Raw genomic sequence first — 56,375 nt, forward strand, 5'->3', positions numbered from 1 at the left:
TACCATTTTCAGCGGCTATATCATTCACCTGTTTATGAAAATCATCGATCAGTTTGACCAACGCACCTTCCAGGCAGCTCCACTGAGAGAATCGTAGCGTTACGATTCTCTCAGCACCAACGCTTCCTGAGGACCGAAAAATTCATAATGCAGGGCATCTGCTTCAACGCCCCACTCCACAAGACTCCTGTATACAGCTGTCATAAATCCCTTCGGCCCGCAGAAGTAAAAGTCAGCGTCTTTGGGTACGGTCCGCTGAAGGACATCCAGATCAACGAAGCCCCGTTCATGAAACGCACCCGAACGGATGTCTTCCTCTGTCGGCTGTTCATAAACAAAACAGGCCTTCTTCTTCATCATGTCCTCTTTAAACGCATGGACATTGCCGTGCCTTGCAGCATGGACAACATAAACATCCCGCTCAGGCTGCCGTACTGCGGCTTCCTTCTGCATACTCATCAAAGGGGTCAACCCAGCCCCGCCGCTGATAAGAACAAGCGGACGCTTACGATCATCCAGATGAAAATCGCCGGCCGGGGCACTTACCGGAAGCCTATCTCCAACATGCACATGGTCATGCAGCCATGTCGAAACGATGCCGGCCGGCACGTGCTCCGAACCCGCTTCACGCTTGACGGTGATCCTGAAATAATCATGACCGGGGGCATCAGATAAGCTGTACTGACGAAGGTGATCATAGGATTCTCCCTCAATCTGCGCTTTGACCGTAATATACTGGCCAGCTTTGTAACGGGGCAGCGGCTGCTGATCTACCGGTTTTAAATAAAAGGAAGTCATTTCATCACTTTCCTTCACCTTATCCACGACCTGCATGAATCGCCAGTCTGCCCAGCCCCCGTCCTGGTCCTCCGCTTCTTCATATAGATTCTTCTCCACATCAATGAATACACCGGCAATGACACCATAAGCCTCTCCCCAGGCTTCGAGGACTTCATCCGTTGCCTGATCTCCAAGTACTTCCTTCATCGCCTTCAAAAGATATTCACCAACAATCGGATAATGCTCCGGCTGCACATTCAGACTGCGGTGCTTTTCCGCAACAGTCCTTACCTGAGGAAGGACCGAGCCCAGGTTTTCAATGTGCCTGGCAGCCGCATAAACCATATTGGCCAAGGCTCGCGGCTGATCGCCAGCCCGCTGATGCGTCTGGTTGAATAGGTTTTTCAGCTCCGGATAATTTTCAAAAAGACGCTTGTAGAATAATGTCGTTATCGTCTCTCCATGATCCTCCAGCACAGGAACCGTTGCCTTAATAATCTGTATCGTTCTTTCATCAAGGGGATGTTTATCATGATTGGTCATCATAAAAACTCCTTTAAAAGATGTATTTTGTATACACCTTTATTGTAACGAAAGATCCGTCTTCTGCAACACCTGTTCACTATAAATATTTGACGATTCGAAGGCAGATCCGCCCCTCATGTTCTTAGAAAAACGTATGGTATGATAAAGGAAATGGTAAAACATGAAGGGGTGCCTGTCATGCAGCTGAAGAAATATACAGATTATGCCCTGAGGGTGCTGATGTTTGCCGGGTCCAAAGAGGACGGTGCCCTGGCAAACAAAAAGGAAATCTCCGAGGTGTTTCACATATCCGAAAACCATCTGGGAAAAATCATTCATGAATTAAGCAGGCTTGGGTTGATCGAAACGATCCGGGGAAGATCCGGAGGGATCCGCCTGGCTGAAGACCCGAGGGACATTAACATCGGAAGTGTTGTACGGGCGATGGAGGATAATTTCCATCTGCTGGAGTGCTTTGACTGTGGATCCAGCTACTGCGTCCTTACACCTGCGTGCCGGTTGAAACAGGCGCTGCACGAAGCACTGGCTGCCTTCTTTCAAGTGCTTGACGGCTATACGCTGGAGGACCTGCTGGATAATAGGGGAGAGCTCCGGAAACTGATGGGCCTTTCCTGAATATAAAAAAACCGTGAAGTCTAAGAAGACTTCACGGTTTTTAGTAACGCTGCTATTACTCAGTAGAGTAAGGAAGCAGGGCCATTTGACGAGAGCGTTTGATCGCTTTTGTCAATTTACGCTGATATTTAGCAGAAGTTCCAGTTACTCGACGAGGAAGAATCTTTCCACGGTCAGAGACGAAACGTTTCAGCAAATCAACATCTTTATAGTCGATGTGTGTGATTCCGTTAGCTGTGAAGAAACACACCTTTTTACGTTTTCCGCGTCCACGACGTGCCATGTAGCATTCACTCCCTTCTGATTAAAATGGTAGATCGTCGTCTGATATATCGATGGGTTCCCCATTATCTGCGAATGGGTCATCATTACGTTGGTTATTGTTATTGGAACCGAAGTTGTTTCCTGATGGTTGATTCTGATTTGGCTGGTATCCTGAACCTCCACGGTTTCCTCCGCCCTGCGAAGAGCCACCCTTGGATTCAAGGAATTGTACGCTGTCTGCAACGACTTCGGTTACAAACACACGCTTGCCTTCCTGATTGTCGAAACTGCGGGACTGTAGACGTCCGTCCACTCCGACAAGACTGCCTTTACTCATAAAGTTCGCAAGGTTCTCCGCTGCTCGTCTCCAAACGACACAGTTAATGAAATCGGCATCGCGATCTCCCTGATTGTTTGAGAACGGGCGGTTCACAGCGATCGTAAAGTTGGCGACAGCTACTCCGTTTGGCGTATAGCGTAAATCAGGATCCTTCGTCAATCTGCCGGCTAATACGACACGATTTAACACCAGAACCACTCCTTATTTGTCATCTTCGCGTACTGCGATGTGGCGGATAATATCATCCGTGAACTTCGCCTGACGGTCGAATTCGTTGATCGCTTCACGTGTACCGTTGAAATCAACTGTTACGTAGATTCCATCACGGTGGTCGTTAATTTCATAAGCAAGACGGCGCTTGCCTAGTTCTTTAACTTCTTCGATCTCCGCTCCGTTATCTGTAAGGATTTTGCTGAAACGATCTTTGACAGATGTTTTCGCTTCCTCCTCGATATCTGGGCGGATGATATACATGATTTCGTATTTTCTACTCATCCGTTTTCACCTCCTTATGGACTTAACGGCTCCTTTTTCGTAAAGAGGAGCAAGGAGTAATTCGTTTAATTACTCACAATATAGTATTGTAACAAACTTGTCCTCACTTTACAACCTTTTGTGGAAGGATCCCCGCTTATACGTTGAAACGGAAATGGATGACGTCACCGTCTTTGACCAGATATTCTTTTCCTTCAAGGCGGACACGGCCGCGGTCACGGGCCACACCCATGGTTCCTGCATCGACCAGATCCTCATAGGAAACCGTCTCCGCACGGATAAAGCCGCGCTCGAAGTCCGTATGAATGATTCCGGCCGCCTGCGGAGCGGTCATGCCTTCCTTAAAGGTCCAGGCACGCACTTCCTGTTCGCCGGCTGTAAAATACGTCGCCAGGCCGAGCAGGTTATACGTCGCTTTGATCAATTGATCGAGGCCGGATTCCTCAATACCAAGATCGTCCAGGAATTCGTCCTTTTCATCACCATCAAGTTCAGCGATTTCAGATTCGATTTTCGCACAGACAACAATGACTTCCGCGTTTTCCTTGGCTGCAAATTCACGGATCTGCTTCACTTTGTCATTGTCCCCTCCGCCAATCTCATCTTCACTTACGTTGGCAACATAGAGGATAGGCTTGGAAGTTAAAAGATGGAGACCTTTCACGACTTTCTGCTCGTCCGTGCTGAAGTCTACCGCACGGGCCGGTGTTTCAGCTTCCAATGCTTCCTTCAGCTTTTCAAGGACAGCATATTCAGCAACGGCGTCCTTGTCCTTCTGACGGGCAAGCTTAGCCACACGGTCCAGACGTTTCGAAACCGTTTCAAGGTCAGCAAGGATCAGCTCGAGGTTGATCGTTTCGATATCCGTGATCGGATCGACCTGACCGGATACGTGGGTGATATTTTCATCTTCGAATGCGCGCACAACGTGGCAGATCGCATCCACCTGGCGGATATGGGAGAGGAACTGGTTGCCGAGACCTTCTCCTTTACTTGCGCCTTTTACGATGCCGGCGATATCCGTAAACTCAAATGCAGTCGGAACGGTTTTCTTAGGGTTCACAAGCTCAGTCAGCTTTTCAAGCCGGGAATCCGGTACTTCCACGATCCCGACGTTCGGATCTATTGTGGCGAACGGATAGTTGGCTGATAAGGCGCCTGCCTGTGTAATTGCGTTAAACAACGTAGATTTCCCTACGTTCGGTAAACCTACGATTCCAGCTGTTAGTGCCATATGAGACTTTCACTCCTTAAGGATTTACATACATGCATGTTAGTCCATTTTATTATAGATTCTGTACTTGAAAATAACAACCTGAGCCTTCCCGGCCTTACAGGGAAAAACACTGTCCAAAAGTCCATTTTCCACTATAACAAATTCACCCTTCGTTTAGAAACAGACCGGATAATGGAAGTTTGCCCGGTTTTCACACCTTCCATAAAAAAACTCTCCCCGGTTAAAGGGAGAGCCGTCGTTCATTCACTCGGTTCCAGCACTTTCTTCATCTTCGTTTCGAATTTCCGGCGCGGGACGAGAACGCTGTGCCCGCAGCCTTCACATTTGATACGGATGTCCGCGCCCATACGGATGATTTTCCAGCGGTTTTCGCCGCACGGGTGGGGTTTTTTCATCTCCACCACATCATTAAGTTCATAGGATTTGTCTGCCATAATTGTGCTCCTCCTTATTGATCAGCCGCTTCAGCCTCGTCATGACGGGAATACATGACCATGCGTGGAAACGGAATTTCAATGCCTTCCTGATTGAGCCGGGTTTTCACTTCTTTACGGATCACCCGTGCCACTGCCCAGTGCTCCATCGGGTTGACCTCAGCGATTACACGCATCACAACTTCAGAGGCACCGAGGTTTTGTACGCCTAGCAGCTCCGGCACAGTGATGATTTCCTCATAACGTTCGGGCAGCTCTTCAAGCAGTTTTGAAATGACCTGCTCGGCCCGTTCGATATCCTCTTCATAGGCGACTTTCACATCGACGACCGCCACACTGTTATGCATCGAATAGTTGGTCACCTGAGTGACATTGCCGTTCGGCAGGATATGGACCTCACCCGTCCACGCTTTCACCTTACACGTCCGGAGACCGACCTCTTCAACAAAGCCTTCGACGCCGGATGTCTGGATATAGTCGCCGACAGAAAACTGGTCCTCAAAGATAATGAAGAAACCGGAAATCACGTCGCGCACAAGGTTCTGGGCACCAAAGCCGATCGCAAGACCCGCCACACCGGCACCGGCAAGGAGTGCGGCGATGTTGATCGTCAGCGTCTCCAGAATCATAATAAACGCGACGAAATATACGACATAGGACAAGGCGTTCACAACCAGCTTGTTCAGCGTAGCTTCCCGGCGCTGGGTAATTTGAAAAGGCCCCCGGCGTTTATTCGCGAAAAACTGCGCAATCAACCCACGTCCGATCCGGATGATCAGCAGCGATAACAGAATGATCATGATGATCTTTAAAGCGCCGATCCCGTAACTCCACCAAATCTCCGGATCTTTGACATAACTGACGAGTTCCTCCCACTGTGTTTTTGCATCTTCCACAGCTTTCGTTGGTTCACTCACCGCATTCCCTCCTGTACGTCAATGAATATGACATTCATTTTAACAGGTTTTCAGCGAATTTTGAATCTGGAAAGAACGGGGTATAAAAGAAGGGAAAGGAGCACGTATAAATTCAGGATGCCATACAGCGGATACAAGTATTCAATGAGGGTGGAGAAGCCAAAAGAAGTAAAGGGCAGCATAATGGCAATCACCATCATAGCCAGGATCCAGAGCGGCTGGCGCACGTAATCCCGGAACCGTGTGACAAGCCCGAGTGTCCCTGAGGCTGCAGTTGTAAAAATAGCAATCCAGAGCATCACAGACATGAAAATCATCATTTCGTAAGGATAATGTTTAAGAATGGCGAAAAGGGGGATTTCATACAAAATGATATCTTCCGAAATTTGAATCAGACTGTTGTTATAAAGGTAGGAAACGACTCCGAGCACGACCCCGCTTCCAATACTGGCCACCCAGATTTCCCCTTTCCGCCGGACCTGGTTGCCGATCGCCCCGAGTACAGCAATCAAAGGGAGGATGTTCAGTGCGGTGAACGGGAATGCCGCCAGCCAGTTGCTCATCTCATGAACATGACCGAACAGGGACAGGTCCTGATCTTTGATGAATAGGATCAGGACGAACAGAAGACCGGCAATCAGCAGCGGCAGAACAAAGCTGTTCACGATCACAATGCCTTTGACATCCCAGATAAACAGAAGAATAAGCGGAATGATAATCATTACGACGCCGAACTTATAGGAGAAATTGAAGGCCTGGAGGGTCGCTCCACTGCCTGCCAGCATAATGACGGTCGTCGTAAACAGGTAGATGATGATCATCCAGTCGTATACACCGGTCAGACGCCGTCCGACGACCGCACGAAGGACAGGGAGATAATGACCACTCTCCAGCTTAAAACTGATCGATAAGATCACCCAGCAGCAGAAGATGAACATGAGGGAGAACAAGAGGATGGCCAGGCTGCTGTCATCCCCGAAAAACTGCCACAGTTCTCTTCCAGAAGCATAACCGGCCCCTATCATCGTCCCGATAATTAAAAACATCCACTTACAACCCGCTTTTATCATGACCGTTCCTCCACATCTATGTATTTGCGACGTATAGAACTGCGGACAACCTTATATACTGTTACTACTATGTGTCTGGAGGAGAAGCTATGAATTTCAAGGACAAGTTTTCAAGAGAAGAAAGACGCGTCAGCACCGAAGACCCGGCCATGAGTGATCAGCTTGCCGACTATTTGATTGAATGGCTTCCCCCGTCAAAGGAAATTGTCATCGCCTGCATCGGTACCGATCGTTCCACGGGAGATTCCTTCGGGCCGCTCGTCGGATCGATGCTTCATGATCAATTACTGGATACCTTCCATATATACGGCACCCTCGAAGAGCCGCTTCATGCACTGAACTTGAAAGAGAGACTGTCCGACATCCACCGCAGCCATGTGAATCCTTATATCCTGGCGGTCGATGCCTGCCTCGGGAAATCCTCCTCGGTCGGTTCTGTCGTTCTTGGCAAAGGTTCGCTGAATCCGGGCTCTGCATTAAAAAAAGACCTGCCTCCCGTAGGGCAGATCCATATCAGTGGCATGGTCAATGTCAGTGGGTTCATGGAGCATGTCGTCCTGCAGAACACACGCCTCCACGTTGTCATGCAGATGGCGGCTAAAGTAGCCGCAGCCATCCAGATGACAGAAGCAAAGCGCAGGAAGACCAGCATGGAAACACGGCCGTTCCAGGCATTTACGGCAGCCCGTCCGGTCATTCATAAACGGATCCAGTAGCATCAAAACCACTGATAGACCCAGAGGATCACGCCGACCATCAGCAGCGAAGGCAGCAGGTTGGCTGTGCGGATGTTTGTTACATTCAGCATATTCAGTCCAATAGCTGTAATAAGCAGCCCGCCGGCCGCCGTCATCTCTACGATGAATTGGTCAAGCATCGCCTCCGGCACCCAGCTGTTGATCTGTGTTGCCAGAAGGGCGATCCCACCTTCATATACAATAACCGGTACGACAGAAAACAAGACGCCGAAACCGAGCGTGGACGTCAGGACAAGGGCAACAAATCCATCGATAACCCCTTTGGTCATCAGAATTTCGTGATCCTGGCGCAGTCCACTGTCAAGAGCGCCCAGGACAGCCAGCGCCCCGATGACGAAAATGAGGGAGGCGGTTATGAATCCCTGCGCAATGCCGGTTTCCTGACCTGGACGGCTGAATTTCTCTTCCAGCCACCGACCTGTGGCCTGCAGCTTATCCTCAAGCGAAGCTGCCTCTCCGATTAAACCACCAAGCAGGAGGCTTAAAAGCACGATCACAATGTTTTCTGTTTCAAACGCCATCTGCAGTCCGATCAAAATGACCGCAAGACCAATCCCGTTCATCACCGTTTCCTTGAACCGCTCGGGAATCTTCGTAAAAAATAGTCCAAGTCCTGTACCAACCGCGATACAGAGCCCGTTGACGAGTGCGCCTGTCAACACCATCCCTTTTTCCCCTTTCTACACATAAATAGACCAGAGACCCGCAGGCCTCTGGTCTTTAACCGCTACTCCTGGAACATATCGAGAATTCTCTCCAAATCCGCTTCATTGGTGAATTCGATCTCAATTTTCCCTTTCCGGCGGCCTTTTTGGATTTTCACAGCCGTGCCGAGCCGGTTTCTCAGGTCGGTCTCCCGTTCCTTTAAAAACACATCGGCCTGTTTCGGCTGCTTTTTATCTTTGGACCTTTTCTGGTTCTTTTCATGGATCAGCCGCTCCACCTGCCGGACATTGAGCGATTCCTTAACGATCCGGCCGGCCAGGTGGATCTGTTCGTCCCGGTCTTTTAAACCGAGCAGGGCCCGGCCGTGCCCCATCGAGAGGCTGCCGGATTCGATCAGTTCAATCACTTCCTGCGGCAGCGATAAAAGGCGGATAAGATTGGCGATATGTGAACGGCTTTTTCCTAAACGCCTGGACAGAATTTCCTGTGTGACGTTCAGTTCCTTGATCAGCTTCTCATAGGAACGGGCTTCTTCTACAGGGGACAGATCTTCCCGCTGCAGGTTTTCCAGCAGAGCCAGTTCCATCATTTCCTCATCCGTCAAATTCTTAACGATGACAGGAATCGTTTCAAGCGCTGCCTGTCTGGCTGCCCGCAGGCGGCGCTCACCCGCAATCACCTCGTAGCCCTTGATGCTTTTTCGGACAATCAAAGGCTGGAGGATGCCGTGGGTTTCTATCGACTGCTGAAGCCCTTCGAGCGCTTCCTTGTCGAACTGCCTGCGGGGCTGATACGGGTTCGGCCGGCATTCGCCCACAGACACGTCAATCAGTTCATCATCCTCCATGGAGCCGGTGATCAGAGAATCCAGTCCTCTACCTAACCCTCTCACCATTTGTAATCACTTCCTTTGCTAATTCTAAATAGACTTCTGCTCCCCTTGATTTTGGATCGTACAGGATTGCCGGACGTCCGTGGCTGGGAGCTTCGCTCAACCGGACATTACGGGGGATGATTGATTGATACACCTTGTCCTGAAAGTATTTTTTCACTTCTTCAATCACCTGGATGCCGAGGTTCGTCCTGGCATCGAGCATCGTGAGCAGCACACCTTCAATCATCAGCTGCTTATTTAAATGCTTCTGGACAAGCCGGACCGTATTTAACAGCTGACTCAGTCCTTCAAGCGCATAATATTCGCACTGTACTGGAATTAACACCGTATCAGAAGCGGTCAGGGCGTTCAACGTTAAGAGGCCTAAAGAGGGCGGGCAGTCAATAATGATGTAATCATATTCCGTTTTCAGCTGATCCATGGACTTTTTCAACTGAGCTTCTCTGGAAATGGTACGCACCAGTTCAATTTCTGCACCGGCGAGCTGGATGGTGGCGGGGATGGCATCCAGGTTCTGCACGAGTGTTTCCGTCCGGACCCTGTCCGCTTGGACGTCGTCAATGAGCACATTGTAAATGCATTGATCCATATCTCCCTTTTCCACACCTATTCCGCTCGTCGCATTTCCCTGCGGGTCGATATCAACTAAAAGGACTTTATGATGGAGGTAAGCCAAGCATGCACTTAAATTGACGGCTGTCGTCGTTTTTCCGACACCGCCTTTTTGATTCGCGATGGAAATCACTTTCCCCATGGGGTCACCTGCCTCTGTTTTAGTATAATTCTACCATTTTATCCGGAGAATAGGCGGAAACAGCTTAAAAAAAGCCCCATCTCCACAAAAAGTCAAGATGGGTGCCGGACGTTATGATTTTTTCTTCGGTATTTTAATAGTGATCTGATAATAATCGTCATGATCCTGCTCGTCTGTTTCCAGATCAATGCCGGTATCTGTCACCATATTCAACGACTGGCGGATGGTATTCATCGCAATCCGCATATCCTTGTTCACCCCTTTAAGGGTGGGTTTCTTTTTCTTCGGCTTTGGATCGGAAAGCTTGGCAATCCGTTCCTCCGTCTGCTTCACGTTCAACTGCTTCTCAATGATTTCCTTCAGCACCTGCTCCTGCACTTCCGGATCTTTCAAAGCGATCAGCGCACGGGCGTGCCGTTCCGTTATCTGCTTGTCCATAACAGCCTGCTGGACAGATTCCGGCAGCTTCAAAAGCCGGATTTTGTTCGCAATGGTCGATTGGCTTTTACCGAGACGCTGGGCCAGGGCCTCCTGAGTCAGTTGATGAAGCTCGATCAGTTTCGCGTAGGCGAGGGCTTCTTCAATGACCGTCAATTCTTCCCGCTGCAGGTTCTCAATTAAGGCCACCGACGCCGTCTGGGAGTCATTCATATCACGGATAATCGCGGGAATCTTCTCCCATCCGAGCGACTGAACAGCGCGCCAACGGCGTTCACCGGCAATCAGTTCATAATCTTCTTCATTTAACCGACGGAGAACGATCGGCTGAATCATCCCATGCGTATGTATCGTCTGGGCAAGTTCGCTGATCTTCTCGCTGTTGAAAATCGCTCGTGGCTGATAGCGGTTAGGCTGTACACGATCTACGGGAACCTGTACAACTTCATCGGGGCTGTAGCCTTGTTCCTCATTGTTGTCATTATCCGATTCCGGTTTGTCCCCAAGCCCGAATAAACGACCAAAAGGATGTAACACGATCAGACACCACCTTTATACGATCAAGCATACGCCTTTATTTATAAGAATGAAAGGAATGGTTTGAAACATAAAAAGCGCCGCAGGCTGTAGACGCTGCTGCGCACACGTATGCCGTTATCTTTTCTCTCACCATTTTATCACATTTATACAGGGAAAAGTATCTTGATGAACGAAGATTTTACATCCTCCCCCTGTCGAAACCGGCAGGATCTTTGCAAATCCCTGCTGATTTGATGCGTTTTCCCTTTCTGTCCCTATGACAGATTTCGTCGATAAATTTTGTTCTATGCCTGTGCCTCATAAAAAAACGCCTGAAAGCAGGCGCTTTTGTTTCACATGGAACGTGATGAGGATTCACGAATTCGTCCGTACACGTCGATGTCCTTGAATTCCCCTCTATGAAGCATGTCCTTTTTCAAGGTCCCTTCATAGGTAAGACCGGCCTTCTGCATGACCCGTGTAGAAGCAGGGTTGGAGGAGATTGCCGCTGCCCAGATCCGGTTCAGCTGCAGTTCCTCAAAACCGAAGCGGACCACCCGCTGCGCCGCCTCTGACGCATATCCGCGTCCCCAGTAAGGGCGCCCCATCCAATAGGCGAGTTCGCCTTTTTGGTGTCCTTGATCCACGCGGAGGGTCATCGTTCCGAGCAGTTCTCCGTCTTCCTTCCGTTTCACAGCGAAAGGAAAAGCCGTTTGTTCCTCCATCCATGCTGCATGCGCGGCAATCCATTCTTTCGCATGATCAACGGTATACGGATGCGGAACAAACGTCGCTGCCGCCACCTCCCGGTCACCCGCAAGCTCGGCTGTTTTTTCAGTAAGATCTTCTGTGAAAGGCTCTAAAATAAGCCGTTCTGTACTCAATTTCCACTTCATAAAACTCATCCTCCTGTTTTTCCATTCTTGATAGGTAAGGTCAATTCCTTTTATTTACATGGAATTTCATAATAAAATCACCAGCCTCGTGGAAAAATGAGCACAAATGCACAAGGATTAGAAGTTAGACCAATCTTACGAGAGCAGGTGTCAGTATGGAATTTCAACAATCCTACAAAGCAGGAGACATCGTCTATGTCATTTACCGCAATCCGCACACGTATGACGTGGCGAACGTCCAGGAGGCGGCCGTCGTCAATAACCCCGAACAGCCGGGCGACCTGGCGCTGTTTCTGTATGAAACCTATTTTCCACTCGATGAAAACATCGCGGTGTATGCATCAGAAGGAGAAGCAGAACGAGCCTACTATGATGCTTTCGGCGGCGGTGCTGAATCGGAGGGACAGCTGTGGTAAAACCATTTGTACCGGAACTTGTCTATATTGAACCGCGGGCCCTCGACTACCCTTTAGGCCGGGAATTAAAAGAGAAATTCGAAGGGATGGGGATTGAAATCCGGGAGACCACTTCCCATAACCAGGTCCGGAACCTGCCGGGGGAAAATGATTTCCAAAAATACCGGATGGCCAAATCGACCCTTGTTGTCGGTGTAAGAAAAACGCTCAAATTTGATACGTCCAAACCGTCAGCGGAGTACGCCATCCCGCTTGCCACAGGCTGTATGGGCCACTGTCACTACTGCTATCTGCAGACCACAATGGGCAGTAAACCGTACATCCGTACGTATGTGAACGTCGATGAAGTGCTCGACTCAGCAGAGCAGTATATGAAGGAAAGGGCCCCGGAAATGACCCGGTTTGAAGCGTCCTGTACGTCTGATATTGTGGGCGTCGACCACTTGACCCATTCCTTGAAGCGGGCGATCGAATACTTCGGTCAGTCCGAATACGGCCAGCTCCGGTTTGTGACAAAATTCGCGCACGTCGATCATCTGCTCGATGCCAAGCACAACGGCCGCACCCGGTTCCGTTTCAGCATGAACGCAGATTATGTCATCAAATATCTGGAGCCCGGCACTTCCAGGCTCGATGACCGAATCGGGGCTGCCGTGAAAGTGGCTGAGGCCGGTTATCCGCTCGGCTTCATTATTGCCCCGATCTACCTTTACGAAGACTGGAAGGAAGGGTACAGAGTGCTGTTTGAAAAGCTGCAGGACAGACTTCCGGACCATGCGGTGAAAGATTTGACGTTCGAACTCATCCAGCACCGGTTCACAAAGCCGGCCAAACGCGTCATCCAGAAGAATTACCCTATGACTAAGCTTGAAATGGATGAAGAGAAACGCAAATACAAATGGGGACGCTACGGTATTGGGAAGTACGTGTACCAGAAGGACGAGCAGGAGGAAATGAAAAACGTCCTCGGCGGCTATATTGCCGAATACTTCCCGGAAGCCAGTCTCGAATATTTCACGTGAAACAACAAAGACCTCCATCCGGAGGTCTTCAGCTTGTAGAGAACCCCCTGTTTCTTTACAAGTTTTTTCTTTCTTACCGCCAGGAGCGTAAGCCCCTTCCCTTTCCGCGGACGAGCGCCCGAGCTTCCTCGCAAAACCCATGCTCGGTGATCTCGGACCACTCGTTCTTCCGCAGGAGTGGAAGGGGCACCGCTCCTTGGGAGTTCTTTAAAATCGAAAAAGATTCCCCTTCAACCCGCTCACCCTTGTTGGATGGCAGGCAGTCTTTTTCATATTCCGACAGGCAGGCAGCCGTCATCAGCGCCTGTTCTTTCCCTTTTTCTTTTGCAAGCGTCAATAGCGCAGTCCATGCCGTTCTTTTGAGTCTGCGAACCTGCTTAGTGCACAATCTCTCGTCTATATATGCTACTGTCGGCACGAGGAGCGTTCGGTGGTGATGCCTGCGGGAACAGCACGGGCCGAAGATCCACTTGGGCAGGCGGTCTTCCTGACCAAGTTAGCTGAGGGCGTGCCCGCGGCATTCATCCACCGATAAGCGGAACGTGCCCTCTCAACACGAGAAATGTACAGCTCTAACTGGTTAACACAGGCTTTTTCTACAGCCCCAAAAAAGACCTCCATCCGGAGGTCTTTTTTGTTTAGGTAAATTAAGAGAAAATGCCGTATTCGGTAATTTCGACATCAACATCAAACTGAATATCCATATCCGGGTAGAGATCCTCCCACCGTTTTTCATCAAAATGCCTCGTCCTCGTCTTGGCGAAATGGCCGAGACCGAGCGGGTCGATGCCTTCCTTCTTAAACAACTCGATCATCTCATCCGCATTCGTTTTGAAATAGTCGACAAACGCATCTTCCATTTCCTCGGCCAGCTGCGGGGAAGGCTTCTCTTCCACGCCTACCATTTCATTGACTTCCGACTTCAGCTTCACATTGATTTCCAAACCAGGGTTCTCGTTCGTTCCTGTCAGTTTATAATCTACGGTGGAACCGATGTTATCAAGCATAATCGTCCCCTCCTGAAAGGGGAGATCCTGCATTCCTCTCGTGAAATTCTCTTTCATCATTTTGAACGTAAATACTTTCGCATCCGAAAGCGTGGTCACCAGTTTCCCTTTCTTAAAAAAACCGATGCCCGATATTTCCACAAAGGACTCTTTCTGCGCCAAAATAGGAAGGTAGGGATCCATCCCAATCGCATAATAGGCATACAGAAATTCGTGCAGGCTTGTCGATGGAAAGTTGTGATGGATATTATTCTCAATCAATCCCTGGAGATGCTTGGACGTAGTCTCATCCTGGGTATACCCATTTTCAATCAAATCCTGGGTCTGTCCATCCACCACACCGAGATACATGTTCCGGCTTAAACGGGCATCCCGGCTTAACACATCAATCACATCGGAAATCCCTTCCTCAGCCAGTTCCATACTGTATAAGGTGACCGCCAGTTTACCAATGGAAATCGGCTTGGAGGATTGTTTCTGGATTTCCTTTTCCACATCCTTGATGGAGTTGGCGTCGACGGTCAAATAGAGTTCCGACGCAGCAGTTTTCTTTTCACTTTTGCCGTACTGCGGAATCGATACGGTTCCTTTGATTCTTCCTCCATCGCCGCCACGGTCATAGCCGGAAATCTGGACAATTGCATTTTCCTCGACGCTTTTACTCGGTACACATCCAGCTGACAGGAGGAGGATGCAGAGAAGTACGAAAAATTTCCACTTAATGTTCATGTCGTTTCCTCACTTTGTCCGTAATCGTTTTCAAAAGGAGAAGAACAGGAATGTAAAGCAGCACATAAAAGCCGACGGTACCGATGAAGTTATTGATGGCATTAATTGGGTCCCTTCCAGCCACCAGAGCGACCGGGAAGAACAAGGAGATACAGGTGAACCTCAGAAAATGGATCTGCTTCACCGGGAAGACCCTTTTCATCACGCGCGTCGCTCCCCAGATCCCGATACAGACGTTAGGCAGAATCACATACAGCCACATCGCAATCCCGACATACTCAAATCGTTCAATGAACGGAAATTCGACAATTTTCCATGTGGAGATCGTTCCCCATACGACCTGCTTCAGCTGTTCCTCGCTGAAGTAGACAAACGTGACGAGGACGCTGATGAAGTAAAGCATCGTCGTATAGAAGACGGCAAAATGAGCCCATTTTTTTGATTTATGAGGATCTTTGATAAAGGGATAGAAGATCAATAGAAACTCCAGGCCGAGAAAGCTGAGTGCACTCTGCTTTGCAGCCGCCATAATCTGCATCGGACTGTGCTCGATGTTCGGGTAGATATTCATCGTATGACCCGCCTGGATAGGGAAAAACTTCAGCAGAAGGATCGGCAGGCCGATGACGATACTGATCAGCGCAATTCCGGTGAGTACCCGGAACCCCCCGGAGACGATATAGTAGACAAGCCCGATCATGACAAAGGCAAAAATCCAGACCTGCAGTCCGGGAAACATCCACACTTTAATGACTTCAATAAAGGTGATCATGACATCAAACGCCAGCAGCAGGGCATAGATTGCGAATAGAAGACTTAAAAAACCACCGATGTATTTTCCGAATACCTGCTTATGAATATGAACAATATCCCCGCCTCCATTCTGAAGGAGACGGTACATCACCCAAACGAGGACTTGGAGGAATCCCCCTGCGACAAGAACAGAAATCCAGGCGTCAAAACCGGCTGTTTCCACTAAATACCGCTCAAACCCGAGAATTCCGATGCCGACCTGCATGGTGCAGATGATGAAAAAAACATAAAATGGGCTGACCAAATAGTTTTCAGAAATGTTCAATCCTTCGATTTCGTTTAATTTATTCATCGATATCCCTCTTTGCTTTCACCCTGTCTTTATTCATACGGATCGGATCCTCGGACCGCATCAGCACCGGACGCTCAACCTGCTTCGGAAATGGAAGGCGTATGAATGCATCTTTCAAATCCTTGAACCGCAGTGGGTACAACGGTTCAAAAAATGGACGGCCGATGGACTGAAGCTTGATCAGATGACCGATGTAGAACACCATACACATCGACACACCGACAAGCCCCCAGAGCTGGGCACCCATCAGAAACGGAAAACGGATCAGACGGATGGTATTACCAATTTGATAAACCGGTGTCGTAAAGGAAGCCAGGGCACTGAGCGCCACAATGATCAGAAGGACGTTACTCGTCAGGCCCGCATCCACGGCAGCTGTACCAATAACGATACCTCCTACGATACCGATCGTCTGGCCGATTTTCGTCGGAAGCCGCGCACCCGCTTCCCGGAGGAGTTCAATCGTCAATTCCAGTATGATCACTTCAAGAATCGGTGGGAAGGGAATATCAGACCTGGAGGATACAATGGTAGCCATCAACTCCGGTGGAATCATCTCAAAATGATACGTCAGCACGGCTACGTACAAAGGTGTGCTCAGAACAGAAAAGATAACAGCAAATAAACGGATGAGCCGAAAGACAGAAGCCAGGTGCCAAGTAAGGTAGTAATCATCCGAGGCCCCGAAAAATTCGACCACTGTTGTCGGGCATGTAAGTGCGTGAGGCGATCCGTCGACTAATATCGCGATTTTTCCTTCCGCCAGATTGGAAACCACCCTGTCCGGCCGCTCTGTGTCAAGCAGCTGTGGAAAGGGGGAATTGGAATTATCCGCAATCATCTGGGTAATAAACGAGCTGTCGACCAGCTGATCATACTCGATATCCTGGAGACGCTGAGTAACCGTATCCACATTATCCTTGTCCGCCACCCCGTCGATATAGATCACCGCTGTCCGGGTGCTCGTCATTTTTCCAACCTGCAGTTCTTTGACAGTGAGCTGCGGAAGCGGAAGACGTTTACGGATCAAATTAATGTTCGTATTGATCGTCTCAACGAAAGCTTCCTTTGGTCCTACGACACTGAATTCGACTTCCGGGATGCCCACATCTCTTGATTCCAGTGAAACCGCTGGAACAAGCAGGACTTTATCAACAGACGATTTCACTTGGATCATAATGTATCCGAACATGACTTTTGTCTGGATGACCTTCAGATCGTCCGTAATGAGAACATTTTCAACGGGGATGGTTTCTTTGATCTCCTTTAAACTGTGTAAATCGTGACTGTTTAGCGTTGTCAGTACTGAACGGTTCAAGATTTTCGAGTCACTCATCGTTTTTAAATAGGAAACAGTACACCGGGTCGTCCCATCGAGTTCAAATTGAATGAAATCCTCAGATTTCCCCAGCACTTCAATAAATTCAGGAAGCGTGTCACTTTCATTATAGGAAGGTTTCTGATCTCCCTGCTTTTTTTTATTTTTCCGCATCCATTTCCACATGATGAGCTCCTTACATTAAGTCTGACTTCTTCTCTCTTATCATCCACATTCCGTAATAATTTATACTCCCCGGGACAGGATAAGAGGGATGAAGGAGGCCGGTCATGATTTATGCTTATCTTTCCCCGTTGGTTTTCATCGTCTGTATATTCGTCTCCACGATATTTGTTGTCGACTGGTTAGCCAAATTATTAATCTACGGATTTCTTGTCAATTTTATATTTCTGCCATGGATCGTTCTTTACCGCCATGAACAAAAAGAAAGCGAGGAGGGAAACAGCAATGTCGGAAAAGAAACTAACAGCCAATGAAGTGGGCGTACTGTGGACGCAGTATATCCAGAACAGTATGGCTGTTCCTGTACTCGAATACTTGAAGAATACGTGTGAGGATGAAGACTTGAGCCCCCTGATCGAGATGGCGGGAGACCTCGCAGAAAAGGGGCTGGACACCTGTACAGATTTTTTCAAGGAAGCTCGTCTGCCAGTTCCCAACGGCTATTCGCTCGATGATTTAAACCCGAGAGCAAAGAAACTGTTCACGGATGCATTTATGCTGACGTTTTTAGAGCATATGGGAAAAGTCGGATTAACCTCGGACGGCTATTCCCTCGGAGCCTCTGCCAGAGAAGACGTGCGCGCTTTTTTTACCGACCGGATCAATCAGCAGGATAAGCTGTACAATTTATGTGTCCAAACCGCGCTTGAAAAAGGCATCTATACGAGAGCTCCTCAAATTGAAATTCTGAATGAAACCGAATATATCCAAAGTAAATCCTACTATCATCCGTTTCATAAACGGTCACTGAACACGATTGAAATCACTCATATTTATGAGAACGTCAAAAACAATGCCCTTGGGGAAGTGATCTGCCAGGCCTTCGGTCAGACGACGAAAAACAAGACTGTTAAAAAGTACATGAGACGCGGAAAACAAATTTCCATCGATCACCGGATCTGCCTTTCCACCATCCTTGAGAAATCCGGAATCACCGTTCCGATGAAATCTGCCAGTTTATTGACAACCAGCACCGATCCGGTCTTTTCCGACCGTTTGATGATGTATATGATCAGTGTGCTCATTTCCGCCGGACAGGGCAACTACATCAACGGAGCAGCCGTCAGCCTGCGCTATGATATCGTCTATCATTATCATAAGCTCATGCTGGAAGCCGCCGTCTATGGGAAAGACGGGCTGGACATGATGATTGAGAATGGCTGGTTTGAAGAGCCCCCGCAGGCGCCGGACAAACAGAGACTCATCCAATAAACTCAGCGGAAGAGGAATAGACATGAAGGAAAAACGACTGGAAATCATATTATGGAGCATTGCCTTTCCCGGGTTCGGACAGATCCTGAACGGACAGTTCTTCAAAGGGCTCTCTTTTATCATCATTGAAGTGGTTTTAAACTATAACAGCCGCTTCAATATGGCCATCATACACAGCTTCCACGGAGATATCGCCAAAGCGGTTGAGGTGACCAATTACCAGTGGCTGATGTTTTATCCGTGTATTTATATGTTCGCCGTATGGGATGCCTATGCCCAGGCCGACGGAAAAGTCCCCCCCTATTCGTTTCTTCCGTTTGCTTTTTCAGCCTACTTCGTTACGGTGGGGTTGATTTTTTCGTCCACGCTGCGGATCTTGGGCGTATTGATCGGACCGATCTGGCTTCCCATACTTTTTCTCATTCCCGGGATTGGAAGCGGTTTGATTGTGCGGTCTCTCCTGCTCCGTTTCTCCGACCATTCCTCCTGAATACGCCTCTCTTGTTTGAACATTCCATGATCGTGGAATGAGCACATTAAAACAAGTTGGAGGAGGAATTGAAATGAATCGACAACAACGTCAGACCCAGGGGCAGCCGGGTCAGGAACAGGAACGGCAGCCGGGAACAGAGGGACAGATGAACCCATCCCCCCTGCAGGCCGATGAAGATTATAAAAGCGGGAATAAACTGCAGGGAAAAGTGGCGCTTATTACAGGCGGGGACAGCGGCATCGGCCGTTCTGTCGCCATCGGTTATGCAAAAGAAGGCGCCGATGTAGCGATTTCCTACTTAGAAGAGCATGAAGATGCGGAATATACGAAGAAGCAGGTGGAAGCAGAAGGGCGCCGGGCCATCTTGATTGCCGGAGATGTTGGCGAAGAGTCCGTCTGTCAGGAGGCGGTGGAAAGAACCGTAAAGGAACTCGGGCAGCTTGATATTCTCGTCAACAATGCGGCGGAACAGCATCCGACAGACGACCTGTTGAACATTTCAGCCGAGCAGCTGGAGCGGACGTTCAAAACCAATATCTATTCGGTTTTCCATATGACGAAAGCGGCTCTCCCTCATTTGAAGCAGGGCAGCTCGATCATCAACACCGCCTCAGTGAATCCGTATGTCGGAAATCCAGATCTCGTTGATTATACAGCCACTAAAGGGGCCGTCGTTGCGTTCACCCGCTCTATGGCTAAACAGCTTGTCGACAAAGGCATCCGTGTCAACGGCATTGCGCCGGGGCCGATCTGGACACCACTCATTCCATCCACCTTTTCTGAGGATAAAGTGGAACAGTTCGGAACGAACACTCCAATGGGACGTCCGGGACAGCCGGTGGAACACGTCGGAAGCTATGTGCTGCTGGCCTCTGATGACTCCACGTATATCACCGGACAGTTTATCCATATCAACGGCGGAATGTTCACATCCAGCTGAGGAGAGGAAGAGACACATGCCGGAAGGACCCGAAATCCGCCGTGCTGCGGATCAAGTAGAAAAAGCACTCAAAGGTCGAGCGGTGCTCGACCTTTTTTTCGCGTTTGAACGCCTTCAGGAATATGAAGACATTCTACAGGGCGATACGATCGAGCGTGTGGATACGAAAGGCAAAGCGATGCTCATCCGTTTCCAAAGAGGGTACACGATTTACTCACACAATCAATTGTACGGCAAATGGGTGATCAGAAACGCTTATAACTATCCGGAAACAAACCGCCAGCTGCGACTCGCCCTGCATAATGAGAAGAAGTCGGCACTGCTTTACAGCTCTTCGGACATCGAAGTACTGCGGACAGAGGAAGCGGAGGCCCACCCCTTTATCCAAAAGACAGGACCGGACCTGCTCAGTGAATCTGTAACTCCGGAAGATCTGTTTGAGCGCTTCACCAGCAAAAGGTTCCGCAACCGCAGATGGACCTCTCTACTGCTTGATCAATCCTTTATCGCCGGTATCGGTAACTACCTGCGCAGTGAGATTTTGTTCAAAGCCGGTATCTCTCCTTCTGCCCGTCCCTCTGATTGTTCTGAGGAACAGCTTTGGAAAGCGGCCGAAGCATCGATCGATCTGACATGGCAGTCCTACCGTCATAAGGGCATCACGAATGATTTGGATCTCGCCGCTCAGCTGAAAAACCAGGGCGTTAAGCGCCGGGCCTACCGTCACTGGGTGTTTAACCGCGCCGGGCATTCCTGCCGGATCGACGGAACGGAAATTGAAAAGATTCAGGCGGCTTCCAGACGTCTCTATTATTGCCCGACCTGCCAGAAATACCCGGAGCTTTAGCGGAAAAAGATGTGCTCCGCGTGGATCCCTTCTTCCCCTATCGTCAGAAGACCGAAGGAATAGTATGGCAGCCGGCGCTTTTCTGTGACAGAGCCAGGGTTGAACAGCAGCGTTTTTTTGAAATAGCGGAGGACGGGAATGTGGGAGTGTCCATAGATTAAAAGATCAGGCGGTTGTTCTGCGAAAGCTTCCAACGCCCGTTTTTCCGTCGTTTTCCCTTCTCCGTGCCCGTGAACGACCCCGATGGAATACCCGGCCAGAGTGATGAGTTGTCTGGCGGGTACGATCTCTTTCATGTCCTCCCCGTCCACGTTGCCATAGACGCCTGTGACGGGAGCATAGCGGTTCAGTTCTTCGTAGAGTTCCGGCGTCTGCCAGTCACCGGCATGAATGATCTGATCCGCTTCTTGTAAAGCGGTCGTGAGACGATCAGGCAGACGCAGGGCTTTTTTCGGCATATGCGTATCAGACAGCACAACAATTTTCATGACGAACCCTCCTAAAAAAAGCCACCCTATCGTTCATAGATAGAGTGGCTTGTTGTTATTGAATCGGTGTTTTATTCGGTGTGCCCGCTTTACGCGGGTATTTTTTCGGTGTTTTGCGTCGTTTTTCAACGATGGCAATGTTCCGTTCACTGCCCTCTTCCGGAAGCTCGAACGTATAAATGTCTTTCACTTCGCCTCCGACCGTCTGAATCGCGGTCTCAGCCTCCTGCATCTCATCCCTGAGGTTCGGTCCCTTCATTGCCATGAACCGGCCGCCCTTCTCGGTTAAAGGAAGGCACAGCTCACTCAGGACAGACATCCGGGCAACAGCGCGGGCCATGACCAGGTCATAGCTTTCCCGGAAGTTCGCGTTTTTTCCGAAGTTTTCGGCACGATCATGATAAAAAGCGACATCATCGAGCTCCAATTCGTGGGCTAAGTGGTTTAAAAAAGTGATCCGCTTCTTCAATGAATCGACAATCGTCACTTTCAAATGGGGAAAGGCGATTTTCAGCGGCAGACTCGGAAATCCAGCCCCCGCTCCCACATCACAGATGCGGAGGGGTTCGGAAAAGTCATAGTAAAAGGCCGCTGTCAGAGAGTCATAAAAGTGCTTGAGATACACGCCTTCCTGATCTGTAATGGCGGTCAGGTTCATTTTTTCGTTCCACTCGACGAGAATTTCAAAATAGCGCTGGAACTGGTGCTGCTGCTTTTCATTGAGTTCAATGCCTTGTTCTTTCAAAGCGTTCAGAAAGGTGTTCGTATCCATAAACCCATCCTCTCGAGTTATTCTCCAGACACACGTGCGATTTTACCCTGCTCAATATAGACAAGCAGGATCGAAACATCCGCCGGGTTCACCCCGGATACCCGGGAAGCCTGTCCGACAGATAGCGGACGCACAGCTTTCAGGCGGTCACGCGCTTCTGTAGCCAGACCGTGGATGGCATCGTAATCGATGTCTTCTGGAATTTTTTTCGTCTCCATCTTCTTCATACGGTCAATCTGCTCGAGCGCCTTCTTAATATAACCGTTATATTTCGTCTGGATTTCCACCTGCTCTTTGACATCATCCGGCAGATGGACATCACTGGCACTCAGCCGTTCAATATGGCTGTAGTTCATTTCCGGACGCTTCAAAAGATCCACCGCACGGACGGCGTCTTTTAACTTGGAGCCTCCCGCTTCTTCGATAACCGCCTGCACTTCATCCGTTTCCTTCAAGATCACTTTGTCGAGGCGTTTTTTCTCGTCTTCGATTAAACGCTGTTTCTCAAGGAAACGGTTATAGCGGTCCTCTGGAATCAGACCGAGCTGATAGCCGATTTCCGTCAAACGGAGGTCGGCGTTATCGTGGCGCAGCATCAAACGGAATTCAGCACGGGATGTCAAGAGACGATACGGCTCGCCGGTTCCTTTGGTAACAAGGTCATCGATCATGACACCGATGTAGCCTTGGGAACGGTCAAGGATCAATGTTTCAAGATCAAGGGCCTTGGCTGCGGCGTTAATCCCGGCCATCAGTCCCTGCCCCGCGGCTTCTTCATATCCGGACGTTCCGTTAAGCTGCCCGGCTGTGAAAAGACCATCAATCTTCTTCGTTTCAAGCGTCGGCCACAGCTGTGTCGGAACGATGGAATCGTACTCGATGGCATAGCCGGCGCGCATGATTTCAGCATTTTCCAGCCCCGGAACCGTACGCATCATTTCGTTCTGCACATATTCAGGCAGAGAAGTCGATAAGCCCTGGACGTATACTTCCTCCGTGTCCCGGCCTTCCGGCTCAAGGAAAATCTGGTGACGCGGCTTATCATTGAAGCGGACGATCTTATCCTCGATGGACGGGCAGTAGCGTGGTCCTGTCCCTTTGATTGCACCGGAGTACATCGCAGAGAGGCCGAGGTTATCGTTAATGATTTGGTGTGTGTCTTCGTTCGTATACGTCAGCCAGCACGGGATCTGATCCGTAATGAATTCGGTCGTTTCATAGGAAAAGGAGCGCGGCTCTTCTTCCCCCGGCTGGATTTCTGTCTTGGAATAATCAATCGTGTGACTGTTGACGCGCATCGGTGTTCCGGTCTTGAAGCGGACCATCTCAATGCCCATCTCTTCCAGTTGTTCAGAAAGTGAAACGGTGGAACGCTGGTTGTTCGGTCCACTTTCATAGGAAATGTCACCGATGATGACACGGCCGCGCATGAACGTTCCTGTCGTTACGATAACCGTCGGTGCATAGTAGGCCGCTTTCGTTTCTGTGACGACTCCTTTTATCTGATCGTCCTCGACAAGCAGCTGCTTCACCATCGCCTGGCGCAGGGTCAGGTTTTCCTGATTCTCAAGCACGCGTTTCATTTCTTTAATATACAAAGGCTTATCCGCCTGGGCACGCAGTGCTCGTACAGCCGGGCCTTTTCTCGTGTTCAATAGACGCATCTGGATGTGGGTCTTATCAATCACCTTACCCATCGCGCCTCCTAATGCATCAATTTCCCGGACGACGATTCCTTTAGCCGGACCACCGATGGACGGGTTACATGGCATAAACGCGACAAGGTCGAGGTTCAGGGTCAGCATCAATGTCTTCGCCCCGCGGCGCGCTGCGGCAAGACCTGCCTCTACGCCCGCATGACCAGCACCAATTACTATTACATCATAATGCCCTGCATCATATGTCATTTGGATGTCTCTCCTTTAAATGTTTGTTCCAAAAACCACTCTATCTTTAACAAAAGCTTGTTATTTACCTAAACAGAACTGGGAGAACAATTGATCAATCAAACTGTCATGCACCGATTCACCGACGATTTCCCCGAGAATCTCCCACGTACGGGTTACATCGATCTGGACAACATCCAGAGGTACGCCCATCTCCATACCGTTCTGTGCGTCTTCAAGCGCCTGCTTGGCCTGCTTCAGCAGCTGCACGTGGCGGACATTGGAAACATACGTCATATCACCTGCATCCAGGTCCCCTTCAAAGAAGGTCTGCCCGATCGCCTGCTCAAGCTGATCGATGCCCTCTTCCCTGATCAAGGCCGTCGTAATGACCGGCTGATCGTTCGCAAGCTCCTTCACGCGGTCAAGGTCGAGCTTTTTCTCAAGGTCGGTTTTATTCACGATGACGATCACATTCATATCGCTGATCGCTTCAAACAGCTTCTCATCTTCCTCGGTCAGTTCATCGCCATAGTTTAACACAAGCAGGATCAAATCGGCTTCTTTCAGCACTTGGCGGGAGCGTTCCACACCAATGCGCTCGACGATATCCTCGGTTTCCCGGATCCCTGCTGTATCGATCAGCCGGAGAGGAACACCGCGGACATTGACATACTCTTCGATGACATCGCGTGTCGTCCCCGGTATTTCGGTAACGATGGCCTTGTTTTCATGAACAAGGGCATTCATCAACGAGGATTTCCCGACGTTCGGACGACCGATAATCGCAGTTCCGAGACCTTCCCGCAGAATCTTCCCCTGCTTGGCGGTCTCTAAAATCCGCTCGACTTCCTCGTGCACTTCCTTCGTTTTCTGCTCCATCATGGCATGCGACATTTCTTCCACATCATCATATTCCGGATAATCAATGTTCACTTCCACGTGAGCAAGTGTTTCCAGAAGCTTCTGGCGCAGATTGTGAATCAGATTGGACAGGCGGCCGTCCATCTGCTTCAAGGCAACGTCCATGGCCCGGTCCGTTTTGGCCCGGATCAAATCCATCACTGCTTCCGCCTGGGAAAGGTCGATCCGTCCATTCATAAACGCACGCTTCGTAAATTCCCCCGGTTCAGCCAGCCGTGAGCCTGCAGCCAGCGCAATTTCAAGCACCCGGTTCACAGACACGAGTCCACCGTGACAGTTGATCTCGACGATATCTTCTCTCGTAAATGTTTTCGGGGCACGCATGACAGAAACCATCACTTCCTCCGCCATTTCACCGGTTTCCGGATCGATGATCTTTCCGTAATGCATCGTATGGGAATCGACGTTGTTCAAATCCTTCCCTTGAAAGAGCCCGGCGGCTGTCGCAACGGCTTCAGGGCCGCTTAAACGGACGATGGCAATGGCTCCTTCCCCCATCGGGGTGGAAATCGCCGCTATTGTATCTGTTTCCATACGTTTTCACCTCCTGAATTGAATGGGTATCTATAGTTATCCACATTATTTTTTACTAGTCACTAACATACTACCTTACCACACACCCGTGTGTTTTGAAAAGATATGCGGACCGAAACCCGCATTCAGGGTTATCCACATGTGCATAACCTTCTATCCATCATCTTTTCCCCGCAAGAGGTCTCCGATACCCTCTTGTGGACAAGCGTACAGCCAAAAAAATACTCCTGCCGGCTTTTATGGCAGAAGTATTTGTTGAAATCAGCGTGGGTGAATGACGACATGCCGGCGCGGATCGCTGCCGTCCGACGATGTTTTCACCTGTTCGTGTTGCTGCAAAGCGTTGTGAATGATTTTTCTTTCATAGGAAGGCATCGGCTCCAGCCTTACGTCCCGGTTGGTCCGGACCGCTTTATCCGCCAGCCGTCCAGCCAGGTTTTCCAATGTTTCCTTCCGTCGGCTCCGATATCCTTCCGCATCAAGCATGACGGTATAGAAGACATCAGATCCGCGGTTGACGACAAGCTGGACCAGGTATTGAAGGGAATTCAATGTCTGGCCGCGCTTGCCGATCAAAACAGCGATGTGCTCTCCCTCCAGATTGAGGAAAATGTCCCGCTGCCGTACTTCAGAATGAACCTGAACAGGAGCTCCCATTTGTTCTGCTACTTCATAGATGAATGTTTCAGCATCCTGCAGAGGATTTTTCTTGATGGATACCTTAACGATCGCTGGTTTGGAGCCAAACCCAAGAAATCCTTTTTTACCTTCATCAATAATATCAATGGTGACTTGATCTTTTGATGTCTGTAATTGCTCTAATGCAGATTGGACCGCTTCATCAATGGATGGACCCGTAGCAGTTAATTGTTTCACTCACTTGCTCCTCCCGTCGCATCTTTCATCATTGGTTTACGGATGAATACTGTCTGCAGAATCATAACGATGTTACCGACGATCCAGTACAGGGCAAGGGCAGATGGGAAGAAGAATGCGAACGTACCGATCATCAGCGGCATGACGTACAGCATCATCTGCATCTGCGGGTTCTGCGCTGCTGCGCCGCCCGCCATCATTAATTTCTGCTGCAGGAAGGTCGTTCCTGCTGTCAAAATGGCCAGGAATGGATCGGATGAACCGAGTTCCAGCCATAGGAAGTTATGCGTCTGTATCTCTGAAGTTCTCATGATGGCATGATAGAATCCGATCAAAATCGGCATCTGCACGATAATCGGCAGACAGCCCGCCAGCGGGTTCACGCCGTGCTTTTGGAACAGCTGCATCGTCTCCTGCTGGAGCTTCTGCTGTGTCTGGGCATCCTTGGATGAATATTGTTCACGAAGACTCTGCAGTTCCGGTTGAATATCCTGCATCGCTTTTGAGCTTTTCAGCTGCTTAATGTTCAACGGAAGCAGAATCAATCGAATGATAATCGTTACAACGATGATCGACAATCCATAGCTGCCACTGAAAAGATCAGCAAAAAATAGTAGGGTCTGAGACAATGGCCATACGATATACTCGTTCCAAAAACCTGTGCTATCCGAGTTGATTTCCTGGTTTACCTGCGTACACCCGGATAGGAACGTAAGCACGCCCGCCATGGCAAGCAGTGCTATCATTTTATTACGCAACGTTCCTTCCTCCTTAAATGACTCTTCACTTTTTCTTCTATCAAAACGATCGTACTACGACAATCATAAGTTTAGCATTAATGACTGTCCTTTTTCTATAATGATTACATGCGAATTTTCTTATTTAGAAGCTTGGACCTCATGAGTACATGGGTCAGGCTTTTTTTGATTTCATGAAAATCCATCTGGCTGGCCGGCTTACGTGCAATGACCACCAGATCATAATGAGGATGGATATCGTCTTCCAGCTCATGAAAGGCCTGGCGCAGGTAGCGCTTAATCTGGTTGCGCTTGACCGCATGTCCCAGCTTCTTGCTGACGGAAAGACCGATGCGGAAATGCTTCTGCTCCTTTTTCTTCATGTAATAGATGACCAGCTGCCGGTTGGCGAAGGACTGGCCCCCTTGGAAAACCTTCTGAAATTCCTCGTTTTTCTTAATTCGATTTGCTTTCTTCATCGAACACCCTCCAGATGAGTGAACATAGAGGGAGTTACTGCCCTCACATTCCGATCAATCCCGTTAAAACGTTCTCATATTATCCTTAAAATAAAAGCGGGACGATCAAACCGCCCCACTTCCGACTTTCCCTATTCTGAAAAAAAGACCACTGATAGTTTTCAGTGGCCTATGCGGATAGAACTTTTCTTCCTTTACGACGACGGCGTGCAAGAACTTTACGTCCATTTGCAGAGCTCATGCGTGAACGGAAGCCGTGTACTTTTTTGCGCTTACGATTATTTGGTTGAAACGTGCGTTTACTCATTATATATACACCTCCTGGGCAATAATCCAATAAAACAATTAAAAGGCAGTCTTGAACAGTATAATAAATTCCCTCTTGAATTGTCAACTCGATTTTCGTACTTCCTTTTTCCAATTCGCGCGCTTCGTTATATAACAGACTGTCCTATAACACATCAACAAGACGAAGCTGCAGGGCTCTCATTCCCTTTTACATGACGAACATTCACAGCGGTTGTGTATAATTTTCAAGCGGATTTTGACTGTCCACAACAAATATCGACAAGAAAACCACAAACTCCAGTGCTGTGGATGAAAGTTTTCTACAAGGCCTTGATATTGTGGATAAGTTACGTCGACCCATTGCAAGCCGCGTTTTTATCTGGTATCATATTTGTGCTTAACCGTGATTGACTTCAAAACAGCTGAGATCTTTTCCACAGACTGTGGATAACGTGTGGACAGTTATTAACAGACCTGTTTATGCAGTTATGCACAGGAGTGTGGACAGTGAAAATAACTCTCTGGAAGTCTGATAAAATCAATATTTAAACATCCACACCCGTGCAGCTCCGCCGGGGATCGACAACATTATACAAACCTTATACGAGCGCCTTTCGATCCTTTTGCTACGTTCGAAAAAGAGAACGAAAGGTGTTTTTGTTTTCCAATGAAACAGAGAGGGGTGAAACAATTTGGAGAACATCCACGAATTATGGAACAATACGCTGGATCATATAAAAGAAAAAATCAGCAAACCCAGCTTTGAAACATGGCTGAAAGCTACAAAAGCCGACTCCCTTAGTGAAAATACACTCACGATCGTCGCTCCAAACGAATTCGCCAGAGACTGGCTTGAAAACCAATATGAAAGCTTGATAACAGAAACGTTATATGAAGTAACAGGCGCGGAACTGGAAACGAAGTTCATCATTCCTGAATCCAAGGATGATGCCCTGGAGGATGTGAAACTCTCTTCAAAAAAGGTTCCGAACGTGAAAAACAACGGAAATGAAGAGTCACCCCAGAGCATGCTCAATTCCAAATATACGTTTGATACGTTCGTGATCGGATCCGGCAACCGCTTCGCACACGCAGCCTCCCTGGCGGTGGCAGAAGCTCCGGCGAAGGCCTACAACCCACTGTTCATCTATGGAGGTGTGGGACTTGGAAAGACCCACTTGATGCACGCCATCGGGCATTATGTGCTGGACCATAATCCGAACGCCAAAGTGGTTTATTTGTCTTCAGAGAAGTTCACGAATGAGTTCATCAATTCGATCCGAGATAATAAAGCCGTCAATTTCAGAAACAAATACCGCAGCGTTGATGTCCTTCTTATTGATGACATCCAGTTTCTTGCGGGCAAAGAACAGACACAGGAGGAATTCTTCCATACGTTCAATACCCTGCATGAAGAAAGCAAGCAGATCGTCATCTCCAGTGACCGTCCTCCTAAAGAGATTCCGACACTGGAAGACCGCCTGCGCTCGCGCTTTGAGTGGGGATTGATCACGGATATCACACCACCGGATCTGGAAACGAGGATTGCGATACTCAGGAAAAAAGCGAAAGCGGAAGGGCTTGATATTCCGAACGAAGTCATGCTTTACATCGCCAACCAGATTGACACCAACATCCGTGAGCTCGAAGGTGCCTTGATTCGTGTCGTCGCCTACTCATCCTTAATCAACAGTGACATCAATGCCTCCCTGGCTGCGGAAGCTTTAAAGGATATTATTCCAAGCTCCAAGCCCAAGGTTATTACGATTGAAGCGATTCAGGAGATGGTCGGGGAAAAGTATAATGTCAGATTAGAAGATTTCCCTGCCAAAAAACGGACAAAATCAGTCGCCTTTCCGCGGCAGATTGCTATGTATTTATCAAGAGAATTGACCGACTTCTCCCTTCCAAAAATCGGGGAAGAGTTCGGCGGCCGGGACCATACGACCGTCATACACGCGCACGAGAAAATCTCTAAAATGGTCGCGGATGATCAGCAGCTCCAAAAAGAGCTCGATGAAATCAGAGAGCAGCTGAAATCCCACTAGTGGATACTGTGGACAGCGATTGCAGGTTCATCAACAACCTGTCCACATGTGTATAACATGCCATATCAAGGCTTTTATAAGGTTATCCACAATTCCACAGCCCATACTAGTACTATTACGACCTTTTTTATAAAAAAATATATAATATATGCTCATTAGGAGGAGTGTTCGGAAATGAAATTTGTCATCCAGCGGGATCAGTTGATGGACAGTGTCCAGAATGTCATGAAAGCCATCTCTTCAAGAACAACGATTCCAATCTTAACGGGAATGAAGTTGGAAGCGACGACAGAAGGAATCAAATTAACAGGTAGTGATTCAGATATATCCATCGAATCTTTTATCCCAGCAGAAGAAGACGGGATTGTTTATGTAGAGGGGATTGAACCGGGCAACATTGTTCTACAAGCTAAATATTTCCCTGACATCGTAAGAAAGCTGCCACAGAACACCGTTGAAATCAGCAGTGATGAATCAAGAAACGTTACCATCCGGTCAGGAAATGCAGAATTCCATCTGAACGGCCAGGATCCTGAAGAATATCCACAGCTTCCTCAGCTTCATACCGAGGACAGTTTCGAACTGCCGATCGATCTTTTGAAGAACTTGATCCGGCAGACCGTGTTCGCTGTTTCCACATCAGAAACGCGCCCGATCCTTACAGGGGTTCACGTGAAAATGGACGAAGGCAGCCTCGAGTTCATTGCGACAGACAGCCACCGTCTGGCATCAAGAAAGGTTCCACTGGATCAGCCGGAAGGAAAATCACTGCCGGCCGTCGTAATTCCAGGAAAGAGCTTGACCGAGCTGAATAAGATTCTTGGAGATTCTGATGATAAGATTGAAATCAGCGTGACAGACAACCAGGTGCTGTTCCGTACGAAGCATTTGTACTTCCTATCCCGTCTGCTGGATGGAAACTACCCGGAAACCTCCCGCTTGATTCCGGAACAGAGCAAAACCGTAGTCAAAATTGATGCGAAGGATCTTCTACAGTCCGTCGACCGTGCATCTCTATTAGCGAAAGAGAACCGGAACAACGTCGTAAGGCTCGTAACCAAAGAATCAAACCATCTCGAAATTACCGGTAACTCACCGGAAGTCGGTAACGTTGTGGAAGAAGTAACTGCAAATGATGTCGAAGGAGAAGACTTGAAGATTTCCTTCAGTGCAAAGTATATGATGGATGCACTGAAAGCCGTCGACTATGATCAAGTCAAAGTCGAATTTACTGGTGCTATGCGCCCATTCCTGATCCGCCCCGTTGACGATGATCAGATCCTTCAGCTGATTCTTCCCGTACGGACATACTGAACATACGAACCATTTGATCAAAGAAGGTGCTTGATAACTTTCGTTTCAGCACCTTCTTCTTTTTGTCTTCAAAAACCACCGGTGGAACCCGGCTGTCCTGTCCAAAAGAATGTCCTGTGGAAAAATGATGGGGAGTCAGAAAAAAGTTATCCACATTGGGGACAGCGGCTGAAAGGCATTGGTGGAAGAGTTCAAGGGATTGGACTTTCCTTACACTTATATCTTTAGTAAAATATAGAGATAGGTGAATTCATGAAATAGGGTGAAAAAATATGAGCGAAGAAATTGGAATCAGCACAGAATACATTCCACTCGGACAGTTCCTGAAATTAGCGAATGTTGTCGAATCCGGCGGGATGGTGAAAATTTTTCTGGCTGAATTTGAAGTGAATGTAAATGGTGAACCAGAAAACCGAAGAGGCCGGAAACTGTACGTGGGCGATACAGTGGAGATCGAAGAATTCGGAAGCTATAAAGTCGTAAGCGAAGGGTAACCCCCTCCATCTATGTATATCCACGAGCTGTCCCTGCGTTCCTATCGTAATTACGAACAGCTTTCATTGAGCTTCGACCATACGATCAATGTGATCATTGGTGAAAATGCCCAGGGAAAGACGAATTTGATGGAAGCGATCTATACGCTGGCCTTTACCCGCTCGCACCGGACGCCGCGGGACAAAGAATTAATACAGTGGGACCAGGAATATGGTAAAATAAAAGGGACGATCTATAAACGTAACCGCCGCTTTCCTCTGGAGATCATCATTTCCAACAAAGGGAAGAAAGCGAAGTTAAATCATATTGAGCAGAAGCGTCTGAGTGACTATATCGGCGCTTTGAATGTTGTCATGTTTGCACCTGAGGATTTGAATCTCGTCAAGGGGAGTCCTCAGGTGCGTCGTCGGTTTATTGACATGGAAATCGGCCAGATCCAGCCCGCCTATATCTATCATCTCGGACAGTACCAGAAGATTTTGAAGCAGAGGAACCACCTGCTGAAGGATCTCCAGCGGAAACCGAAGGCGGGCCGGACGATGCTCGGCATTCTGACCGAGCAGCTGGTGGAACACGCCGTGACCATCGTTGAACGACGGTTTAAGTTTCTTCAGCTTCTCAGATCCTGGGCAGGTCCCATCCATGAAGGGATCAGCCGCAGTCTTGAACAGCTGGAAATTTCGTACGATGCCAGTGTGAAAGTATCAGAGGATATGAATTTGGAAACAATAAAGAATACGTATATAGAGAAGTTCCAGGAGATCGAAACGAAGGAAGTCGAACGGGGGACCACTTTGGCAGGCCCTCACAGAGATGATCTGGTTTTCTACGTGAACGGAAAAGACGTCCAGACATACGGGTCGCAAGGTCAACAGCGGACGACAGCCTTATCTTTGAAACTCGCTGAAATCGAGCTGATTCATAGTGAAGTAGGAGAATATCCCATACTGCTTCTGGATGATGTTCTCAGTGAACTGGATGATTTCCGGCAGTCCCATCTGCTTCATACAATCCAGGGGAAAGTCCAGACGTTTGTATCCACTACGAGCATCGACGGGATTGAGCATGAAGCTTTGGAAGAAGCCGCCATTTTCCGTGTGAAAGAAGGAACGATCGAGATAGAGAAATGAGGTGCAGCGCATGTTTATTCACATTGGGGATGATCATGTGATTCAGTCGAAGGATGTCGTGGCTATTATCGATCATAGTTTGATTTCCTCCTCATCCATCATCGAGGAAATGATCGTCAGCCAGCGGAAAAACAGACGCGTCATAGAATCAAAGGAAAACCAGGCAAAAGCGATTGTCATTACCAGTGATGTCATTTATTTCAGCCCCCTTTCCGTGTACACACTGAAAAAGCGGGCGAACATGATGACCACGTTGAACAAGCTCGAGGATTTTTCTGAAGAGCCGATGGAATAGATAGAGAGAGCATTTGGTGTAAGAGATTACTGTCAAACCACTTGAGAAATGTAGGTGAGTACCATGAAGGAAGATATTATCGAAGAACAGCAGGCCTATGATGAAAGTCAGATACAGGTGCTTGAAGGCTTGGAAGCTGTTCGGAAGCGCCCCGGCATGTACATTGGATCCACCAATGAAAAAGGGCTGCACCACCTCGTGTGGGAAATTGTCGATAACAGTATCGATGAAGCGATGGCCGGCCACTGTGACCACATCCAGGTCATGATTGAAAAAGATAACAGCATCACCGTCACCGATAACGGACGTGGTATTCCTGTCGGTATCCAGGAAAAAACCGGCCGTCCGGCGGTTGAGGTTATTTTAACGGTTCTTCACGCTGGAGGTAAATTCGGCGGAGGCGGCTATAAAGTGTCCGGTGGACTGCACGGCGTCGGCGCTTCTGTCGTAAACGCCCTGTCTACGAAACTGGAAGTCTTCGTCCACCGTGACGGGGAGATCCATTACCAGTCCTATAAGCGCGGTGTACCTGAAGAAGACTTGAAAGTGATCGGGGAAACCGACAAAACCGGTACCCGCATCCATTTCATCCCGGATGATGAAATCTTCCAGGAAACCCAGGAATACAAATTTGAAATTCTGGCCAACCGACTGCGTGAGCTCGCCTTTTTGAACAAAGGCCTGACGATCACGATTGAAGATAAACGTACCGATGAAGATCCGGTCGATTATTACTACGAAGGCGGGATCCTCTCCTACGTTGAACATATGAACCGCACCCGTGAAGCGATTCACGATGCGTTCTTCATCGAAGGGGAGCAGGATGAAATCTCCATCGAAATCGCTATGCAGTACAACGACGGTTTCGCCAGTAACATTTATTCCTATGCCAACAACATTCACACGTATGAAGGCGGGACGCACGAATCCGGATTCAAGACAGGACTGACCCGCGTCATCAATGATTACGCTAGAAAGAACAACATGTTCAAGGAGACCGATCCGAACCTGACCGGTGATGACGTTCGTGAAGGTCTGACCGCGATCATATCCATCAAGCACCCGGACCCTCAGTTTGAGGGACAGACGAAGACGAAGCTCGGAAACAGTGAAGCCCGTACCGTTACGGATGCGCTGTTCTCGGAATCCTTCTCAAAGTTCCTGTTTGAAAACCCGACGATGGCCAAGACGATTGTCGAAAAAGGTTTGATGGCCTCCCGTGCCCGTATGGCTGCGAAGAAAGCGCGTGAACTGACCCGTCGTAAAAACGCGCTGGAAGTCTCCAACCTTCCTGGTAAACTGGCGGACTGTTCCTCCAAGGATGCCAACATTTCAGAACTGTATATTGTTGAGGGTGACTCCGCCGGTGGATCAGCCAAACAGGGCAGGGATCGTCATTTCCAAGCCATTCTTCCCCTGCGTGGTAAGATCATCAACGTGGAAAAAGCCCGCCTTGATAAGATCCTGTCCAACAATGAGGTGCGTGCCATTATTACAGCCCTCGGTACAGGAATCGGGGAAGAGTTTGATATTTCCAAAGCCCGTTACCATAAAATCGTGATCATGACGGATGCTGATGTGGACGGCGCCCATATCCGGACGCTGCTTCTCACCTTCTTCTACCGTTACATGCGTCCACTGATCGAAATGGGTTACATTTACATTGCCCAGCCGCCTCTTTACAAAATTCAGCAGGGGAAAGCGGTGTACTACACGTACAGCGACAAACAGCTGGATGCGAAACTGGCGGAGCTGTCCAGTTCACCGAAACCAAGCGTCCAGCGTTATAAGGGTCTTGGAGAGATGAACCCGGAGCAGCTTTGGGAAACGACGATGGATCCGGAAACACGGACGATGCTGCAGGTCAGCCTGGAAGATGCGATAGGAGCGGATGAAACGTTTGATATCCTGATGGGAGACAAAGTCGAACCGCGTCGTAACTTCATTCAGGAAAATGCGCAGTATGTTCAGAATCTTGATGTGTAAGAGATAGATCGGAGAAGGAGCTTTTGTTAAGGCTCCCTCTCTTCCTTTAAGGCAACTAGGAGGTAAATAGAATGGTCGATCAACCCGAGCGCCCGCGCGTGCAGGAAATCAATATCAGCCAGGAGATGCGTACATCCTTCCTGGACTATGCGATGAGTGTTATCGTCGCCCGGGCTCTGCCTGATGTCAGAGACGGTTTGAAACCTGTACACCGCAGAATACTATATGCCATGCACGACCTTGGTATGCATGCAGACAAAGCTTACAAGAAATCCGCACGTATCGTCGGAGAGGTGATCGGTAAGTACCACCCTCACGGTGATTCCGCCGTTTACGATACGATGGTGCGGATGGCGCAGGACTTCAACTACCGCTATATGCTTGTCGACGGACACGGAAACTTCGGTTCTGTCGATGGCGATGCAGCGGCAGCGATGCGTTATACCGAAGCCCGGATGTCGAAGATCTCCATGGAGATTCTCCGGGATATCAACAAGGATACGATAGACTACAACGACAACTACGATGGCACGGAGCGGGAGCCGGAAGTGCTTCCAGCCAAATTCCCGAACCTGCTCGTTAACGGAGGATCAGGAATTGCCGTCGGTATGGCGACCAACATTCCGCCTCATCAGCTTGGGGAAGTGATCGACGCGGTGCTGGCGTTAAGTAAGGATCCGGAGATTACCATCCAGGAATTGATGGAGAACCATATTTACGGACCGGACTTCCCGACAGCTGGTAAAATCCTCGGTTTAAGCGGGATTCGTAAAGCGTACGAAACCGGAAAAGGCTCACTGACCGTCCGCGCCCATGTGGAAATCGAAGAGCAGTCCAACGGTAAATCATTCCTGATTGTTACGGAGCTTCCTTATCAGGTGAACAAAGCCCGGCTCGTCGAAAAAATCGCCGACCTCGCCCGTGATAAGAAAGTGGACGGAATTACCGATCTTCGTGACGAATCGGATCGGAACGGCATGAGGATTGTCATTGAACTGCGCCGGGACGTCAACCCGAATGTACTGCTGAACAACCTGTACAAAATGACGGCCCTGCAGTCCACGTTCGGCATTAACATGCTGGCCCTCGTCAACGGCCACCCGAAAGTGCTCAATCTGAAGCAGTGCCTGGAATACTATCTGGATCACCAGAAGGTCGTCATCCGCCGCCGTACGGAATATGAGCTGAAAAAGGCCGAAGCCCGCGCTCACATCCTTGCTGGTTTACGAATTGCCCTTGACCACTTGGATGAAGTCATTGCATTGATTCGTGAATCCCAGACGACGGAAATCGCCCGGACCGGCTTGATGGAACGCTTCAGCCTCTCAGAAAAGCAGGCCCAGGCGATCCTTGATATGCGTCTGCAGCGTCTGACTGGTCTTGAGCGCGAAAAGATCGAAGAAGAATACCAGGATATTATGAAGCTGATCGCTGAGTTGAAAGCGATTCTTGCGGATGATGAGAAAGTATTGGAAATTATTCGCGGGGAACTGATGGATATTAAAGAGCGCTACAATGATGAGCGCCGCACAGAAATCGTGCTCGGTGGTACAGACTTCATTGAAGACGAAGACTTGATTCCTGAGGAAACGGTCATTGTGACCCTGACTCATCAGGGATACATCAAACGTCTTCCAGCGAACACCTACCGCTCCCAGCGCCGCGGCGGACGAGGAGTCCAGGGTATGGGTACCCATGAAGAGGACTTTGTGGAGCATCTGCTTTCCACATCCACCCACAATACGTTGTTGTTCTTCTCGAACAAAGGGAAGGTCTACAAGGCGAAGGGCTATGAAGTACCGGAATTCAGTCGTACAGCGAAAGGGATTCCGATCATCAACATGCTGAACGTGGAGCGTGATGAGTGGATCAACGCCGTGATTTCCGTCAACGAATTCGCTGATGACTGGTACCTCGTTTTCACAACGAAAAACGGAATCACCAAGCGGACGACCCTTTCCCAGTTTGCCAACATCCGCAAAGGCGGTCTGATTGCCCTTGGACTGCGCGAGGATGATGAATTGATTTCCGTCCGTCTCACTGATGGAAACAAGGACATTATGATTGGAACGAAGAACGGGTACCTGATCCGCTTCAACGAAGACCAAATCCGTGCCATGGGCCGTACAGCAGCAGGAGTGAAGGGAATATCTCTCCGCGCGGACGATGATGTCGTATCCATGGAAATCGTTGATGATTCCCTGCAGGTGCTGACCGTGACAAGTAAAGGTTACGGCAAGCGTACACCGGCAGATGAATACCGCATCACCAACCGCGGTGGTAAAGGAATCATTACATGTAACCTGACGGATAAAAATGGACATGTCGTCGCAACAAAAGCCATCAACGGTGAAGAGGATATCATGATCATCACCGAAAGCGGCGTCTTGATCCGTATGCCGATGGAAAGCATCTCGGAAACCGGCCGGAACACACAAGGTGTCCGTCTCATCCGCCTCGGCGACGGGGAGGAAGTTGCAACGGTTGCACGAGTGGATTCCGAGAAGGAAGAAGAGGAAGCAGCAGAGCTGATGGACCAGGAGTCTCCAGAAGAGACACCTGTTGTCGGAGATCAGCCGGAAACAACAGAAGATCACTCAGATGAATCATAAAACACATGATCGCCGCCTGCCTTTTTTCGGCAGGCGGCTTTTTTTATACCTGATGGGAATAGTGGAGGACTGTAATGAAAGCAGCTTCTGAAAAGGTGGAGACCGGCTGTCTGCTCATCATGACCGATGGTCAATCTGTTGGAGATTGGGAGGTTGTCGAAAGGCATCGGAAAGAAGTCCACGTGTAAATCAAAGACCGCCGTCTGTCACTGAATGGACAGATGGCGGTCTTTCAGCCATGTGCTGATCAACGCCGGCACCTGATCGACGGCAGACTGCAGAAAATGAACGATAAAGACAAAATCCTCCCTGTCCCTCATCTGTTCCATCTCTCCCCACCAGTCCCCTTCATAACGGACGAGCATACTGAGGTTATATAGAACAGCAAAATAACTGAGCAGCTCCGGCCATGCCTTTCCTTCATCTCCGGGCTGAATATTTTTCAGCAGGTAAAGCTCCCGCATAGCCGGCAGAGGCCGGAGCAGTTCATCCATTGCTGCCTTTTCTTTTTCCACTGAAAAGCCAAACAAATGAGAGGCGGCATGAGGGAACAGGCCATGCGGCTGGATTCTGATGTCATCTTCAAGAAAACGGTATTGCTGCTTCTTCCTTTTCCGCGTTGAAAGTCCGTGGGCAAGCACTTTGGCTGTAGCCGGATAACCGGGATCCACCGTCAATAGACACGCCTTCAAATAATGGTTCAGTCCATAGTATAAAAGGAGAGGCTGGACGCTTAAGGGAGTGGAAGAGGCGGAAGAGACATATTCCCCTCCAAGGGTAAGTCCGTACATAAAACGCTCGGCATTGTTATAGGCGTGATGCTCCACCCGGGAATGCTGTCCATCTGTATAACAGGCGTGCAGAAATGGCCGGGTGTGGGAGGTTACCTGCAGGTACTGCAAAAATGAATCCGGCCGTCCCATCATCTTCATTCCCTCCTTTTTTTCCTCCGTTGTTCCGCCTTCATTTTTATGGTTGAAAAAGGGCGGTCATTGTCGTATTGTAAATAACAATAAGAAATGGCGGCTTCCTGCTGTTCCACTTATTTTACCCACTTTTACCCAGATTATTTTCAAGAAAAAGGAGAGGTCAAGCATGCGAGAAGACAAGTTTGCAAAAGAAGGATTAACGTTTGATGATGTACTGCTTTTACCTGCGAAATCTGATGTACTGCCCCGCGATGTATCCCTGAGGACAGAACTTTCCCCGACGCTGAAGCTGAACATGCCGATTATCAGTGCCGGTATGGACACGGTAACCGAAGCGGCGATGGCTATTGGAATGGCACGCCAGGGTGGTCTTGGCGTCATTCATAAGAACATGTCCATTGAAGAGCAGGCCGAACACGTCGATCGTGTCAAACGCTCCGAAAGCGGCGTCATCACGAATCCATTCTTTTTAACCCCTGAGCACCAAGTGTTTGATGCAGAACACCTGATGGGCAAATTCCGGATTTCCGGTGTTCCGATCGTGAACAATGAAGAAGAACAGAAGCTTGTCGGCATTTTGACAAACCGTGACCTCCGTTTCATCGAAGACTATTCTATTCAGATTCAGGAAGTGATGACGAGCGAAGACCTTGTCACAGCACCTGTGGGGACGACGCTGGATGAAGCTGAAAAAATCCTTCAGAAATATAAGATTGAGAAGCTGCCGATGGTCGATAATCAGGGGATCCTGAAAGGCCTGATTACCATTAAGGATATCGAGAAAGTGATTGAATTCCCGCAGTCAGCCAAGGATGAGCAGGGCCGGCTGCTGTGTGCGGCTGCTGTCGGTGTCACAGCTGATGCGATGACACGGATTGATAAGCTTGTGGAAGCCGGTGTCGACGCGCTTGTTGTGGATACGGCCCACGGTCATTCCCAGGGAGTGATCGCCCAGGTGAAACGCATCCGTGACCGTCATCCGAATGTCAACATTATTGCCGGAAACGTAGCGACTCCTGACGCCACCCGTGAGCTGATCGAAGCCGGGGCGGATGTAGTCAAAGTCGGTATCGGACCGGGATCGATCTGTACGACCCGTGTTGTCGCCGGTGTCGGTGTGCCTCAGATTACAGCCGTCTACGACTGTGCACGAGAAGCAGCGAAACTGGGTAAGCCGGTCATTGCCGACGGTGGAATTAAATACTCCGGGGATATCGTCAAAGCGATCGCCGCCGGTGGGCATGCCGTGATGCTCGGAAGCCTGCTTGCCGGTGTATCCGAAAGCCCGGGCGAAACGGAGATCTTTCAGGGCCGCCGTTTCAAAGTGTACCGCGGTATGGGATCTGTCAGTGCCATGGAATCCGGTTCCAAGGACCGCTATTTCCAAAATGAATCGGAATCGAAAAAGCTTGTACCGGAAGGCATCGAAGGCCGTATGCCATATAAAGGACCGCTTTCCGACAGCATTCACCAGCTGCTCGGAGGTCTCCGTTCAGGTATGGGGTACTGTGGAACACCGAACTTAGACGCATTGAGAAATGACAGTCAGTTCACACGCATCACAGGAGCGGGTCTCAGAGAGAGTCACCCCCACGATGTCCAGATTACCAAAGAATCGCCGAACTACTCCGTTTGACCTAGATAGACAGGGACTATTCCCTGTCTATTCTTTTATATACGCATGTGATAAAATAACAGGGATGCATAATTTAAGGGTGGAGGTAGAGAAAGTGACACAAAGATTTAAAACATCTATCGCCTTAATCATGTCCTTGTTGATCGGGATTTTCGCTGTAAGTGCCAATCCCGGACATACATACGCAAGCGTAGATGTTGGGGCAAAATCAGCGATACTTGTAGATGCAGAAACCGGGAAAATTTTGTTTGAGAAAGAAGCGGATTTGACACTGCCGCCGGCCAGTATGACGAAGATGATGACTGAATACCTCGTCATGGAGGCGGTGGAAGAGGGGAAAATCAGCTGGGATCAGAAGACCCCTGTCAGTCAGTATGCTTTTGATATATCAGCCAACCCGGAATATTCCGGTGTCGGCTTACGTTTAGATGAACAATACACTGTACGTGAACTTTATGAAGCGATGGCTATCAACTCGGATAATGCCACGACGATTGCTCTTGCGGAGTTAGTGGCTGGGACCGAAGGCGAATTCGTCAAAATGATGAATGCCAAGGCACAGGAAATGGGACTGCCGGATTATGAATTTGTGAACGCCACGGGACTAAACAACAGTCATTTGGAAGACAACTATCCTGAAGGCACCGATCCGGAAGCGACCAATATGATGTCGGCCAAATCGGCAGCACTTCTGGCGTATCACTTAACGAATGACTATCCGGAAGCCCTGGAAGTTTCAAGCAAGCCGACGCTTGAATTTGCCGACCAGACCGTCACCAACTGGAACTGGATGCTTCCAGGCATGCCTGGTCAGAACTTGAAGCAGTTTGAATACGAGGGCATGGACGGCCTGAAGACCGGTTACACAGAGCTTGCCGGGAATACATTTACAGGGACCGCCGAGCGTGATGGTCAGCGTTTCATCTCTGTCGTAATGAAATCTGAAACACGTTCCTCCCGTTTCAATCAGACACGGACCCTTCTGGATTACGGTTTTAATCAATTTACAAGGCAGGAGATTCTTGCTGCCGGGGAAACCGTAGAAGACCAGGATTCTATTTCTGTTGCAAAAGGAAAAGAAGACGCTGCAGCCATTGAAACGAGTGAAGCTTTGAGCACCCTTTTGAAGAGCGGCGAACAAGAAGACTATGAAGTGGAATTTTCCATCTCCGAAGACCAGCTTGACGAGGACGGCAAGCTTGTAGCTCCTGTCGAGAAAGGTCAGAAGGTCGGAACAGCCAGACTGGTCTACACGGGAGACGAAAGCTACGGGAACCTTGTGAAGGAAGAGGGACAGACCGTCGATATCGTTACATCGGAAGCCGTGGAAAAAGCCAACTGGTTCATGCTGATGCTGGGTGGAATCGGTGATTTCTTCAGTGATATTTTCACTGGAGCTGTCGATATGGTGAAAGGCTGGTTCTAACTGTAAAATCCCTATTTAATGAGTGGGAATTAAGGCTGTAATGCGATACAATAGAGAGTAAGAATCAATGATTCAAAAATAAATGCTTGAATGATATAGCTGTTAGGGAGGAAATTAACATGTCACAAACAGGTACTGAACGCGTAAAACGTGGAATGGCTGAAATGCAGAAAGGCGGCGTCATCATGGACGTTGTCAATGCAGAGCAGGCGAAGATTGCAGAAGAAGCAGGTGCGGTTGCGGTTATGGCCCTTGAGCGTGTTCCAGCCGATATCCGTGCGGCCGGCGGCGTTGCTCGTATGGCTGACCCGACGATCGTTGAAGAAGTGATGAACGCTGTATCCATCCCTGTCATGGCCAAAGCTCGTATCGGCCACATTGCAGAAGCCCGGGTTCTTGAAGCGATGGGTGTCGACTACATCGATGAAAGTGAAGTCCTGACACCGGCTGATGAAATCTACCACATCAAAAAAGACGATTATACCGTTCCTTTCGTATGTGGATGCCGTAACATCGGTGAAGCGACACGCCGTATCCGTGAAGGTGCCTCTATGCTCCGTACCAAGGGAGAGCCGGGTACAGGAAACATCGTTGAAGCTGTCCGTCACATGCGTCAGATTCAATCCGAAATCCGCCACCTTCAAAGCCTTGCAGAAGACGAAGTGATGGTCTTTGCCAAGGAAAATGGCGCACCATTCGATCTTCTTATGGAAATCCGTGAAGAAGGACGTCTTCCTGTCGTAAACTTTGCTGCAGGTGGTATTGCGACACCAGCGGATGCCGCTCTTATGATGCAGCTTGGTGCAGACGGCGTGTTCGTCGGCTCCGGTATCTTCAAGTCCAATAACCCTGCTCAGTTCGCCCGTGCGATTGTAGAAGCTACGACTCACTACGACGATTACAAGCTGATCGGCGAATTGTCCAAAGGTCTTGGAACAGCGATGAAAGGCATGGAAATGTCCACGCTTACTTCTGATCAGCGTATGCAGGAGCGCAGCCAGTAAGAAAAGGAGAATGCAGCATGACTACTATCGGTGTATTAGGTCTGCAGGGAGCTTTCCGAGAGCATATCCGCTCTGTGGAAGCCTCTGGTGCCACCGGCGTTGTTGTTAAGAAAAAAGAACAGCTGGATGACATTGACGGACTGATTATTCCCGGCGGGGAAAGTACAGCGATCCGCCGCTTAATTGATAAGTATGACTTCCTTGAACCGATCCGTGAATTCGGAAAGCAGGGGAAGCCGATCTTCGGTACGTGTGCAGGCTTGATCCTGCTTGCTTCTGAAATTGACGGCTCTTATGACGTCCACCTCGGATTGATGGATATCAAAGTCCGCCGTAATGCCTTCGGCAGACAACGGGAAAGCTTTGAAGCCGACCTGGATATCGACGGGGTCGCCGATCAGTTTACAGCTGTGTTCATTCGAGCCCCTTATATCGAGGGGGTAGGAGAAGAGACGAAGGTACTGGCCCGCTATGACGGTCATATTGTGGCTGCTCAGCAGGACCATTATCTCGCCTGCTCCTTCCACCCTGAACTGACAGAAGACCACCGTTTGGTTTTACATTTTGTAAAAATGGTGGAGCAATCCCGAAAAAGCCTTGCAATGTAAGGTGAATTCAGCTAATCTAAGATCACTAAATATGAATGAACGCGATGACAGGACTTAGTAGCATGTTCCTCTTCCTCCAGAGAGTCAGTGGCTGGTGAAAACTGACGGAAGAGCCATGTGAATCCATCCTTGAGTGTCCGGCTGATAACGCCGGACCGGCCCCTCACCGTTATGAGCTGAGCCGGAAGGTCCTTGTACCTTCAACCTGGGTGGTATCGCGGGAAGCATAAATGAAGCTCTCGTCCCTTATTGGGATGAGAGCTTTTTTATATGAAAAAAGGAGGACATACACATGTTGGATATGAAATTTTTACGTCAGAACTTTGATGAAGTGAAAGCAAAGCTGCAGAAGAGGGGCGAAGACCTGTCTGATTTAGACGCCTTCGGTGAACTCGACAGCCGCCGCCGGGAGCTGATTCAGGAAACAGAGGAGCTGAAAGCACGCCGTAATGACGTCTCCAAGGAAATCTCCCAGCTGAAGAAAAACAAAGAAGATGCCGACGACAAGATTACAGAAATGCGTGAAGTCGGTGACCGGATCAAAACACTGGATACGGAGCTGAAGGAAGTGGAAGAGAAGCTGGAGACGCTGCTCTTGTCCATTCCGAACATCCCGCACGAAAGCGTACCAGTCGGAGAAGATGAAGATGATAACATCGAAGCCCGCCGCTCTGGAGAAACGCCTGTCTTTGATTTTGAAGCGAAGCCCCACTGGGATATTGCTACAGACCTTGGCATTCTTGACTTCGAACGTGCAGGAAAGGTGACAGGAAGTCGTTTCGTCTTTTATAAAGGCGTTGGTGCACGCCTGGAACGGGCGCTGCTGAACTTCATGATGGATCTGCATGCGGATGATCATGGTTATCAGGAGATGCTTCCGCCACAGATGGTCAACCGTACATCCATGACCGGAACGGGCCAGCTGCCGAAATTTGAAGAAGACGCCTTTAAGATTGAAGACTGGGATTACTTCCTTGTCCCAACCGCAGAGGTTCCTGTAACGAACTACTACCGCGAAGAAATTTTGTCTGGTGAGGATCTGCCGCAGAAATTTGTCGCCTTCAGCACCAACTTCCGTTCTGAAGCCGGTTCTGCCGGGCGTGACACACGCGGATTGATCCGTCAGCACCAGTTCAATAAAGTCGAGCTTGTCCAGCTGGCAAAGCCTGAGGAATCCTACGATGTGCTTGAGGAATTGACAGGACATGCCGAAAAAGTGCTGCAGCTGTTGAAGCTTCCTTACCGTGTGATGAGCATGTGTACCGGTGACCTCGGCTTTACCGCTGCTAAGAAATATGACATCGAAGTATGGATTCCGAGCCAGGAAACCTACCGGGAAATCAGCTCCTGCTCCAACTTCGAGGATTTCCAGGCGCGTCGTGCCGGTATCCGTTTCCGTCGTGAAGAGAAAGGACGTCCGGAATTTGTGCATACACTGAACGGTTCCGGTCTTGCGATCGGCCGTACTGTCGCTGCTATTCTTGAGAATTATCAGCAGGCGGATGGTACAGTCGTCGTACCGGAAGCTCTCCGTCCTTACATGGGTGGAAAAGAAGTCATTCAATAATATTGAAGAAGTGCGGTGGGGAAGCCTTTCCCACCGCTCTGTTTTGTTTATACAGACGGGTCTCTACATGCCCGAAAAGCAGGTTTGACTGCGGCTCGATGACTTTGTATAATAACAAAGTGGATCCATCGACATCCTCTCGACAATTTTTTAATAAAAAATTCGCGAAGAATGTTGACGATGATTGCAGGCCATGATAATATATTACTTGTCGGTCATACGGAGGAGTACCCAAGTCCGGCTGAAGGGAGCGGTCTTGAAAACCGCCAGGGGGTTTACGCCCCGCGGGGGTTCGAATCCCTCCTCCTCCGCCATTTTTTTATAACAATCGCGCATAAATATTGGAGATTTATAGAACAGAAATCGTTACTACTTGTAACGATTTTTTTTTGCCCAAAATGCCTGCCCCTATAAAAAAACACCCTGCCTCGATCCGGCAGAGTGCTTGATGTGATGGAGTATGCCCCCGGCAGGATTCGAACCTGCGGCACACGGTTTAGGAAACCGATGCTCTATCCCCTGAGCTACGGGGGCGTGTAAAGCGTACGAGTCATATTATACTAAAGAATCCAGAGATTGCAAAGGAATCCTTTTGCTAAAAATGCATCTCCGCCTGTTACTTCCGGCAGGTGGATATGATAAAATGATACCTGTCTGTCAAAAAGGATCGTTTTTTTTGTAGTCAATATTAGAAACAGGGAACGGCCGATATCCGGCTGATTCCGCTTGAATAGATAGTTTGAAGGAGGAAAAGCGATGGGAGATCTACCTTTCATTTCCGTTGAAGGGCCCATTGGGGTTGGGAAAACGTCTCTGTCTAAAAAGCTCGCCTCCCAGTTTGATTTTCACTTGTTAAAGGAAATCGTTGAGGAGAATCCCTTTTTAGGCAAGTTTTATGACAATATTGAAGAATGGAGCTTCCAGACGGAAATGTTTTTCCTTTGCAATCGTTTCAAGCAGCTGGAAGACATCGAACGTAAGTATCTGCAGGCTGGAAAGCCGGTTGTCGCGGATTATCATATTTCTAAAAATATGATCTTTGCCCGTCGAACTCTTCGAGAAGAACAATTTGATAAATATGCGCAGATTTTTGATATATTAACACATGATATGCCTAAACCGAATATGGTCGTCTATCTTCACGCGAGTCTTGATACATTGATGGACCGGATCCGTATGCGGAACCGTGATGTTGAGGCCAATATTCAGCCCGCTTATCTCGAACAGCTTTCCAAGGATTACGAGGACTTCATGAGTCATTTTGAAGCCTCCCATCCAGATATCCCTGTGATCCGTTTGAATGGGGATCATTTGGATTTTGTAAAGCATCAGGACGATTTAAACTACATTGTTGCTCAAGTTGAACAGCATTTGAATAAAGGAGAAGTTATCAAATGAATGCACGTGAACGCTACGGTATTCCACATGATAGTGTCATCACCATTGCCGGTACCGTCGGTGTCGGAAAATCAACGATGACGAATGCTATTGCGGATGCTCTCAAATTCCGGACATCTTTTGAAAAAGTGGAGACCAATCCGTATCTTGATAAATTTTACCAGGATTTTGAACGCTGGAGTTTTCACCTGCAGATTTATTTCCTGGCTGAACGCTTTAAGGAGCAGAAGAAAATCTTCGAATACGGGGGCGGATTCATCCAGGACCGTTCCATTTATGAGGATACCGGCATCTTTGCCCGTATGCACTATGAAAAAGGGACGATGTCAGGAACCGATTATGAAACGTATCGTAATCTGTTCGATGCTATGGTCATGACTCCCTATTTCCCTCATCCTGACCTTCTTATTTATCTGGAAGGTTCCTTCGATGATGTTCTCGGCCGTATTAAAGAACGTGGACGCCCGATGGAACAGGAAACACCTGTCGAATACTGGGAGGAAATGTTCAACCGTTATGACAACTGGATCGACAATTTCAATTCCTGCCCGGTGCTGCGCCTGAACATTGCGGACTATGATGTCCTCAATGACGAAAACAGCATTGAGCCGGTCCTTGAAAAAATCGGTCACTTTATCCAGCAGTCCCGGAAATGGCGTTCCAGCCGCCTGTTGACGTAATCATAGTCAACAGCCGCTCCAATGACAGAAAACCCGTAAGAGGATCAATGTTGATCGCTTACGGGTTTTTCTTTTATGCTTTTTTTAAATAGTCCTGAATCATCTTCCTGTGGCTGCCGACCATGGAAGCAGGAAGCTGATCAGGGGGGACGAACTTAAACTGCAGGGACTCGTTCGGGTCCATGCGGTACGTTCCTGAATAGGTATCCGTATAGTAGGCCGTGGTGACGACGTAAAATTCGTCGCCGTTATCAGCTTTGATAAATTGATCCGATCCTGAATACACATTGAACAGGTTCAAATGGTCCACCTTCAGACCGGTTTCCTCCCACACTTCCCGTTTCGCCACTTCTTCCGTACTCTCCCCGAGTTCCATCAGTCCGCCCGGCAGTCCCCAGACGCCGTACGGAGAGGTCCGCTGCTGAAGAAGGATGCGCTGCTGATCATCTACAATAACGACGACAGCTCCGACGAAAATCAATGGTCTGTGACCGACGAGCGCTCGTAAATCTTCCACATATCCCAATTGGCTATCCTCCTTTTGAAGCGTTAATCAGCGAGTCCTGTTGTTTCCTTCACGTATGTGCCTTCTTCCAGAGCGTGGAGGAGAAAATGGGCTACATCCCCTCTGGAAATACTTCGTCCACCCTCCGGAACTGTTTCAGCCGTCCGGTAATTCCCGGTTACAGGTCCATCCAGGAGGCGCATCGGCCGGGCGATCGTATAATCCATATCGGCAGCTATAACGGCATTGACGGCCTGTCGGTGATCGTGAAGGACGTTTCTCAAAACCATCCGGCTCATCCACCCGGTCCATCCAGGGATTTCATTATATAACCCGGCAGAGGCGACGTAGAGCAGCCGGGTTACCCCATGATGAGCGGTTGCGGTCGCCATGTTCTCTGTCATGGCGGTCAGGGTGCTGCGGTCCTTTAACGATTCTGATCCGAGACAGGAAACCACCGCTTCCTGACCGAGGACGGCCCTGCGGACATCCGCCTCATTCCTTGCATCCCCTTGTACACTATTCAGCCGTTCATGATTTATGCGGAGCTTTTCAGGATCCCTTAAAAAAGCGGTCACTTCGTGTCCGGGTTCCAGAGCCTGCTCTACAAAGGCCTTTCCTGTTCCACCTGTAGAACCGAAAACAACAATTTTCATATTCTCACCTCATTGGTTGATTTTTTGAAACTCCCATTCAGGAAGAAGGATGCCGGAAAAAATTGATTTTTCTTCTGCTCCATGTCTGCAGCCAGTAGACCGCACTGAATCCGAGCGCTATGATGGTCATCACCCATAGAAGGGCCTCCTCCATCCGTCCGGATTCGACGGCAAAGTAGATGGCGAGGGGAATGGTGTCGGTTTCTCCCGGAATGTATCCCGCTACCATCAAGGTCGCTCCGAATTCTCCTAAGGAGCGTGCAAATGTCATGACCAGACCGGCGAGCAGCCCCGGCCAGGCCAGCGGCAGGGCCACAGTGAAGAAGACCTTCCTTCTGGAAGCACCCAGATTATGAGCGGCACTTTCCAACTGTGTATCATAGTTTTGAAAGGCAGCGGCCGCGCTTTGATACATCAATGGAAACGATACGACGGCGGAAGCGATGACAGCTCCTGTCCAGCTGAATACCACCTGCAGATCGAACCAATGCATTAATAACCGCCCTGCCCAGCCATTTTTACCGAAAGCGTACAACAGGCAAAAGCCAATCACGGTCGGCGGCAGGACAAGCGGAAGAAGAAATAAGGATTCCAGCAGACTTTTCCCGGGAAATATTTTCCGGGAAATCAATCGAGCCGCAAGCGTTCCGGATATAAAAACGATGACAGTGGCGATGGCAGCTACTTTTAAGGAGAGAAAGAGAGGGCTGATGTTCATCATCTGTTCTTTTCATCTCCCAGGGTGGTAAAACCGTTGTTCTCCAAAATCGAGACGGCCTTTTCTGTGGACAGGAACGTTAAAAAGGAGGAGGCTGCATCCTCAGTCCGGCTTTTTGTAATGGCGGCAGCCGGGTAAATGATCGAATCGTGTAAAGCAGGGTCGACTTCTGCCGTGACATGAACCTTATCGGAAATCAAGGCATCAGTGGCATAGACGACTCCGTAATCCGCATCACCGGATTCAACATACGTGAGCACCTGGCGGACGTCCCCGGCAAACACCATCTGTTCCTGCAGCCGATCCCAAAGTTGAATCGTTTCCAACGCCTGTTTCGTATATGTACCAGCAGGGACGCTGTCGGGGTTGCCGACAGCCAGCGTTTGATCTCCGGCCATGCTGTCCAACGCCTTCAGAGAATTGATGGACGGCTGTTCCTCATGGCTGATGATAACGAGCTGGTTTTCTGCAAAGGTTGTCGTCTGATCGTCATCCGTGAGCGCCCGCTCTTTTAAGTAGGTCATCCAGCGTGTATCTGCAGATAGAAAAACGTCTACGGGAGCCCCCTGCTCAATCTGACGTGCGAGTTTTCCGGAACTCCCCAGTAATAACGTCACATTGAAGTTGGAGGTATCTTCATATTGAGGCACGATTTCTTCCATGGCATCTGTTAAACTGGCCGCAGCAGCAATCGTCAAGGTCGGTTTTTCCTCGGCGCCCGCGCAGCCGGCTGAAAAGAGGAGGAAAACGAATGCTGCCCATATTCTTTTTTTCATAAATAGACTCCTTTCCGCCTTTGTTGAATCAGTAACAGGGCAGAAGATCATCAATCGACCAGAAAGGATGAATCGAATGAAACTTCAAATCATAATTGCCCTGATTCTTGCACTCCTGCTCACACAACTCCCTGTTGCGGGTAAGTATTTTGCAGTCTTGAATACTATGATACATGAAACCGGCCATTCTCTCACAGCTTTAATGACAGGAGGAGAAGTGAGACATATTTCTTTATTCCCGAATACGTCCGGTGTTACGCTGACCGGTCACAGTTCGTGGTTCAGCCATGTGCTCACAAGTCTGGCAGGGTATGCTGCAGCTTCCTTTACCGCGTTTCTATTTTTTTATTTGATCAGCAGGGGGTATTGGTCATGGATGATTTATATCCTTCTCGCCATCCTTGCTGTCAACCTGCTTTTCTGGGTCCGGAATATCTATGGGGTGTTCTGGATTGTGACCTTTGGTGCGGGATTCATCTGGCTGCTGCGGACAGGGCATGACACGATCGTGCAGTATGTCCTTCTTCTGCTTGCCTCTCTTGTCCTCGTCGAGTCCGTCACCAGTGCGTTTGAGGTTATGTGGATCAGCTTCGTGTCTCCGGGGCAGGCGGGGGACGCTGCTAACCTTGCCCGTGCTTTCCGGATCATCCCGTCCCCCGTTTGGGGCGTGCTTTTTTTCCTTCAGGCGGTTTATTTTGCCTTTCTTTCCCTTAAGCGTGTCTTGCCTCTCTAGTCATGTGCAGCGGTCAGGGGATTTTTTGAAAAATCCGCACCTGCCCGGTCTTTCCCCACCTGGCTGAATAAGGTAGTAAGGTAGGAAAGAGAGGAGGGGAAGATATGAGCGGAGGATACGGCGGCGGTTTCGCACTGCTGGTTGTTTTGTTCATCCTTTTGATCATTATCGGTGCTTCTTACATGGGCGGCCGTGGATACGGTTATTAAATAGACAGCGGGATTTTTCCCGCTCTTACATATATAAAGTTTGTATAAGGCGCAGGAAGGGTAAAACGTACTATAAAAAAAGGACGGGGGAGTCCACTATGGATTTAAAGGAACATTTATTGACGGAAGGATATAACCAGATTGATATTCTTCTCGTCCGCGAAGGAGAAGACCAGACCACAGTACCTGGGATTACGCTTCATAAAGTCACAGATTTGGAGTACAAGCTTTATCTGGATCCGGAAACGATCACGTATCACCTGAAGGAAGAACACCCGTATTTCCAGGGAGATCAAAAAGTCGAATCCGGTGAAATGAAGCAGGTGAAGGGATATATTCTCGAATGGTAGGAAGCCTTGATGTTCAAGGCTTTTTTTATATGGTCATCTAAAACTTTTACACATTCTGTCGTTTAACGGAGGAAACAAGGTGGAACGAAGAAGACAAAAAGCTTGGAGGAGGATCATCAATGAAGGAACATCAACTATACATCAATGGTGAATATACACAGTCCAATGGTTCGGAATGGATCGACGTTGTCAATCCGGCCACAGAAGAAGTCATCTCCCGTATCCCTAAAGGGACGGAGGAGGACGTAAATAAAGCAGTGGAAGCAGCGGCCGCAGCACAGAAGGGCTGGGAACTGACTCCGAATATCGAGCGCGGAAAAATTGTTCGACGCCTCGGAGATAAAATTGAGGAAAACCGTGAGCGGTTCATTGATCTTCTTCAGGAAGAACAGGGGAAAGATTATGAACTGGCCAGCGGAGAAATCGACCTGGCTATTGACTACTTCCGCTATATGTCGGAATGGGCCCGCCGGATCGAAGGGGAAATTGTCCCGAGTGACCGCGCAAACGAAAATATTTTTATTTATAAAAAGCCGATTGGTGTCGTAGCGGGAATCGTCCCATGGAATTTCCCGATGTTTATTCTGGCCAGAAAAGTGGCCACGGCGCTCGTTACCGGCTGTACACTCGTCCTGAAGCCGAGTCAGCAGACACCGAATACGGCGGTCGAATTCACGAAGATCATTGACGGTATGGAGGATATTCCAAAAGGCGTCTACAACCTCGTCACCGGTACGGGCTCTGAAATCGGCAATACGCTTGCCAAACATAAAGATGTCCATATGATTACGATGACCGGAAGTGTAGGAGCTGGAACGAAAGTGATGGAGGCTGCCGCCCAGAACATTACGAAGGTCAACCTTGAACTCGGCGGTAAAGCCCCGGCTATTGTGACAGCGAATGCGGATCTTGATGTTGCAGCGGAAAACATTACAACTTCCCGTTTAGCCAACAACGGTCAGGCGTGTACGAATGCTGAGCGTGTGTACGTACACGAAAGTGTTGCGGAGGAGCTGATCAGTAAGCTCCGCCATCATTTTGAAAGCAAAGCCCTTGGCAACCCTCGTGAAAATAAACAGGCGGATGTCGGCCCGCTTGTCAGCATGGACCGTATCGAAGAAGTGGAATCCATGGTGAAGGCAGCGGTCGACGCCGGCGCCCGGATTGAAATTGGGGGAGAACGCGCGGATATGGAAAAGGGCTTCTTTTTCAAGCCGACCATCCTCACCAATGTCACCCATGATATGGAGATTATGCAGGAGGAAATTTTCGGCCCGGTTATTCCGATTTCCACCTTCAAGACACTTGATGAAGCGATTGAAAAAGGGAATGACACGGAATACGGCTTGTCCTCTTCGGTGTATACAGACGATATGAATGAAGCGATGCGAGTGGTGAATGAGCTGAAGTTCGGAGAAACATTCGTGAACCGAGAAAACTTTGAAGCCGTCCAGGGCTACCACGCCGGTATGAAAAAATCCGGACTCGGCGGTGCCGATGGGAAACACGGGATGGAAGACTTCCTCGTTACCCAGGTGGTTTACATGCAGTATAAAAACGATAAACAGTAAAACAAAAGGAGCTGTCCATATGGACAGCTCCTTTATCTCACTTCAGCGGTTGTCGATTTTTTCAGGATAAAGGTCGTGATTCATCAGACGATGATCCGCCATCTGCTCATATTTCGTTCCCGGCTTTCCATAGTTACAGAACGGGTCAATGGAAATGCCGCCTCTCGGGGTGAACTTGCCCCACACTTCAATGTAGCGGGGGTCCATCAATTCAATCAAATCGTTCATGATCGTATTCACGCTGTCCTCGTGAAAGTCCCCGTGGTTGCGGAAGCTGAACAGGTAGAGCTTCAGGGATTTACTTTCCACCATCTTTACATCAGGAATGTAGCTGATATAAAGGGTGGCGAAGTCCGGTTGTCTCGTCTTTGGACAGAGGGTCGTAAATTCCGGACAGTTGAATTTAACGAAATAATCACGGTTCGGATGCTGGTTGTCGAACGTTTCCAGTACCTCCGGATCATATTCAAATGAATAGCTTGTTCCTTGGTTTCCCAGCAGGGAAAGAGGGAGTTCCTCTTCATTTCTTCCAGGCATATCATCGGCTCCTTCGTCTACGTAAAATAAAAAGCCGCTGCCTCTAAGGGCAGCGGCTTATGTCGTCTACATCCTTAGTTTTTTATAGAGGGATGGGCTAAGAAACCTCTTTGTTCTGTTGGATTCATTATATAGAAGGAAGGAGAAAGCTGTCAATTTCCTCCGGCATCCGGCCTGTTTCTGTAAATCTTTGGAGATTACTCTTTAAAAATCTACGATAATCCCCTACAATAGAAGTAATTCGTTAAATTTTCAGAAAAAATGCGCGGCTCTGATTTTCTTCAGAGCTTTGTTTTTCCACAATCAGAAAACGTTTACAAAAAACCATTCTAATGAGGTGATTTCATGGACATGCAGCCAATCCCAGCTCGATCAGGCAATCACAACATGGAAAACTACAAGCAGACGTATGAAAATTTTCAGTGGGACGATGCCAAAAAGCATTTTACCTGGAACGAAACCGGCCGGGTCAATGCCGCTTATGAAGCGATTGACCGCCACGCGGAAAACCCGGATAAAAAAGATCAGCCGGCGTTGATTTTTTCCGCTCCGGACAGGGAGGAAACGCTGAGTTTTTCCGACTTGAGCAGAAAAAGTAATCAGTTTGCCAATGTGTTGAAAAAACACCATATAGAAAAAGGTGACCGCGTCTTTCTTTTCATGCCGAGAAGCCCGGAATTTTATGCGGCCTTCTTCGGTATTTTGAAGGTGGGAGCGATCGCAGGACCATTGTTTGAAGCCTTTATGGAGCAGGCGGTCCGTGACCGTCTGGAGGATAGTGAGGCAACGATGCTGATCACGACCCCCGACCTCCTGGAGCGTGTACCGGCCGATGATCTGCCGAACCTGAAGCAGATTGTCCTTGTGGGCGGTGAAGCACCGGGCAATTATATTTCGTATGAAGAGGAAATGAAAGCAGCTTCTGAATCCTTCGATATCGAATGGGTCGACTTGGAGGATGGTATGCTGCTTCACTATACGTCCGGTTCAACAGGAAAGCCGAAGGGAGTGTACCACGTTCATAATGCCATGATTCAGCACTATCAGACAGGGAAATGGGTGCTTGATCTGAAACAAGGTGATGTGTACTGGTGTACCGCCGACCCCGGCTGGGTGACCGGTACAAGCTACGGTATATTTGCACCGTGGCTGAACGGGGTTACCAACGTGATCCGAGGCGGACGTTTCAGCCCGGATGACTGGTACGGAACGATTGCGGAATATGATGTGTCGGTCTGGTATTCGGCACCGACAGCTTTCCGTAAATTGTTGAGCGCTGGTAAAGAGGCAGCAGAAAAACACGACTTATCATCACTCCGACATGTATTGAGTGTGGGAGAACCGTTAAATCCCGAAGTCGTCACATGGGGGCTTTCAGCCTTTGATCTGCGGATCCATGATACGTGGTGGATGACGGAAACCGGCGGTATGCTGATCTGTAACTATCCGGCGATGGATATCCGTCCGGGATCGATGGGTAAGCCATTCCCAGGGATTGAAGCGGCGATCGTAGATAACGAAGGGAATGAGCTTCCGGACAACCAGATGGGGAATCTCGCTATTAAAGAAGGATGGCCGTCCATGATGCGTGCCGTCTGGAACAATCCCGGAAAGTACGAAAGCTACTTCCTGAACGGCTGGTACGTCTCCGGGGACAGTGCGTATAAGGATGAAGATGGATACTTCTGGTTCCAGGGCCGTCTCGATGATGTCATCAACACGTCCGGGGAACGCGTAGGACCTTTTGAAGTGGAAAGCAAATTGATTGAACACGAAGCGGTAGCGGAAGCTGGTGTCATCGGTAAACCGGATCCTGAGCGCGGGGAGATCATTAAAGCTTTCATTACACTGCGTGATGGATACGAGCAGTCCGATGAGCTGCTTGAAGAAATCCGCCAGTTTGTGAAGAAGGGACTCAGCGCCCATGCGGCCCCTCGTGAAATTGAAATCAAGGACACGATACCGAAAACGAGAAGTGGTAAGATCATGCGGCGTTTACTGAAGTCGTGGGAGCTCGGGCTTCCGACAGGGGATACGTCCACATTAGAAGAATAAGCAGGAAAAGCACAGCCTTCCGCTGTGCTTTTCTCTTTGTCGTTTCACGTGGAACGATGACGATATCTGCAGAAAAATTACCGAAGACAGTAGGTGGACAGGATGGAAAAAACATCAACACGATGGATGACGGAGACGCTTGAAACGGTACAATGGTTTGTATTTCTTCTGGCAGGTGCTGTGGCCCTGCCGATCGTGATCGGATCTTTGTTCGGGCTTTCTTTTCCTGAGATAACCGGGTTGATGCAGCGGACGTTATTTGTAGTAGGGGCAGCCTCCTTTCTTCAAGGAGTGGTCGGTCATAAGCTTCCGATTATGGAAGGTCCGGCCGGTATTTGGATCAGTATTTTCGCCGTCATGGCTTTCAGTGGGAAACAGAACGGCGATACGTATCTTGAAACCCTTCAAGTGCTGGAGGGGACGATGCTTTGGACCGGTCTGTTTTTAATTTTATTCGGGATGTTCAAATTGTCGCACAGAGTCTTGTTCGTGTTCACGCCTTTTGTGACCGGGGCTTTTTTATTTATGCTGACGGTTCAGCTGAGCGGAACATTCCTTGAAGGAATGCTCGGTCTTCAGGAAGGAGCGGAGGGGATCAATGGCACAGATGCGTGGACCGCCTTTGTCACTCTTGGACTTGTCCTTGGTCTGTCCATCACAGGCCGGGGGTGGATGAAAAGTTTTGCTGTGTTGATTGGGATCAGTGCAGGATGGGTATTGTATGAAATAGCCGTGCCGGCGCAGGTGGCTGACTCGAAAAGTGTCGAGTGGTTTTCACTCCCTGAAGTGTTTGCCTGGGGGCCGCCTGCCATGACTCCGGGGACCCTTCCCCTGGGGTTTATTACAGCAGTGATTCTGTTGTCGAATCTAGTAGCATCGGTGATTGCTGTCAGTCAGACCATATACGGAAATCCCCGTTATACATATGAGCAGATTAACCGGGGAAGCAGTTTCCTTGGCATCAACCACGGTCTGACCGCTCTTTTTTCTGCGGTGGCCAATGTGTCACTCGCTTCCTCCTCCGGTTTTATGCAGCTGACCGGCCAGAAACGGAAACAGCCGTTTCTCTATGCTTCTTTACTTCTGACCGGTCTGTCCCTGTTCCCTCCTGTGGTCAGGTTCATATCATCCGTACCCGCTCCGGTAGCGAACGCAGCACTTTTGGCTGCATTCGTGCAGTTGATGGGTCTTGGATTA

General features: G+C 49.1%; 61 protein-coding genes, 2 tRNA genes and 1 other annotated feature (2 of these 64 cut by a window edge). Of the genes, 31 read left to right on the forward strand and 32 right to left on the reverse strand.

The window, feature by feature from the left end:
• A protein-coding gene (locus tag GLV97_RS15720; protein WP_160841115.1) for a YczE/YyaS/YitT family protein crosses the window boundary here: on the forward strand, positions 1 to 97 show its end. It extends 536 nt beyond the left edge of the window; the window shows 97 of its 633 coding nt (coding positions 537-633); its start codon lies beyond the left edge, outside the window; its stop codon occupies positions 95 to 97.
• Between the two features lie 2 nt (positions 98 to 99).
• On the opposite strand, the gene hmpA is transcribed toward GLV97_RS15720, so the two are convergent.
• The gene (gene hmpA, locus GLV97_RS15725; protein ID WP_160890080.1) at positions 100 to 1,326 is read right to left on the reverse strand and encodes an NO-inducible flavohemoprotein; all 1,227 of its coding nucleotides are present in this window, start codon (positions 1,324 to 1,326) and stop codon (positions 100 to 102) included.
• Between the two features lie 177 nt (positions 1,327 to 1,503).
• Between hmpA and GLV97_RS15730 the strand changes: the two genes are divergently transcribed.
• On the forward strand, positions 1,504 to 1,941 hold the full coding sequence (locus GLV97_RS15730) for an Rrf2 family transcriptional regulator (RefSeq protein ID WP_160890081.1): 438 nt from the start codon (positions 1,504 to 1,506) through the stop codon (positions 1,939 to 1,941).
• Between the two features lie 55 nt (positions 1,942 to 1,996).
• Here the strand turns inward: GLV97_RS15730 and rpsR are convergent, their stop codons facing one another.
• From rpsR to GLV97_RS15765, 7 genes are all read right to left on the reverse strand, one after another.
• Positions 1,997 to 2,224 (reverse strand): 30S ribosomal protein S18, encoded by a 228-nt coding sequence (rpsR, locus tag GLV97_RS15735; protein WP_027955890.1) that lies wholly within the window; start codon positions 2,222 to 2,224, stop codon positions 1,997 to 1,999.
• A gap of 21 nt (positions 2,225 to 2,245) precedes the next feature.
• The gene (gene ssb / locus GLV97_RS15740; protein ID WP_027955889.1) at positions 2,246 to 2,734 is read right to left on the reverse strand and encodes a single-stranded DNA-binding protein; all 489 of its coding nucleotides are present in this window, start codon (positions 2,732 to 2,734) and stop codon (positions 2,246 to 2,248) included.
• A 12-nt stretch (positions 2,735 to 2,746) separates the two neighbouring features.
• Positions 2,747 to 3,040: a 30S ribosomal protein S6 gene (gene rpsF / locus GLV97_RS15745; RefSeq protein WP_160837608.1), complete on the reverse strand. Its 294-nt coding sequence runs from the start codon at positions 3,038 to 3,040 to the stop codon at positions 2,747 to 2,749.
• A gap of 136 nt (positions 3,041 to 3,176) precedes the next feature.
• The gene (ychF, locus tag GLV97_RS15750) at positions 3,177 to 4,274 is read right to left on the reverse strand and encodes a redox-regulated ATPase YchF (RefSeq protein ID WP_160837610.1); all 1,098 of its coding nucleotides are present in this window, start codon (positions 4,272 to 4,274) and stop codon (positions 3,177 to 3,179) included.
• A 242-nt stretch (positions 4,275 to 4,516) separates the two neighbouring features.
• Positions 4,517 to 4,711: a DUF951 domain-containing protein gene (locus tag GLV97_RS15755; protein ID WP_160837612.1), complete on the reverse strand. Its 195-nt coding sequence runs from the start codon at positions 4,709 to 4,711 to the stop codon at positions 4,517 to 4,519.
• Positions 4,712 to 4,725: 14 nt separating this feature from the next.
• On the reverse strand, positions 4,726 to 5,607 hold the full coding sequence (locus GLV97_RS15760; RefSeq protein ID WP_373562371.1) for a mechanosensitive ion channel family protein: 882 nt from the start codon (positions 5,605 to 5,607) through the stop codon (positions 4,726 to 4,728).
• A gap of 71 nt (positions 5,608 to 5,678) precedes the next feature.
• Entirely contained in the window at positions 5,679 to 6,698 is a 1,020-nt protein-coding gene (locus GLV97_RS15765) for a YkvI family membrane protein (protein ID WP_160837615.1), read from the reverse strand.
• Between the two features lie 89 nt (positions 6,699 to 6,787).
• Between GLV97_RS15765 and yyaC the strand changes: the two genes are divergently transcribed.
• On the forward strand, positions 6,788 to 7,414 hold the full coding sequence (gene yyaC / locus GLV97_RS15770) for a spore protease YyaC (RefSeq protein WP_160841119.1): 627 nt from the start codon (positions 6,788 to 6,790) through the stop codon (positions 7,412 to 7,414).
• 2 nt (positions 7,415 to 7,416) lie between these two features.
• Here yyaC and GLV97_RS15775 read toward each other — a convergent pair whose 3' ends face one another.
• From GLV97_RS15775 to GLV97_RS15795, 5 genes are all read right to left on the reverse strand, one after another.
• Positions 7,417 to 8,121, reverse strand: coding sequence for a DUF554 domain-containing protein (locus tag GLV97_RS15775; protein WP_160837619.1), 705 nt, complete (start codon positions 8,119 to 8,121; stop codon positions 7,417 to 7,419).
• Positions 8,122 to 8,183: 62 nt separating this feature from the next.
• A complete protein-coding gene (locus GLV97_RS15780) occupies positions 8,184 to 9,017 on the reverse strand; it encodes a ParB/RepB/Spo0J family partition protein (RefSeq protein ID WP_160837621.1) in 834 nt (277 codons plus the stop codon).
• Entirely contained in the window at positions 8,998 to 9,771 is a 774-nt protein-coding gene (locus GLV97_RS15785) for a ParA family protein (RefSeq protein ID WP_160890082.1), read from the reverse strand. Before GLV97_RS15785 ends, GLV97_RS15780 begins: the two co-directional genes overlap by 20 nt.
• Before the next feature lie 111 nt (positions 9,772 to 9,882).
• On the reverse strand, positions 9,883 to 10,746 hold the full coding sequence (gene noc, locus GLV97_RS15790; RefSeq protein ID WP_160837625.1) for a nucleoid occlusion protein: 864 nt from the start codon (positions 10,744 to 10,746) through the stop codon (positions 9,883 to 9,885).
• 335 nt (positions 10,747 to 11,081) lie between these two features.
• A complete protein-coding gene (locus GLV97_RS15795; protein WP_160890083.1) occupies positions 11,082 to 11,624 on the reverse strand; it encodes a GNAT family N-acetyltransferase in 543 nt (180 codons plus the stop codon).
• Positions 11,625 to 11,779: 155 nt separating this feature from the next.
• On the opposite strand from GLV97_RS15795, the gene GLV97_RS15800 reads away from it, so the two are divergent.
• Both GLV97_RS15800 and splB read left to right on the forward strand, forming a co-directional pair.
• Positions 11,780 to 12,040, forward strand: a complete 261-nt coding sequence (locus tag GLV97_RS15800; RefSeq protein ID WP_160837628.1) for a transcriptional regulator SplA domain-containing protein — start codon at positions 11,780 to 11,782, stop codon at positions 12,038 to 12,040.
• Complete coding sequence (splB, locus tag GLV97_RS15805; RefSeq protein WP_160841122.1) at positions 12,034 to 13,062, forward strand: spore photoproduct lyase; 1,029 nt, start codon at positions 12,034 to 12,036, stop codon at positions 13,060 to 13,062. The genes GLV97_RS15800 and splB overlap by 7 nt, the downstream gene beginning before the upstream one ends.
• A 73-nt stretch (positions 13,063 to 13,135) precedes the next feature.
• Here splB and GLV97_RS15810 read toward each other — a convergent pair whose 3' ends face one another.
• The 4 genes from GLV97_RS15810 to GLV97_RS15825 all read right to left on the reverse strand — a co-directional run bounded on the left by GLV97_RS15810 (position 13,136) and on the right by GLV97_RS15825 (position 17,407).
• Positions 13,136 to 13,399, reverse strand: coding sequence for a hypothetical protein (locus tag GLV97_RS15810; protein WP_160890084.1), 264 nt, complete (start codon positions 13,397 to 13,399; stop codon positions 13,136 to 13,138).
• Between the two features lie 310 nt (positions 13,400 to 13,709).
• On the reverse strand, positions 13,710 to 14,798 hold the full coding sequence (locus GLV97_RS15815) for a Ger(x)C family spore germination protein (protein ID WP_160890085.1): 1,089 nt from the start codon (positions 14,796 to 14,798) through the stop codon (positions 13,710 to 13,712).
• Positions 14,788 to 15,903, reverse strand: a complete 1,116-nt coding sequence (locus GLV97_RS15820) for a GerAB/ArcD/ProY family transporter (RefSeq protein ID WP_160890086.1) — start codon at positions 15,901 to 15,903, stop codon at positions 14,788 to 14,790. The genes GLV97_RS15815 and GLV97_RS15820 overlap by 11 nt, the downstream gene beginning before the upstream one ends.
• Positions 15,896 to 17,407 carry a spore germination protein gene (locus tag GLV97_RS15825; protein WP_160837638.1) on the reverse strand — a complete coding sequence of 504 codons (1,512 nt, stop codon included), beginning with the start codon at positions 17,405 to 17,407 and terminating at the stop codon, positions 15,896 to 15,898. Before GLV97_RS15825 ends, GLV97_RS15820 begins: the two co-directional genes overlap by 8 nt.
• A gap of 104 nt (positions 17,408 to 17,511) precedes the next feature.
• On the opposite strand from GLV97_RS15825, the gene GLV97_RS15830 reads away from it, so the two are divergent.
• From GLV97_RS15830 to nei, 5 genes are all read left to right on the forward strand, one after another.
• Positions 17,512 to 17,718: a hypothetical protein gene (locus tag GLV97_RS15830; protein WP_160837640.1), complete on the forward strand. Its 207-nt coding sequence runs from the start codon at positions 17,512 to 17,514 to the stop codon at positions 17,716 to 17,718.
• The gene (locus GLV97_RS15835; protein WP_160890087.1) at positions 17,690 to 18,676 is read left to right on the forward strand and encodes a DUF3231 family protein; all 987 of its coding nucleotides are present in this window, start codon (positions 17,690 to 17,692) and stop codon (positions 18,674 to 18,676) included. Before GLV97_RS15830 ends, GLV97_RS15835 begins: the two co-directional genes overlap by 29 nt.
• Before the next feature lie 22 nt (positions 18,677 to 18,698).
• Positions 18,699 to 19,166: a hypothetical protein gene (locus GLV97_RS15840; protein WP_160837644.1), complete on the forward strand. Its 468-nt coding sequence runs from the start codon at positions 18,699 to 18,701 to the stop codon at positions 19,164 to 19,166.
• 73 nt (positions 19,167 to 19,239) lie between these two features.
• A complete protein-coding gene (locus GLV97_RS15845; protein ID WP_160837646.1) occupies positions 19,240 to 20,109 on the forward strand; it encodes an SDR family oxidoreductase in 870 nt (289 codons plus the stop codon).
• 16 nt (positions 20,110 to 20,125) lie between these two features.
• Positions 20,126 to 20,956 carry an endonuclease VIII gene (gene nei / locus GLV97_RS15850; protein WP_160841124.1) on the forward strand — a complete coding sequence of 277 codons (831 nt, stop codon included), beginning with the start codon at positions 20,126 to 20,128 and terminating at the stop codon, positions 20,954 to 20,956.
• Here the strand turns inward: nei and GLV97_RS15855 are convergent.
• The 8 genes from GLV97_RS15855 to rpmH form a co-directional block, all read right to left on the reverse strand.
• Positions 20,953 to 21,444, reverse strand: coding sequence for a metallophosphoesterase family protein (locus GLV97_RS15855; protein ID WP_160890088.1), 492 nt, complete (start codon positions 21,442 to 21,444; stop codon positions 20,953 to 20,955). The two genes, nei and GLV97_RS15855, sit on opposite strands and share 4 nt — an antisense overlap.
• A gap of 55 nt (positions 21,445 to 21,499) precedes the next feature.
• Positions 21,500 to 22,216 (reverse strand): 16S rRNA (guanine(527)-N(7))-methyltransferase RsmG, encoded by a 717-nt coding sequence (rsmG, locus tag GLV97_RS15860; protein WP_160837652.1) that lies wholly within the window; start codon positions 22,214 to 22,216, stop codon positions 21,500 to 21,502.
• A 17-nt stretch (positions 22,217 to 22,233) separates the two neighbouring features.
• Positions 22,234 to 24,123, reverse strand: a complete 1,890-nt coding sequence (gene mnmG, locus GLV97_RS15865; RefSeq protein WP_160837654.1) for a tRNA uridine-5-carboxymethylaminomethyl(34) synthesis enzyme MnmG — start codon at positions 24,121 to 24,123, stop codon at positions 22,234 to 22,236.
• Positions 24,124 to 24,183: 60 nt separating this feature from the next.
• Complete coding sequence (mnmE, locus tag GLV97_RS15870; protein ID WP_160890089.1) at positions 24,184 to 25,560, reverse strand: tRNA uridine-5-carboxymethylaminomethyl(34) synthesis GTPase MnmE; 1,377 nt, start codon at positions 25,558 to 25,560, stop codon at positions 24,184 to 24,186.
• Positions 25,561 to 25,821: 261 nt separating this feature from the next.
• Positions 25,822 to 26,436 (reverse strand): RNA-binding cell elongation regulator Jag/EloR, encoded by a 615-nt coding sequence (gene jag, locus GLV97_RS15875; RefSeq protein WP_160837658.1) that lies wholly within the window; start codon positions 26,434 to 26,436, stop codon positions 25,822 to 25,824.
• Positions 26,433 to 27,194: a YidC family membrane integrase SpoIIIJ gene (gene spoIIIJ / locus GLV97_RS15880; RefSeq protein ID WP_160837660.1), complete on the reverse strand. Its 762-nt coding sequence runs from the start codon at positions 27,192 to 27,194 to the stop codon at positions 26,433 to 26,435. The genes jag and spoIIIJ overlap by 4 nt, the downstream gene beginning before the upstream one ends.
• Positions 27,195 to 27,298: 104 nt before the next feature.
• The gene (gene rnpA, locus GLV97_RS15885; RefSeq protein ID WP_160837662.1) at positions 27,299 to 27,652 is read right to left on the reverse strand and encodes a ribonuclease P protein component; all 354 of its coding nucleotides are present in this window, start codon (positions 27,650 to 27,652) and stop codon (positions 27,299 to 27,301) included.
• A 169-nt stretch (positions 27,653 to 27,821) separates the two neighbouring features.
• Positions 27,822 to 27,959 (reverse strand): 50S ribosomal protein L34, encoded by a 138-nt coding sequence (gene rpmH, locus GLV97_RS15890; protein ID WP_084163166.1) that lies wholly within the window; start codon positions 27,957 to 27,959, stop codon positions 27,822 to 27,824.
• A gap of 673 nt (positions 27,960 to 28,632) precedes the next feature.
• On the opposite strand from rpmH, the gene dnaA reads away from it, so the two are divergent.
• The 7 genes from dnaA (at position 28,633) to gyrA (ending at position 37,820) form a co-directional block, all read left to right on the forward strand.
• The gene (gene dnaA, locus GLV97_RS15895) at positions 28,633 to 29,988 is read left to right on the forward strand and encodes a chromosomal replication initiator protein DnaA (RefSeq protein ID WP_160837664.1); all 1,356 of its coding nucleotides are present in this window, start codon (positions 28,633 to 28,635) and stop codon (positions 29,986 to 29,988) included.
• Positions 29,989 to 30,162: 174 nt separating this feature from the next.
• A complete protein-coding gene (gene dnaN / locus GLV97_RS15900) occupies positions 30,163 to 31,302 on the forward strand; it encodes a DNA polymerase III subunit beta (RefSeq protein ID WP_160837666.1) in 1,140 nt (379 codons plus the stop codon).
• Positions 31,303 to 31,574: 272 nt separating this feature from the next.
• Positions 31,575 to 31,796: a S4 domain-containing protein YaaA gene (yaaA, locus tag GLV97_RS15905; protein WP_160837668.1), complete on the forward strand. Its 222-nt coding sequence runs from the start codon at positions 31,575 to 31,577 to the stop codon at positions 31,794 to 31,796.
• A gap of 12 nt (positions 31,797 to 31,808) precedes the next feature.
• Positions 31,809 to 32,927 carry a DNA replication/repair protein RecF gene (recF, locus tag GLV97_RS15910; RefSeq protein ID WP_160890090.1) on the forward strand — a complete coding sequence of 373 codons (1,119 nt, stop codon included), beginning with the start codon at positions 31,809 to 31,811 and terminating at the stop codon, positions 32,925 to 32,927.
• A gap of 10 nt (positions 32,928 to 32,937) precedes the next feature.
• Positions 32,938 to 33,222: an extracellular matrix regulator RemB gene (gene remB, locus GLV97_RS15915; RefSeq protein WP_160837672.1), complete on the forward strand. Its 285-nt coding sequence runs from the start codon at positions 32,938 to 32,940 to the stop codon at positions 33,220 to 33,222.
• Between the two features lie 63 nt (positions 33,223 to 33,285).
• A complete protein-coding gene (gene gyrB / locus GLV97_RS15920) occupies positions 33,286 to 35,208 on the forward strand; it encodes a DNA topoisomerase (ATP-hydrolyzing) subunit B (protein WP_160837674.1) in 1,923 nt (640 codons plus the stop codon).
• Positions 35,209 to 35,279: 71 nt separating this feature from the next.
• Complete coding sequence (gene gyrA / locus GLV97_RS15925; RefSeq protein ID WP_160837676.1) at positions 35,280 to 37,820, forward strand: DNA gyrase subunit A; 2,541 nt, start codon at positions 35,280 to 35,282, stop codon at positions 37,818 to 37,820.
• A 206-nt stretch (positions 37,821 to 38,026) separates the two neighbouring features.
• On the opposite strand, the gene GLV97_RS15930 is transcribed toward gyrA, so the two are convergent.
• A complete protein-coding gene (locus GLV97_RS15930) occupies positions 38,027 to 38,746 on the reverse strand; it encodes a YaaC family protein (protein WP_237417285.1) in 720 nt (239 codons plus the stop codon).
• Positions 38,747 to 38,915: 169 nt separating this feature from the next.
• Between GLV97_RS15930 and guaB the strand changes: the two genes are divergently transcribed.
• From guaB to GLV97_RS15960, 6 genes are all read left to right on the forward strand, one after another.
• Complete coding sequence (gene guaB, locus GLV97_RS15935) at positions 38,916 to 40,385, forward strand: IMP dehydrogenase (RefSeq protein WP_160837678.1); 1,470 nt, start codon at positions 38,916 to 38,918, stop codon at positions 40,383 to 40,385.
• Between the two features lie 94 nt (positions 40,386 to 40,479).
• Positions 40,480 to 41,811, forward strand: a complete 1,332-nt coding sequence (locus GLV97_RS15940; protein ID WP_160890091.1) for a serine hydrolase — start codon at positions 40,480 to 40,482, stop codon at positions 41,809 to 41,811.
• Between the two features lie 119 nt (positions 41,812 to 41,930).
• Positions 41,931 to 42,815 (forward strand): pyridoxal 5'-phosphate synthase lyase subunit PdxS, encoded by an 885-nt coding sequence (gene pdxS / locus GLV97_RS15945; protein ID WP_160837682.1) that lies wholly within the window; start codon positions 41,931 to 41,933, stop codon positions 42,813 to 42,815.
• 17 nt (positions 42,816 to 42,832) lie between these two features.
• Positions 42,833 to 43,423 carry a pyridoxal 5'-phosphate synthase glutaminase subunit PdxT gene (gene pdxT, locus GLV97_RS15950; protein ID WP_160837684.1) on the forward strand — a complete coding sequence of 197 codons (591 nt, stop codon included), beginning with the start codon at positions 42,833 to 42,835 and terminating at the stop codon, positions 43,421 to 43,423.
• A gap of 35 nt (positions 43,424 to 43,458) precedes the next feature.
• Positions 43,459 to 43,673 (forward strand) — a binding site (T-box leader).
• Between the two features lie 42 nt (positions 43,674 to 43,715).
• Positions 43,716 to 44,990 carry a serine--tRNA ligase gene (serS, locus tag GLV97_RS15955; protein WP_160837686.1) on the forward strand — a complete coding sequence of 425 codons (1,275 nt, stop codon included), beginning with the start codon at positions 43,716 to 43,718 and terminating at the stop codon, positions 44,988 to 44,990.
• 221 nt (positions 44,991 to 45,211) lie between these two features.
• A tRNA-Ser gene (locus tag GLV97_RS15960) sits at positions 45,212 to 45,304 on the forward strand.
• 147 nt (positions 45,305 to 45,451) lie between these two features.
• Here GLV97_RS15960 and GLV97_RS15965 read toward each other — a convergent pair.
• A tRNA-Arg gene (locus GLV97_RS15965) sits at positions 45,452 to 45,524 on the reverse strand.
• Between the two features lie 222 nt (positions 45,525 to 45,746).
• Here GLV97_RS15965 and GLV97_RS15970 point away from each other — a divergent pair.
• Together GLV97_RS15970 and GLV97_RS15975 are read left to right on the forward strand one after the other, a co-directional pair.
• The gene (locus GLV97_RS15970) at positions 45,747 to 46,388 is read left to right on the forward strand and encodes a deoxynucleoside kinase (RefSeq protein ID WP_160837688.1); all 642 of its coding nucleotides are present in this window, start codon (positions 45,747 to 45,749) and stop codon (positions 46,386 to 46,388) included.
• The gene (locus GLV97_RS15975) at positions 46,385 to 47,068 is read left to right on the forward strand and encodes a deoxynucleoside kinase (protein ID WP_027955844.1); all 684 of its coding nucleotides are present in this window, start codon (positions 46,385 to 46,387) and stop codon (positions 47,066 to 47,068) included. The genes GLV97_RS15970 and GLV97_RS15975 overlap by 4 nt, the downstream gene beginning before the upstream one ends.
• A 73-nt stretch (positions 47,069 to 47,141) precedes the next feature.
• Here GLV97_RS15975 and GLV97_RS15980 read toward each other — a convergent pair whose 3' ends face one another.
• The 4 genes from GLV97_RS15980 to modA are packed head-to-tail and all read right to left on the reverse strand — an operon-like array spanning position 47,142 to position 49,723.
• Positions 47,142 to 47,594 (reverse strand): NUDIX hydrolase, encoded by a 453-nt coding sequence (locus tag GLV97_RS15980; protein WP_160837690.1) that lies wholly within the window; start codon positions 47,592 to 47,594, stop codon positions 47,142 to 47,144.
• Positions 47,595 to 47,617: 23 nt separating this feature from the next.
• Positions 47,618 to 48,229, reverse strand: a complete 612-nt coding sequence (locus tag GLV97_RS15985; RefSeq protein ID WP_160890092.1) for an NAD(P)-dependent oxidoreductase — start codon at positions 48,227 to 48,229, stop codon at positions 47,618 to 47,620.
• Positions 48,230 to 48,266: 37 nt separating this feature from the next.
• A complete protein-coding gene (gene modB / locus GLV97_RS15990) occupies positions 48,267 to 48,947 on the reverse strand; it encodes a molybdate ABC transporter permease subunit (protein ID WP_160837821.1) in 681 nt (226 codons plus the stop codon).
• Entirely contained in the window at positions 48,947 to 49,723 is a 777-nt protein-coding gene (gene modA / locus GLV97_RS15995) for a molybdate ABC transporter substrate-binding protein (RefSeq protein ID WP_160890093.1), read from the reverse strand. The genes modB and modA overlap by 1 nt, the downstream gene beginning before the upstream one ends.
• Before the next feature lie 76 nt (positions 49,724 to 49,799).
• On the opposite strand from modA, the gene GLV97_RS16000 reads away from it, so the two are divergent.
• From GLV97_RS16000 to aldA, 4 genes are all read left to right on the forward strand, one after another.
• Positions 49,800 to 50,456 (forward strand): M50 family metallopeptidase, encoded by a 657-nt coding sequence (locus GLV97_RS16000; RefSeq protein ID WP_160890094.1) that lies wholly within the window; start codon positions 49,800 to 49,802, stop codon positions 50,454 to 50,456.
• Positions 50,457 to 50,560: 104 nt separating this feature from the next.
• The gene (locus GLV97_RS16005; RefSeq protein ID WP_084163164.1) at positions 50,561 to 50,665 is read left to right on the forward strand and encodes a YjcZ family sporulation protein; all 105 of its coding nucleotides are present in this window, start codon (positions 50,561 to 50,563) and stop codon (positions 50,663 to 50,665) included.
• A gap of 98 nt (positions 50,666 to 50,763) precedes the next feature.
• On the forward strand, positions 50,764 to 51,015 hold the full coding sequence (locus GLV97_RS16010; RefSeq protein WP_160890095.1) for a hypothetical protein: 252 nt from the start codon (positions 50,764 to 50,766) through the stop codon (positions 51,013 to 51,015).
• Between the two features lie 119 nt (positions 51,016 to 51,134).
• Positions 51,135 to 52,586, forward strand: a complete 1,452-nt coding sequence (aldA, locus tag GLV97_RS16015; protein ID WP_160890096.1) for an aldehyde dehydrogenase — start codon at positions 51,135 to 51,137, stop codon at positions 52,584 to 52,586.
• Positions 52,587 to 52,628: 42 nt separating this feature from the next.
• Here the strand turns inward: aldA and queF are convergent, their stop codons facing one another.
• Positions 52,629 to 53,123 (reverse strand): preQ(1) synthase, encoded by a 495-nt coding sequence (gene queF, locus GLV97_RS16020; protein WP_160837702.1) that lies wholly within the window; start codon positions 53,121 to 53,123, stop codon positions 52,629 to 52,631.
• A 345-nt stretch (positions 53,124 to 53,468) separates the two neighbouring features.
• On the opposite strand from queF, the gene acsA reads away from it, so the two are divergent.
• Entirely contained in the window at positions 53,469 to 55,178 is a 1,710-nt protein-coding gene (gene acsA, locus GLV97_RS16025; protein ID WP_160837704.1) for an acetate--CoA ligase, read from the forward strand.
• Positions 55,179 to 55,280: 102 nt separating this feature from the next.
• On the forward strand, positions 55,281 to 56,375 hold the 5' portion of the coding sequence (locus GLV97_RS16030) for a purine/pyrimidine permease (RefSeq protein WP_160890097.1). Its footprint extends 204 nt past the window's final position; 1,095 of the gene's 1,299 nt are visible here — the first part of the coding sequence; its start codon is at positions 55,281 to 55,283; its stop codon lies beyond the right edge, outside the window.

Origin of the sequence: Halobacillus litoralis (assembly GCF_009856355.1) — a bacterium.
GTDB classification, from domain to species: domain Bacteria; phylum Bacillota; class Bacilli; order Bacillales; family Halobacillaceae; genus Halobacillus; species Halobacillus litoralis_B.

Coding starts and splice junctions, on each gene's coding strand:
- GLV97_RS15930 (WP_237417285.1), bottom strand. CDS start 38,746: ATGATGGGACGGCCGGATTCATTTTTGCAGTACCTGCAGGTAACCTCC.
- rnpA (WP_160837662.1), bottom strand. CDS start 27,652: ATGAAGAAAGCAAATCGAATTAAGAAAAACGAGGAATTTCAGAAGGTT.
- GLV97_RS16010 (WP_160890095.1), top strand. CDS start 50,764: ATGGATTTAAAGGAACATTTATTGACGGAAGGATATAACCAGATTGAT.
- GLV97_RS15815 (WP_160890085.1), bottom strand. CDS start 14,798: ATGAACATTAAGTGGAAATTTTTCGTACTTCTCTGCATCCTCCTCCTG.
- mnmE (WP_160890089.1), bottom strand. CDS start 25,560: ATGGAAACAGATACAATAGCGGCGATTTCCACCCCGATGGGGGAAGGA.
- GLV97_RS15855 (WP_160890088.1), bottom strand. CDS start 21,444: ATGAAAATTGTTGTGCTGTCTGATACGCATATGCCGAAAAAAGCCCTG.
- acsA (WP_160837704.1), top strand. CDS start 53,469: ATGGACATGCAGCCAATCCCAGCTCGATCAGGCAATCACAACATGGAA.
- nei (WP_160841124.1), top strand. CDS start 20,126: ATGCCGGAAGGACCCGAAATCCGCCGTGCTGCGGATCAAGTAGAAAAA.
- pdxS (WP_160837682.1), top strand. CDS start 41,931: ATGTCACAAACAGGTACTGAACGCGTAAAACGTGGAATGGCTGAAATG.
- GLV97_RS15785 (WP_160890082.1), bottom strand. CDS start 9,771: ATGGGGAAAGTGATTTCCATCGCGAATCAAAAAGGCGGTGTCGGAAAA.
- GLV97_RS15795 (WP_160890083.1), bottom strand. CDS start 11,624: ATGAAGTGGAAATTGAGTACAGAACGGCTTATTTTAGAGCCTTTCACA.
- GLV97_RS15825 (WP_160837638.1), bottom strand. CDS start 17,407: ATGTGGAAATGGATGCGGAAAAATAAAAAAAAGCAGGGAGATCAGAAA.
- GLV97_RS15820 (WP_160890086.1), bottom strand. CDS start 15,903: ATGAATAAATTAAACGAAATCGAAGGATTGAACATTTCTGAAAACTAT.
- GLV97_RS15975 (WP_027955844.1), top strand. CDS start 46,385: ATGAATGCACGTGAACGCTACGGTATTCCACATGATAGTGTCATCACC.
- remB (WP_160837672.1), top strand. CDS start 32,938: ATGTTTATTCACATTGGGGATGATCATGTGATTCAGTCGAAGGATGTC.
- rpmH (WP_084163166.1), bottom strand. CDS start 27,959: ATGAGTAAACGCACGTTTCAACCAAATAATCGTAAGCGCAAAAAAGTA.
- GLV97_RS15730 (WP_160890081.1), top strand. CDS start 1,504: ATGCAGCTGAAGAAATATACAGATTATGCCCTGAGGGTGCTGATGTTT.
- rsmG (WP_160837652.1), bottom strand. CDS start 22,216: ATGGATACGAACACCTTTCTGAACGCTTTGAAAGAACAAGGCATTGAA.
- hmpA (WP_160890080.1), bottom strand. CDS start 1,326: ATGATGACCAATCATGATAAACATCCCCTTGATGAAAGAACGATACAG.
- rpsR (WP_027955890.1), bottom strand. CDS start 2,224: ATGGCACGTCGTGGACGCGGAAAACGTAAAAAGGTGTGTTTCTTCACA.
- rpsF (WP_160837608.1), bottom strand. CDS start 3,040: ATGAGTAGAAAATACGAAATCATGTATATCATCCGCCCAGATATCGAG.
- GLV97_RS15800 (WP_160837628.1), top strand. CDS start 11,780: ATGGAATTTCAACAATCCTACAAAGCAGGAGACATCGTCTATGTCATT.
- GLV97_RS15775 (WP_160837619.1), bottom strand. CDS start 8,121: ATGGTGTTGACAGGCGCACTCGTCAACGGGCTCTGTATCGCGGTTGGT.
- GLV97_RS15985 (WP_160890092.1), bottom strand. CDS start 48,229: ATGAAAATTGTTGTTTTCGGTTCTACAGGTGGAACAGGAAAGGCCTTT.
- serS (WP_160837686.1), top strand. CDS start 43,716: ATGTTGGATATGAAATTTTTACGTCAGAACTTTGATGAAGTGAAAGCA.
- modA (WP_160890093.1), bottom strand. CDS start 49,723: ATGAAAAAAAGAATATGGGCAGCATTCGTTTTCCTCCTCTTTTCAGCC.
- mnmG (WP_160837654.1), bottom strand. CDS start 24,123: ATGACATATGATGCAGGGCATTATGATGTAATAGTAATTGGTGCTGGT.
- GLV97_RS15765 (WP_160837615.1), bottom strand. CDS start 6,698: ATGATAAAAGCGGGTTGTAAGTGGATGTTTTTAATTATCGGGACGATG.
- gyrA (WP_160837676.1), top strand. CDS start 35,280: ATGGTCGATCAACCCGAGCGCCCGCGCGTGCAGGAAATCAATATCAGC.
- aldA (WP_160890096.1), top strand. CDS start 51,135: ATGAAGGAACATCAACTATACATCAATGGTGAATATACACAGTCCAAT.
- GLV97_RS15835 (WP_160890087.1), top strand. CDS start 17,690: ATGTCGGAAAAGAAACTAACAGCCAATGAAGTGGGCGTACTGTGGACG.
- yaaA (WP_160837668.1), top strand. CDS start 31,575: ATGAGCGAAGAAATTGGAATCAGCACAGAATACATTCCACTCGGACAG.
- GLV97_RS15845 (WP_160837646.1), top strand. CDS start 19,240: ATGAATCGACAACAACGTCAGACCCAGGGGCAGCCGGGTCAGGAACAG.
- GLV97_RS15830 (WP_160837640.1), top strand. CDS start 17,512: ATGATTTATGCTTATCTTTCCCCGTTGGTTTTCATCGTCTGTATATTC.
- GLV97_RS16005 (WP_084163164.1), top strand. CDS start 50,561: ATGAGCGGAGGATACGGCGGCGGTTTCGCACTGCTGGTTGTTTTGTTC.
- GLV97_RS15970 (WP_160837688.1), top strand. CDS start 45,747: ATGGGAGATCTACCTTTCATTTCCGTTGAAGGGCCCATTGGGGTTGGG.
- recF (WP_160890090.1), top strand. CDS start 31,809: ATGTATATCCACGAGCTGTCCCTGCGTTCCTATCGTAATTACGAACAG.
- dnaN (WP_160837666.1), top strand. CDS start 30,163: ATGAAATTTGTCATCCAGCGGGATCAGTTGATGGACAGTGTCCAGAAT.
- guaB (WP_160837678.1), top strand. CDS start 38,916: ATGCGAGAAGACAAGTTTGCAAAAGAAGGATTAACGTTTGATGATGTA.
- pdxT (WP_160837684.1), top strand. CDS start 42,833: ATGACTACTATCGGTGTATTAGGTCTGCAGGGAGCTTTCCGAGAGCAT.
- ychF (WP_160837610.1), bottom strand. CDS start 4,274: ATGGCACTAACAGCTGGAATCGTAGGTTTACCGAACGTAGGGAAATCT.
- yyaC (WP_160841119.1), top strand. CDS start 6,788: ATGAATTTCAAGGACAAGTTTTCAAGAGAAGAAAGACGCGTCAGCACC.
- modB (WP_160837821.1), bottom strand. CDS start 48,947: ATGAACATCAGCCCTCTCTTTCTCTCCTTAAAAGTAGCTGCCATCGCC.
- GLV97_RS15840 (WP_160837644.1), top strand. CDS start 18,699: ATGAAGGAAAAACGACTGGAAATCATATTATGGAGCATTGCCTTTCCC.
- gyrB (WP_160837674.1), top strand. CDS start 33,286: ATGAAGGAAGATATTATCGAAGAACAGCAGGCCTATGATGAAAGTCAG.
- GLV97_RS15780 (WP_160837621.1), bottom strand. CDS start 9,017: ATGGTGAGAGGGTTAGGTAGAGGACTGGATTCTCTGATCACCGGCTCC.
- GLV97_RS16000 (WP_160890094.1), top strand. CDS start 49,800: ATGAAACTTCAAATCATAATTGCCCTGATTCTTGCACTCCTGCTCACA.
- queF (WP_160837702.1), bottom strand. CDS start 53,123: ATGCCTGGAAGAAATGAAGAGGAACTCCCTCTTTCCCTGCTGGGAAAC.
- GLV97_RS15755 (WP_160837612.1), bottom strand. CDS start 4,711: ATGGCAGACAAATCCTATGAACTTAATGATGTGGTGGAGATGAAAAAA.